Genomic DNA, 57,671 nt, shown 5'->3' on the forward strand with positions numbered 1-57,671 from the left:
GTTGCCAACAATAGCTAACCTCCATCCACCGGTCGACACGCCCGCTGGTCGTAGTTTAGCCGTTACGTTGTACTTTATTCATCAACATCATCTTTCAAGCAAACAAAAGTAATGAAAATAGACAAATCTAATATAGCACCTTATTTAGCTTCAAAAAGAGAAGAAGCATTGGTCAATTTCAAAAACCTAAAAGAAGTAGATCCTAAATTCAAGAATTTAGTAGATGAATTAGAAAGTTTTAATTTTGAAGAGTATAGTTTAGAATTAGAAGAAGAAATTCTTGCTAATGTTGAAGATTGGTGGACAAACCCCCAAAAAGGAATTAATCCAGAAGAAAAACTTCAAGCTATTCTTATTGAAATAGAAGATAATATCTATTATAATGAAGTGTCAGCATTAAGTTATGGAATAGTTGATTGGGAAGATTTTGAGGTGAGTACAGAAAGTATTTCAATGGGTTATAGCTATGATTTCGCCAAAGGTTTTTATGGAATGCCTGGTATAACATTAGAATATTGTAACCCTTTAGCCGAACTTGAATCAAATTATGCTGATCGTAGTCTTATAAAAATGAAAGGCTATAAAGAATTAAGGAAGGTTTTTACTTCTTATGGATTGGAATCTATTCATAAGGCTTTTACAAAACTAGAAGAAGAAGGAGAATTATTTCAATTAAATGGGATAAGTAACCTTATGATCTTAATTGGAGATCATGATAGTGGTGAGGCTTTTCCAATATTAGTTAGAGGTATTTAAACAAAGTACAACATCAGCTAATCTCCATCCATCGGGTGACGCACCCGCTGGTCGTAGTTTAGCCATTACGTTGTAATGGATTGATTAACTATCACATAAAATTAAGAAAGATAAAATATGAGATTATTCCTTTTCTGTTTATTTTTTATTGGTTTATACATTCAAGCTACAGCTCAAAAAGTAGACACTCAAACAGAGATCATTGAGTTAGCTACTATATTCCACAACAATCATGTAAAAGGCTCACCTGATGAATCTACACTTGAAAAACTCAAAAATATCAAGTCAAAAGAATTAGTTTTCTCTAAGAAGTTTATTTTAGAAATCATTACAGAACAAAATTCAATTATCTCAGAACCCTTTTTAACAAAACCAGACACTACAGATCTTAAAAATATTTACATTATTTCTCGACTGAATCATAAAATGTTCGGATCCGAAAATGTGTCTTTATTTGACGAATTAGCTATTCTAAGAGCCGAAAAAACACCTTATAATGAATTAGTCAATTTTTACTATGATTTGATTTTTAGTTTAGCTGAAAACAAGAATAAGGGATTGACTTTTGAAAAAATAAATTTTAATCTAGATGAATTCAACCTATCTAATGACGTTGAAAAAGGGATATTCTTTTTAAATTGTATGAATATATATTACTCTGGAATTAAATTTTTTATGGATTATAATAAACCTCCTAAGATGAAAGAGGCAAAAGAGTATATTAATAAGTATCCTAAATTTAATGGACAAGAATATTACAATTATAAATCTTTAGCTTTTCAGGACTTTGTGTTTAGACTTGACAAAAGAAAACCAAAAGAAAGCTTTAAACAGCATTATATTAATATATATCTGCAAGTCCTTTTTTATAACTATGTACTCCTAGTTGATGCCAATGATCATGAACAAACGGAGTTATATGAGCACTCCATTTTATCACAAAAGGAATATTGGAAGTTTTCCACTGAACCAGAGGTATTTGAAGAACTATATAAGATGACAAATTAAACACATTACAACATCGGCTATAAGTGCATTGTCCACACAGTGTTGCGGTCGACTCGACCTTAGCTGACACGCACGCACTATAACCTAGGCGTAATGCATATCGTAGCACAGTAAACTAATAAACTCAATTAAGGATGAAAAAATTAATCATTCTATTAATTATTATTTCAAGCTGTAGTTCTCATAGAGATTTATATAATCCTGAGGGTAAATGGATCTTAAATTATTGGTTACATCAAAATGTTGACTCTTCACTTTCTATGTATACAAACCCAATTTTATTTGAGTTTAAAAAAAATGGAGACTTAATTCATTCTCAGCTTGGTTATAAAGAAACTTCAAATAAATGGTCTATAAATAAAGATACTATATTATTTAATTCTTATAAGTCAGTAATTAGAAGGTTAGATAGTGATACTTTAATACTTCAAGATAATAATAATCAATTTGTTATTACTAGACCTAAAAAAGTGAAAATCAATAAGTCTAGCAATAAAATAAAAAACATCTTACAAAATAACATCTGGACTAATAAACAAGGAAAAGAATTAGAGTTTTTTAAAAATGAGACTATGATTGAATCTCAATTAATATATAATTATTTTGTTGGCGATACTACAAAATCAATTAATATAAATAATTGGGGGATAGCGGAATTTTATGAAGATTATTATCTCTATTATTATATTGACTTATTTAATAATACTGGATTTAAAAAAGGCATTTATCAACTAATCTCTATATCTGATAGTTCTTTCTCATTTTTTGATGAAAATGGAAAACTAATCTCTTATACTAATAAACCCCTTATATCTAATATTGACTCTACTTTATTACAAGGTAAATGGGTAAGTCATAACTCGAAAAATAAAAAATATAGACGAAATGCTTATGATATATATTCAGATGATGAAAAAATGATAATATTTGAAGGTGATCTAATAATGGAAATAGAACATGATGTTTTAACATTTCAGATAGATTCATTAAGAAAAATAAAATATAATTGGAGGCTGAATAAGTGTGGGGATGTATTATTTATAGATAAAATAGATACATTAGATAATGGAGAGAAAATCATTTATTATACGGATATCATTCACATCAACACAATTACAAAAAGTCTAATTAATTCTAGATTAGATAATTGGATTTTATATGATGAAATAAGTGATGAAAAGTCTTATTTATTAAATATATATCAAGATTTTGAGAAAATAGATTAAACAAACGCATTACAACAACAGCTATACAACAAGTCTCGGGCGACACGCCCTAGCTCGCAGTTTAGCAAATTCGTTAGAGCATATTACTCTCAATCATTATTCTACTAAAAAGTAAACTAAATTTTTATGAACAAAAAAATGAGAACAATTAAAACTTACTTTTTTATCATTTCTCTTCTATTCACTTGTAATATTCTTTATGGACAAGATGATCAAATATTTGAAGAAGTTGCAGTACCTGCGGAATATGAAGGAGGTATGGGAAAGTTTTATAAATGGGCAATTCAAGAATTAAAGTATCCGAAAGATGCACTGGAATCAAGAGTAGAAGGAAAGGTTTATGTGAAATTTATTATAGATGAAAAAGGTCAAGTTATTGATGATTCAATAGAAGTAGTTAGGGGCTTAAATGAATCATGTAATAATGAGGCTATTAGAATATTATCAGCATGTTCATCATGGACTCCTGCTAGAACACATAAAAATAAAAAGAAAGGATATAATGTTAAACAAAGAATGGTTTTACCGATACCATTTAAGCTTCCTAACAATTAAAACATGCTCTAACAATAGCTAATAAAAATGAGAAATTTACTTGTCCAATATATTTCAAAATTTATAGATCTAAGTCAAGATGAAATAGATGCTATGAACCAATACATCCCAATTAAAACATTTAAAAAAGGAACTGTAATCATTAGAGAAGGAGAAGTTTGTGACGTTTGTTATTTTAATTTAAAAGGTCTTGTAAGACAGTACAGGACAATAGAAGGTGAAGAAAAAACTACTTTTTTTTATACAGAGGAACAACCTCTGAATACCATAAAAAGCGTAATGGAAAAATCACCATCACTTTATTCCCTTTCCTGTTTAGAAGACACTACATTGGCAATCGGAACAACAGAAGTTGAACAAGACTTTTTTGAAAGATTCCCTCAATTTGAAACACTTGGAAGGTTGCTTACAGAGCAAAATAACGGTAAGCTTTTGGAGTCATTTGAGAATTTTAAACTACAAAGTCCAGAGGAACGATATTTCGATTTACTCCAAAAAAATCCATCGCTAATACAGCGGGTAGCACAATATCATCTAGCAAGTTATTTAGGGATGACGCCTGAGTCTTTGAGTAGAATTAGAAAAAGAACCGCTTCAAAGCCCTAATCGTTTTTAATTCCTTTTATCAACAACCATAAACAAAAGGAAAACTCTCCTATCATTGCAACCATCAACCCGGGATACGAAAGTGATTTATATTCCGGATTTATGAAATAGATCAAAAATTCAATTAGATGTCCAAAACAAGATAACATCAGCAGAATACCTATGATACTCGGGAATTTCCTAGATTTCCAAACCAAATACCCTAAAGGAAGAAGCCATAAACCAAAAAATATTTGAGCCGTAAGATACATATATAAATGTTTTGTCAGTGAAAACATCACATGTGTATGCAGGTCTAGTTGACTCCAAGCAAGAAATTCGTTCGTCAGTAATAGTATAGCAGAAAATTGGTAAAATGTACTCACACAAAGTAAAACTGAACTTGCTAGGGTAAACAGTAAAAACAATAATGACAATGTTCGATTATATTTTGTGAAAATGGAATGAAGTACTACAGCCAATAAGATGTAGCAAACAATCATAACAAAATCACTCAAGACGCCTAATCTGAATACAAGTTCTGAACTAAGGATGTTTGCAACCGTTTGACTTACGTTTCCTTCAACAATTACAATTGAACGGATGTATTCAGATGAACTACCAAATAGAATAACAAGTAGGTAAAAAATACCTGTAATTCGAGATCTCCTCTTTACGGAATTATTTTTTACTATTTCAATCATTTTTACTCAGTTGATTTATGCGTTTTAGTATATCTATAGGGCCTTTAGGAAAAAATGCTTTTAACATAAAGTTGGGGACATTCACAGTAGGTGAAATTTTTGCCGTTGTATTTATCTCGACTTTACCACTAATAAGCTTTTTAATTGTGAAAGTCATGCTATAATCAGTCAGACGATTTACCCCTAACGATCTGTAAGATGAAGGACTTGCTTCTATTTGGAATGTAGCTTTCTCATTTTCAGAATTTATACTAGAAATCATAAAGGCTACACAGTCCGAATTTTTAAATGGCCAAGTGGGCTCAAAAAAATAGTAGATCAGAGATTTATTTTCTGAAATAGAATCGAGTAATCTACTCTCTTTCTCATTGATTATTATTTTATGGTTTACTACGTTTTTTAGGATGTGTACACACCTTTCAAAATCAAGATCGAATTGAGTCGTCGCTTCGTACTCAAGAAATTTTTTCTTATCTGATTCACTTTTAACAGAATATACCTTACTCTTTACCAAAAAATTTCCATCTCTCGAAGTTTGAACTTTCCAATCAGTTTTAGTTTGAGAAAAAGCTGGTAGTGTAAGAATGGCTATAGTTATTAAAGTTAAAATTCTGCATTGATTCATATTTTTATTCTGCATTTTTTGTTTGACAAAGAAATACCCCTTTCAACAAACAAGTGATTGACTTAAGTTAAGAAAGTAAAAAAGCTATAACATACTGTATAAGTAATAGCTCCGTTCCGCTACCTAGAAAAGTCAGTGCATTTTAGTATTTTTCAACTAAATAGGTTCTATGGTTGGTTTTACACGCTACTACTCATACATGGGACGTAGGGCATTTGAGAAACCGCAAGAATCGGGTTTCATTACGTTTTGAGAATTGAGAATTTTGTCAAAACATTTAAAAGGAATTAATATGCAATTTGATTTTGACAATAAACAGAGAAAAGAAATACTCAAAACAGTTTCTGAAAAGTTGGAGAACTATTATAGCTCAACAAAAGATTTTAAAACCAATCCTGATTTGAACATAAAAGAAATCAGAGAATCTATACTTACTAAAGAATTAGCTAATGGCATTAGCCCTGATAAAGCAATCGAGCATGTAATAAAAGGACTTGAAACCTTTTCAGTTCATACACCACATCCTAAGTATTTTGGGTTGTTCAATCCACGTTCTAATTATGCAGGAATTATCGCTGACTTAATCACAGCTACTTATAACCCTCAATTAGCTGCTTGGAGCCATGCCCCTTTTGCCGTTGAAGTAGAGGAGTTAATAATTAGGGAATTTGCAAATAAATTTGGATACGATGGAAATGCAGATGGTGTTTTTACAACAGGAGGAGCTGAAGCCAATCTTACAGCTATGCTCTGTGCTTTGAACCATAAATACCCAAACTTTGCTAAAGATGGAACATTTGGTTTGGACAAAAAGCCTGTTGTATTTTGTTCAGTAGAGGCTCACCACTCTATTCAAAAAGCAGCAAAAGTTGTTGGAATTGGGTACAGTCTTGTAGAATCAATACCCGTTACAGATGAATTAAAGCTGGACACAGAGATTTTACAGCAAAAACTAAATGAACTTGACTCATCAGTTTATTCGCCATTAATGATTATTGGAACTGCTGGAACTACTGGCACAGGAACAATTGATGAACTGAATCAACTAAGTTTCATTTGCAAAAAGAATAACATTTGGTTTCATGTTGATGCAGCTTATGGTGGAGGAGCAATTTTAAGTCAGGATTTGAAACACCAGTTAACAGGCATTGAAAAGTCTGATTCTATTACTTTTGATGCTCATAAATGGATGTCAGTTCCAATGGGAACAAGTATCTTTTTGACATCGAAAAATGACATTCTTGGTAAAACATTCAGAATTACAACAGAATATATGCCTAAAGAGGCAGATAAACTTACGATTACCGAACCCTTTACACATTCTATACAATGGTCGAGGCGATTCATTGGTTTAAAAATATATCTTTCACTACTATTTTATGGTTGGCAAGGATATGAACAAACCATCAATCATCAGGCAGAGATGGGGCAGTATTTGAGAAATAAGTTATTAAAAAGTGGTTGGCTTATAAAAAACTATACAGGCTTACCAGTGGTGTGTTTTACAAAAGCAGATTTTGAAACAGATTCAAATTTCACAAAAGAAATATTGGATAAGATTTTAGCAAAAGGTAAATCATGGTTATCTGTTTACCCTATAAAAGGAATACCTACTTTTAGGGCTTGTATTACAAACTATAATACTACTGAAAAGGAAATCGATGAATTGGTTGATGAACTAAATGATGAAGTTACAGGCTATGTTGGACAATAAAACACATCAATATAATAAAATTGCAGAGGCAATTGCATTTATAGATGATAACCATAAAGTACAGCCATCTTTAGACACAATAGCTGAACATGTAAACTTAAGCCCTTTTCATTTTCAGCGTCTATTCAAGGAATGGGTAGGAATTAGTCCGAAAAAATATTTGAAATTTATCAGTTCAAGTTATGCAAAGGGTTTACTCAGGAAAAAAGAAAGCAACCTATCTGATACAGCTTTCGAAATGGGCTTATCTGGAACAGGAAGGCTTCACGACATGTTTGTAACGATTGAGGGCATGACTCCTGGAGAATATAAAAATGGTGGTTCAAGCCTTATAATCAATTATAGTTTTGCTGAAACTCCTTTTGGCGAAATCATAGTAGCAGCTACCAATAAAGGAATCTGCCATATGGCATTTAGCGAGAATAATGTATTAGCATTCGAGGAGTTACAAGGCATTTTCCCGAATGCAACATTCAATCAAAAAGTAGATAAATTTCAACAAGACGCTTTGTTTATTTTCCGTAACGACTGGACTAATCTAAATGAAATAAAATTACATTTGAAAGGAACAAAATTTCAATTGAAAGTTTGGGAAGCATTGTTATCCATTCCTTATGGAAATCTCTCTACTTATGGAGAAATAGCAGAAGCGATTCAGCATCCAAAAGCTTCGAGAGCAGTGGGAACTGCAATAGGAAACAATCCGATAGCCTACCTGATTCCATGCCATAGAGTAATTCAAAAATCGGGAAATTTTGGTGGCTATCATTGGAATCCAACAAGAAAGAAAGCTATGATAGGTTGGGAAGCTTCAATATTGGAAAATGAATAAAAACGCCCTACAACATTTTGTATAAGTAATGCAGACAAAGTGCTAAATATCAAGGTTTGTAGCCCGCTCAAACATAGTAGTGGTTTGACAGAAAACTACCACGCAATCTGCCACTACTCATACAATTTACCGTAAACCATCATTTAATGTAAACACACATAATGAAGTTAAATCCTCTAATTATAGCATTTGTTCTGACTCTTGTTTCGATTCAATTGACAGCTCAAAATTTCAAAAAAATAACTACTTCTTGTGACCTCAATTATCATGAAGGAGACACCTTAACAATCAAAGGAAAATTTAGTAGTTGTATGGAATACTCTAGTTTTGAAACCATTAAAACTGACTCTTGTTCATCAAGTTTTCAAATGGAATTGAACTTTAACGAGATTTCTGAAAATCAAAAATTAACATCCAATTTTCATAAGTTAAGTGGAAGGTGTGGTGGATATTTCAACTTGACCCTAACAGGAATTCTAAAAAAAGAGAGCAAAAATGGTTATGGTCATCTAGGGACAAACAATACTGAATTTGTTGTAATTGCTGTAGAGAAAATAGGGAATCTAAAATTTTCTAAACTAGAATAAAACGGCTTAAAACAGCAAGTTTCAGGCGACACACCCTCGCTCGCAGTTTAGCATATACGTTTGTGCAACATATTCAACTAACTACAAAAGTTATGGATAAAATTATTACTCAAGTATTATGTGCTATGTTATTTATTTCATGTAATACTTCAAAGAATAATAAACATTACATTGAAGAGAAAACTAGCTTTGATATTCTCAAAGATCAAAATATTCTAACTCATAAGTGGCTTAGAGAAGAATCTAATCTTTTAATGATTCATGAAACATTAAAAGCTTTTGGTTACCAGAAATTAATTAAAACTTTAAAATTAAATTCCTCACCTATAATTTATAAAGATATCTATATAAATAAAGATCTAACTTCATTAGTTGATTCTTTAATTTTATCATATGACACAACTGATATAGGCAGTAAATACTATTATGAATTTTGGTATAGACGTAAAGTGGAAAATAATGAAGAAGTGGTTTTTAATATCCTTAATGAAATTAAAAAATCAATGGATTTAGAAAAAATGGAAAACTCAATTTCTACTGAATTAGTTAATGACACATTACTTTCATTATTATCAATAGAATATAATACCAAAACAATATCAGATTCAATAGCTTATATGAATTACAATAAACTAAAAAGTTATGGATTTCATCAATCAGCATATAATCTCTTATTTGAAAGATATGAATATTATGATATTGATTGGAATAAAGATAAATTACAAAGCGAATTAACAGAGAGTGAAATCGAAGAGGTTCCTTTCATTAAAGACAATACAAAATAATATACGTTGCCCAACACTAGCTAAATCTCCATGTATCGGGTAACACACCCTCGCTCGCAGTTTAGCATATATGTTGGGCACAATATAAATAAGATCAGTAACTCTTGATATAGAATCATATTTGGTTGAAAGTGAAAATGGACCTTTCAGAGCAGTTCCATTTTATGAGCTCTCAACTGATGAATGGGTAATTTATCAAAACAAACAACCACAGTATCTGATAGATTTCAATCTTCGAGAATCTTCAATTGTCAAACAGGTAAAAGAATCAATGGACAAGGGGTTCGGCCTTAAAGAAATAATCTTTAAGTATGGATGTTACCTAGGATTAGATTGGACAACTAAACACAATATTAAAAGTCAGAAAATTGAAAACTCACAACAGACTGAAAAGGTCAAATTGGAGGTTATTGAATCCTTTGGAGATGTTGCTAATGAATTTGTTGTAATTGCTGTAGAAAAGATAGGAAATATAAAGTATTCTAAACTAGAATAAAACGGCTTAAAACAGCAAGTCTCAGGTGACACACCCTTGCTTGCAGTTTAGCAAATTCGTTTGTGCAACATTAAACGAAAACAAAAAATGATAGAAAATTTACCAAACTGGATCGATCTAACTTTTATCGTTACTTGCATATCGACAATAATTCTATTTCATTTTTCAAATGGAAAACCAAAAAAGTTAACCCTTCTGATTATTGTTTGGTCAACTATGCAATCCATATTGGCATATATCGGATTTTACCAAATTACAGATTCGATTCCTCCAAGATTTGGATTAGTACTGATTCCAACAACATTTTTGATTATCTATGGATTATTATCTAAACAGCAAAAGTGGATTTTTGAAAAGAGAGAAACGAAAATCAGCACTTTCCTACATTCAATTAGATTGCCCGTTGAAATAGTTCTATTCGGACTATATACACATAAAATGATACCAGGATTAATGACTTTTGAAGGCAGAAATTATGATATCTTTATGGGAATTACTGCTCCGTTAATTGGACTTTTATTCATGAAAAAAATAATTAGTAAAAAGGCTTTAATAGCTTGGAACGTTATAGGATTAATACTTGTGCTCTTCATTCTTTTTAATGGAATATTATCAGCTGAACTACCATTTCAACAATTTGGATTTGAACAGCCCAATCGAGGAATAAATTATTTCCCATTTGTCCTCTTACCAGCTACAATAGTTCCAATTGTAATTTGGACACATATTTCGGATATAATTAAACTAAGAAAAGAGATAAAAACGACAACACAACAAGATGTATAGTGCATACCCACTATACACAGAACGTTTGTGCAACATTAAAGAAAAAACAATGAAGTATATTTACTGCCTTTTACTAAGTTTTATTTCAACTAGTCTTTTGGGACAAGTAATCACTGAAGAGTTAGAAAATGAAATTAAGAGACGAGTAGAACTTGAAATTAACCCGAGCATTTCCATTGGAGTTTTATTACCTAATGGAAATACCAAATTTTATGGTTTCGGCTACTTTGAAAACAATAAAAAGCAACCAGATAGCTTAACCCTATATGAAATTGGCTCCGTTACCAAGACCTTTACAGCAACTCTTACCGAAATTTACCTGAAAGATTCTTTAGACAGTCCATTATCTTCCTTTTATTCAGCAACCAAATATCCAAACTTGGATAGCATTACACCCTCTGAATTAAGAAACCATATTGCTGGAGTCCCTCGGCTATCCAATCAATTCTCCCCTAAAGATTGGTCAGACCCTTTCAATGGCTACTCAAACGATATTTTACAAGTTGAATTACAGAATTTAAACCCTGACACTTCCAATATTTGGAAATATTCTAATCTAGGCTATGGATTACTTGGTAGGACTATTGAAATAGTGACGGGTAAATCTTTTGAAAATTTAATGAGTGGTCTCTTAGATGATGTAGGGATGGATAATACATTTCTATCAGTTCCTACGGAAGAAAATCAGAATATTGCGAAGCCTACTAATATTGGCACTGCAAATAGTAATTGGAATTTTACAGGACCGAGCAGGTATGCAGGTGGTTTAGTTAGTAACACTAAAGACCTTTTAAGGTACTTACAATATCAAAAGCAAAACAATCCTTTATTTAGTTCTGATGACTTACAGAACCTTATTCAAACAGGAGTTCCCAACTTAGGAAAAGACAGACTGTTTTACAAAGACGGATGGTTTGTTTTAAAACCTGACAGCATAACCAGTGTTCTTTTGCATAATGGAGGGACTGGAGGATTTATTTCATTTGTAGGCTATAATAGAAATACAGGCACAGGAGTTGTAATCCTTTCCAATTCAGTGAATGTGGTTGATGATATTGGAATTAACATCCTTTATCCGACATTCAAAATAAATCATCCCGAACGCACAATAACTTACGAATTAGCAGAAGAAATAGACGCAGGAAATATTGGTAGTTTAGTTAGCAAATATCAAAAACTAAAAAGTGAGGAATATCCAAACAATGTCTTAGACACTTACTGGTTGGAGCGTTTCCATTTTGGGAAGGGTAATTATAATATTAGTACTCAGTTAAGTGACATTATGATACAAGAATTACCAGATGATTGGGAAGTACACGATATAAAAGGACAAAATCTAGAACAGTTGGGAGACTATAAGAATGCTATTATAGCCTACAAAAAAGCTTTAAAATTGAATCCAGAGATGGAAGTGCTAAACGAAAAAATAAAACGTTGCACAACACTATATAAGAGATAATAGCTTCTTGTATCAGCTACTATGCTTATACCGGTATGCATAGATTTAATAATTAAACTAAAATAACCCACCTACACATAGTCAAGCTCTTTTTATTTTTTTCATATCTCAAAAATAAAAAGAGCTTGAGCTTGCATTACCCATCGCACAACACACAAATTTCTCTTCATTGCTTCCATTTCGACCTCAAAGCCCAAAATTCGACTTCAAAAACAAATTTCTAAAAAGGAACAGATAGCTCTTCATTTTTGCAAAAGAGTTTAAAAGTATTTTGACTGAAAACAATATAAAAATTGGTTGAAATATCAAAAACAACATAATCCTAGTTCAACAACTTTTTAATAAAGAAAATATGAGAAATCTATTTAAATTATTTACAGTACTCCTCTTGTTTTCATGTAGCAAAAATGAAGAACCTCAAGAACAGATTAACCAAGATACTCTTCAAAAACAGGTGAACCAAGATGCTCTTGTCTCAGCTTTTTTTGGGCTTGATAATGCACTACCAAGTATTCTATGTAATCAACTAGGAAGCCAGTTAGATGGCATGCCTGTTAATTTTAAATTTCCAATAGACGCATCCAGTTTATCGGAAACGGATTTTGAAGTGGTAGATAGTCTTGGAAATATACATACCCCTATGTGTGTTTCTTTGGCTCCTGCTAATGAAAATGGAGAAAATCGAACTGTGCTTCTGTTTGGTGAATTTGGTACTGCTGTTACCAACCCACCTGTTGAAGTTAGAGTTGTAGGGGATTTATTTACAACTGACATATTATCTGGAGAATCCGCTTGTTCAGAAATCATAAACCTAAACGGAATCATTACCACGAATGTAATTCCGCTTTCTGATGGACCAAGTTTATTCTTTGCCCAAAGAATTGATGGTAATATCAATGAATGTAATTCAGGAACACAAACGATTCAAGTTGCTTGGAATGGTGGCGTTACACCGTATATAAGTGGTGATTCCGAATCTGACTTGTTTCAATACTATATTGGCTATTCTGACAGTTCTGGAGTTCTAATACCACATGTACCTATTTCAATAACAGATATAAATGACAATGACAACTTCCACCAACTTTGTTTTTCTACTAATGATGAAATTGTTAAAATTTCAATGATGGCTTACACAGTTGAAGACCCAAACCATGACCCCAATTTATATAGCGAAATTGATGTTAGTTCTTGCAATCCTTAGGCATGTGTTGAGGAGAAATTTTTGTTGAGCATCGTCTTGGCGACGAATACTACATCATTTATGACTTTTGAGGGCGAAATATTATTGAAGGAAAATGTTCAGGAACTAAAATATATTTTAAATTGTTGGTTGATAATTACTAAAATTTTAAATGTCAAAAAATAACAGAAATACTCTCATTAGAATTGTTTTGGTATCGTTTTTTTCTATCGCTGTAATGCGATTAGTTAGCATAGCCATGCCTGAAAAGACAGAATATCAATTGCAAATTCCAAAGGAATTATTTTTATTTTGTTACTTACTATTTTTGAATTTAATTATAGAAGGGAGCTTATTTTTTGATAGATATTTGAACAGAAAAAGACCTTGGTATTACAATCCACAAAAAAGGCTTTTCATTCAAATAGGAATTATCATTCTATGGACATTTATATGCATCGCGATACCATTTACGATCCAGTATTTTAACAACGGTCAGTCCTTGATTTATCCCAACGCACCAGTTATCATATTTATATGCTCTGTTATTTTTTCAATTGGTTTTATTAGTATTTCTATAGCTATAAACTTTTTTAAGCAATGGAAAGATTCTCTTCTAGATGCAGAACATTACAAACAAGAAAAACTCAAGGCAGATTATCGTGTTTTACAAAATCAGGTAAATCCACACTTCTTGTTTAATAGTTTAAATGTGCTGATTTCAGAAATAAAACATAACCCAACAAATGCAGAAAATTTTACACGAAAACTATCGAAAGTATATCGATATGTTTTGCAAAGTAAAAATCACGATTTAATTTCCTTGAACAAAGAACTTGAATTTATTGATTCTTTTATTTTTCTGCATAAGGTCAGAATAGGAAATGCTTTAGAATATGTAGTAAATATTTCTAATGAAATACAACCAATGCAAATCCCTCCTTTAACCTTACAAATTTTGATTGAAAACGCTCTCAAACACAACATAGCAAATGCAGAAAATGTTCTGAAAATTTCAATCGAAAGCGGTAGTGATAACACTTTAATCGTGAGTAATAACTTACAAATTATTGATACAGTCAATTCAACATACACTGGTTTAGCTAATTTAAGCAAGCGATTTGAACTCATTAAAAAAGATGGTTTTACTTATGGTAAACAAGAGGGGAAATTTGTGGTAACCATTCCTTTAATCGAAGAATAAAATGATAAAAGTAATAATAATAGAAGACGAATTACCAGCACAACGCTTACTAAAAGAAACATTGCAGGAAATCAATTTTGAAACAAATGTTATTGGGTGCTTAAATAGTATAAAATCTGCCGTGGAGTGGTTTCAAAACAATCCACATCCCCATATTGTTTTGTTGGATATTCAATTATCGGATGGCCTTAGCTTTGAAATTTTTAAGCAGGTAAAAGTTGAAAGTGCTATTATTTTTACAACTGCTTATGATGAATATGCCATCCAAGCCTTTAAAGTCAATAGCATTGACTACCTGTTAAAACCAGTAGAAAAAGATGAGTTAAGATCTGCCTTTGAAAAATATCATAACTACAATAAGAAATATATTCAGGAACAGAATTCCAATATTGATTTTTCCGAACTTGCTTCTTTAATTAAAGGTGAAAAGACTGAATACCGTAAACGCTTTCTGATACACTCCAATGAATCATTTTTTCATTTGCCTGTTGAAGACATTGCACTCTTTTACAGTATGCGAGGCGTCACTTTTGCTGTTACTTTCGAAAAGAGAGAATACCCAGTTAATTTTTCACTCGAAAATTTAAAAGATCATTTACAGCCTGATAATTTTTTCAAATTAAATCGTCAATTCATAGTGAATATTGATGCTATTAAAAGAGTCCATGCCTATTTTAACGGGAAATTGAAAATTGAAATGCAACCATCTCATTCAGAAGATATTATAATCGGAAAAGACAAAGCAGCATCTTTTAAACGTTGGTTAGATAGATGAACAAATAGCAGAGAAAAAGTAGCTAACATATAGCAAATAGAACGTTTACGGAAGTTCACTGCTATTTACGTACGCCGCCAAATCGTTATATTACCCGTAAGAAAATATTTAAAATATGGCTATTAATATGAATAAGATCAAAACAAATTTCAACGTTTTGGGGCAGTGCAAATTTGAAAGTTTATCGTTGTCTACTGCCCAATATGTTTACAACCATAAATATCATTTTTAATATCGAGGATGTTGAAAATGATATCAAAATTTTAAAATCGATAAACATTGATTTTCTTTGTAATACAAACTTTTAAAAAGGTTACTTACAAGTGACACTATGCCTATATCTTAGCCATAACATCTTCAGAATTTATTTATCAACGAAATCAAAAGCAGACTACCTTGAAATATTTCCTTAAACTCATATTCCTATTTTTAAACATATGGAATTGCTCGGCACAAACAAAAACGGTTAACAAAAACATCAAACTTATAAGTTTAACGTATATACATGCTGATACCACAAAAGCAGATAATGATCAAATCGTTACTTATGACTATGATGAAAAACAAAGAATCAAGAGCTACACAATTAAAAGTGAAGCATTTGAAAGTACTGAACACTTCTTTTATGAAGATGGAAAAATATCAAAAATCATTTGGGAAAATTCTAATGCAAAATGGAATTCGGAATCTATTTTAAAATATAATTCAGAAGGTCAACTCATCGAGTTAACGAAGTATAATACAGGTAAATCCTACTCAGGTGATACACAGAAAAATGTTTTTCAATTAAAAGGCTTCTGTATAACTTATCTCAAACATGAAAAAAATAAAATAACCTCAACTTTAGTAAGTAATTATGAAGTAGATAATAAGATCCCTGATCAAGTAAAAGTCATTCACCTTGATTCCAATAAAAACTGTACAGTTACTGAATATGTTAGTGGCTTTAATAATTATCAACCTCCTAAATGTACTTATGATAATCATTATAACCCTTCTAATCTGATTTATCCAAAGTACTTACTTGGATATATAGAGTTTAGGCAAGGCAATAAACTAACCGAGGGGGACAACATATCGTACGAGTATAAATATAATCATTTAGGTTATCCTACAGAGGTAAAAAAATTTGTTTCCGGCAAACTCAAAACCACGTCTTTTTATACATACAGTAAATAAAAGAATAGCGAACACCAACCACCGTTGACACAACCACTCACAAGTTTAGTCATCACATTATATACAACAGCATAAATAGTCTTTTCAATAATGCTATCTATGGAGTATAACATACTCTCCCCCCTATTCAGAAGATTCTTGTCAAAGATGTTAACACAATACATAATCAGACAATTACACTTTTTATATCATCATTTCATACCCCTCTCATACCTTTTTCCTACCCTTATACTATCCATTTTTTTGAGTGTACAAATTAGATTTACCCTTAAATAAATTTTAAACATTAAATTTACTGGTATGGAAAAAAGTATCTTTTTATTCTTCATTTTACTTTTGACTAACACTTTTGTGTTTTGTCAAGAGGATAAAGATTCCTTGGCAGACAACTATATCTATCCTCCTAATTCTTACAATAATTTTGATGGACTTACACCTAAAGAAAGTTGGGATATTCATAAAGCAGCTTACATCAAACAGTTAAAAGCAAAAGGTGTTACAGGTAAGGAATACAAAAAAAGTCTGAATGAGTATGAAAAACAAAAGGCAGATTTTTTAACCAGAGTAGAAGAACAAAATAGAATTGCCGAAGTTCAGAGAAAGAAGAATGAAGAACAAAGGGCTAAAAACAAGATCCAGAGAGAAAAGAACGAAAAGCAAAGGACAAAGAATGAGATTCAGAGAGAGAAAAATGAAGAGATAAGAAAGAAATACCAAAAGTGGATAGATAACACTGAAGAAATTCTAAGTAAAAATATCATAATCTCTAGTCAAATAGATAATAGTAAACCAATATCATTTACAGTTACATCTAATAAAACACTGTATTTAGGTATCAGAGCACACGTAAAATCTGGTACTACTTTAATTGAAATCTTCAACCCAAAGGGAAATAAAGAAGGTGAACTGTCTTTAAAATCACAATTGGGTTCAAATAATAGAGAATCAGAATATACTTCCGGAGCCTTTGATAAAACGATCTCAACTACAGAAGTTGGTGAATGGCAAATAAAAATCTCATCCCAAAAATCGAATGGTAATGTTGCCATGTCAGTTCGTCAATCTATTAAATCTGTGATGAATGAATAAAGTAATAAAAAATATAATTGCTATTCTCATTATCATCTTGTCTTTTAAAAGCAATGGATTTTCAAATACTATTGGTCATATTTCTGGCAAATTGATATTAGATGACACTTGGGATAGAAAAGTATATGTGTCATATCTCAAAACATTTGAAAAAGAAAATGCTGTTTCGAATGATATAATAATTACAAGTGCTACAATTGATAGTCTCGGTAATTTTAAGATTGATTTAGATAAGATACCAACTCAATGGTCCTTTTTTCGATTGCATATCGTTAAAAAAGGAGTTTCTCCCAACTCGCTTGTTATTGGTAGTATGGACGAAAACTTTTTACTCTTAATCGCTAAACGTGATTCTGAAATAAAAGTGTTCAATAAAGGAGGCAGACCAATATTCGGAGAGATAAGCATTGAAGGAGCTGATTACATGAAGACTTTTGACTACATTAAGAAACTATCTAATTACCCCAATTCAATTGACTATGACCAATCAATAATTGAAAAGGAATTTATTAAAGAGGTAGTCTCGGAAAAGCTAAAAGTAATTGCGGATAGTTGCAAGCATCCATTGGTTTCTCTTTATGCCATCTATCAAACTGATTTTCAAAAAGACTATTTCGTTAATCCTATATTCTACGAGGACTATTTGTCAAAATGGGAAAATGAGAACAGTTCATATTTTAATTCTTTTCGACAAAAATTTCCTAATAATGAGTATGGTTATACTACTATAGGTAGTAAAAAACACCTTATCTTTTTAGTCAGTGCTGTTTGTTTTCTGTTGGTAGGCGGGTTAATATATTCTAAATGTAAAAATCATAATATTAAACAGCTAAGTATTCAAGAACGTAAAATATTTGACTTATTAAGAAATGGACTGAGCAATAAAGAAATATCAGCTGAATGTAATATTGAATTAACTACCGTAAAGTCACACATAAGCAGTATTTACTCCAAACTAAAAATAAAATCTCGAAAAGAAGCGATGGATTTTAAAGTGTAAATCGATAAACAACAAAGATATGATTAACCTTACAAAAAAATAAATCAGAACGTAAAGGAAACTCTAGTGAAATAAAAGAGATCAATACGATTTAATTTGGATAGAAAGCCAATTGATCCTAACTAATAACTTTATTTCATAAGGTCTATTACTCTACAACTCGAATTATTAAGCCGATAGGCATCACTACGAACTGAAACCTCATATTTGATTTTTGTTACATATCGACACCTTTCTCAAAATGAAATATGGTCACTTGATCGTAATACCAGTAGCTTGGTCAGATGGCATTTGAGAAAAAGTAGTACTCCGACATGATCTGATTTTGAACCGAATTGACCTTCTAATAAACGATTCCAGTTATTCTATAACCCATATTTGAGGAGAAATGAAATCTTAGATCTCATACCCAATGAGATGAATTATTAATGAAATTCTATGGATACTACTATTACAACTTTTCGTACTCTTCAACATACGATCTTCACTCTTTTACTATTTATGGCCTCAGTTGGAACAGAAGCAGCATTATTGGCTACAGCAATAGATATCACTGCCAACGAGCCTAATGTAGACTATTATCTCTTCGGTAGAGATCAAAATGGCGATACTCTAGACGACTCAGACTTCATTAGTGAAGGTACTCATACTGATCGATTTGCTGGAAAGTTTTCCAATACCGACGCCTCAGATTGGATTACACTTCAAAACAACTCAGGTACTTTCTTATTCAATGGCAGTAATGGTGTAAATAAACAATCTTGGATGGGTGCTACCTTAAATTTTGATATACTATTGGATCAGAGTTACAATAACACCTATGTACCCAAAATCATCATCATCTGTATGAATAACGGTGTTGAGAAAAAATATATCATCGATATTAGTGATCAGGTGGATTTGAATCTGAATACCTGGCAAAATATAGCAATCAGTTTTACTCAGGAAAAAGAAACCTCTCCTACTACCAATAGTGAAGGCGTGATTACAGGAGGAGAATACCAAAATACATTTGCAAACAACATAGCACAGAATGCCCAGCGCTTTAAAGCGATTAGATTTACCACTTATTATGCAGGTTCTGTTACTCAGGCAAAATTTAAGCTTAGGGACATGCATGTAAAGGGTACTTTTGAGTGGGAAACGCAAAACACTTCTTTTGTGCATAAAAATGAGAACAACAAGAATGCTACGATGATTTATCGTTACTCTAAAAAAGCAAGATGGTCTGACACCGATAAAATTCCCGCATTTATATTTCTACATGGTAATGGTGGAGGAGACAATGCGTTAGGAAGTGATGCACAATGGTCTTTGTACGAGCGTCCTATTGCGGCAACTAAGCATTCGTCATATATATTTGAGCCTAAAAGTGGTAATAGTGGAGGTAGTTTATCAGATCATCAGATCAATGAATTTTTAGATCATATTATTTCCAATTACAATGTAGATCCTGATCGAATTTATTTAGGAGGTTTCAGTGCCGGTGGAATAGTAACTTCTCGTTTCTTAACCACTGATGGAGCAAATCGATTAGCTGCAGCCTATTTTATCAACGGGGCCATGTTGCAATCATTGAAGAACTACCAAAAAATGGATTGGAGTCGAGTGACTAATTTATCCACTTGGATTATTAATAACTTAGATGACCCAACAGTACCACATAATAAGACTAGCAATAGAGAAGGTTCTACATCTCGTCTTAACAATGTACTAGTAGCTAATGGTGCTAATAATGTACTTAGACTTCATGAATCGGGTGCACATTCTATTAAAATTCCAAGAAACTTCTCACCTAGCTTTTTGGAGTTTATTTATTCAGCTAGAAGAGGTGGTACTCCAATCAACACTGCCCCATCAATATCCGATGCTACATTTAACATTAATGAGAATTCGGCAGTTTCTTCAGTTGTTGGGACAGTTTCAGCTTCAGATCCCGAAAGTGATGTTCTTACCTTTTCAATAGTTTCAGGCAATAGTCTAGGTGCATTCCAAATCAATGCAACTTCAGGTAAAATAACGGTAGCTGATAACACACCTCTAGATTTTGAAACCAATCCTTCATTCAAACTTACCATTCAAGTAAGTGATGGGGAGTTTACTGATGAGGCTTCTATTATTATCAATTTAAATGATATTGATGAGAACACTGCCCCATCAATATCCGATACTACATTTAGCATTAATGAGAATTCGGCAGTTTCTTCAGTTGTTGGGACAGTTTCAGCTTCAGATCCCGAAGAAGATGATCTTACCTTTTCAATAGTATCAGGCAATGGGCTAGGTGCATTCCAAATCAATTCAAACACTGGTGAAATTTCTGTAAATGATAACTTTATTCTTGATTTTGAAACTAATCCATCTTTCCAACTTACCGTTCAAGTAAGTGATGGTAAGCTTTCAAATGAGGCTTCTATTACTATCAATTTGAATGATATTGATGAGAACACTTCTCCATCAATATCCGACGCTACATTTATTATTGATGAAAATTCAGATGTCTCGACAGTTGTTTGTACTGTTTCCACTTTTGACAATGAAGGTGATGACCTTACCTTTTCTATTGTTTCAGGAAATGACCTAGGAGCTTTCAAAATTGATTCAAACACTGGTGAAATTTCTGTAAATGATAACTCCATTCTTGATTTTGAAACCAATCCATCTTTCCAACTTACCATTCAAGTTAATGATGGGGAGTTTTCTGATAAAGCTACTATAACTATCCACTTGAATGATGTGGACGACACTAATATCGTATTAGGACTATATGATGATATCGGTAACGTTATATCAGTATATCCGAACCCCACTTATGACTTTGTTAATGTAGATTGGAGTGATTTCGAATATGCAGTAGTTTATAACCTTCAAGGCAAGGAAATTATTACGTCTCAACTAAGAACACTTGATTTACGAAGTTTGAATCCAGATGTCTATTTAGTCAATGTATTTGGAAAAAATAGTAAGCGTATTAGCCTTAGAGTTCTTAAAAAATAATTACTATCTAGTTAGATTTCAAACTTAACAACAAATACCCCACTGTTCGTAGTATTAAGCAGAAAAGCGATACTACGAACAGTGTTGGTTACTAAGTCATCCACTTAAACATTCTGAAATGTTTTGAGAAACATATTAGTCTTAATAATAGTTGAACACCAATTTAAAATGAAAGTGCAAATTACCTAATCATTTCATTTACTGTACTAACTACCATCTTGTTTTGTAATACAATAACCTATATCTTTAAATCATCTTTCAACAATCTAAATAACAGCAAACTAAAAACAATAAAGCAAGCTCATCTGTATAAATAGAAAAGTTGAAAGGAGTAATCAATAAATACAATAATGTTACAACTTTCCCTTATGTTGATTAACAGAATTGTGTGTACATAATATTTAACCTCATCACCAAAAAAATGAAAACTTTCCATCTAATCTTATTACTAATCATTCCTTTTTACTGTTTCTCCCAAAATCAAGTAACAGATCTTACTTTCGGTAAGAAAATAGTGATGAAATCTGAACTTCTATCAGATTCGGTAGAATGTTGGGTTCGTATACCAGAACGATTAAATCAAGCAAAAAAAGATTCTGTCTCCTTACTAGTGTTGCTAGACGGAGATGAATATTTTAAAATAGCATCTGACGTTGCAGAACTTTATGAATGGTCAGATAAAATGCCTTTAACTGTGATAGTTGGATTACCAAGTACAGTAAAAAGCCGATATAAATATTATACACCTACAAACATAAAGAACTTGAGCAGTGAGGAGGATAGTATTTTATACTCATCAACAGGTAACTTTGGTCTTTTTGAGGCCTCATTATCCAAAGAAATAATCCCTCAATTGGAAAATTATCTTCAAGTTAAGTTTACCGAAAAAACATTATTTGGTCATTCTAATGGAGGATTGGGAGCGATGTCATTCTATATTTCAGAAAATCAAATTTTTGATAAATATATAGTAGCAAGCCCAGCAATTCTTTGGGATAATTATTTCATCCAAAAAAACATCTCGTCTAAACTGAGAAATGAAGCTCTCTATTTAACGCTAAGTAATAATGGATGGGACTACTCATTAGAATCATACGACACCCTAATTGGAATTTTAGAGAAGACAAATAAACACTTTAAGTTTAAATTGAATGAAGAAGAAAGTCATTCGACTAACGGCTTACGTACTTTGTTGGATGGTTTAATTTATGTCAATAATAAAAACAAAAAAATACAGTAACTTAACAGCAGCTATTACTCACAATAAGCATTATGCAATAGGTAATAGTCAAGATCTTTTGGTCTCCAAAAAATTTGGTGGAACAATGAGATCATTAAGAGGCTTCAAGGAGATACCTTGAGGCCTTTTTTACGGTTAGACTATCCAACGGTAGATGATCAGGTCGTTTTTATCACAAAAATTAATATTGTGTTATCCAAAATACTGTTTTGTGCTCTTCTCTATCGCTTATCTCTTTTAAATTGAAACGTATTTCTTCACTATTTTAAGTAGTATACCGGTAGGCTTTACTCTTGGTCTAAGTTGAAGACTCAAACAATCTAATAATTCTCAGTGAGACTATACTCAATGAACATTGTCTAGCTATTATTCTCCACTAATTATAAAATTGATCTTATGAAAACAAAGTTTTTAAAAATAGATACACCCTGCAAAGAAAATTGGGACAATATGAGTCTGAATGAAAAGGGACGCTTTTGTGAAATCTGTTCAAAAACACTAATTGACTTCACACAAAAAAATGGCTCACAAATCATTAAAGAAATCAATAATAATGAGAATTTATGTGTTAGATTAACAAGTGAGCAAGAGAGGATACCGTTTGTAGAAATTAAAAAAAATAATGAAAATAAATTACCCTATTCGAATGTAGCAGTAGGATTAATGATCGTCACATCATTATCCTTCAATCAAACTTCAGAGGCCACAAACGTACCATTACAAGCTGATCTTGAACAAACTTCTAACAATGATCTATGTACTGATAAAAGTATCAATACTTCTACACTTAAAAGGTCTACTTTATTTAGTGGTCAAATTACTTCAGAAAATGGAGAAGTGGTAGAAAATGCAAAGATCACATTTATCACAATCAATCAGATATTTTCAACTTACACTCTAAAGGATGGTACTTTTTCAATTAAAATTCCAAAGGAGTTAATCGATGACGAAAATGTTGTGAGAGTTTCTTATGATCAAATAATAAATCATAAGACAGATAATAAAAAATTTGTTGGTTATGAGACCACTGATTACGTATTAACAAAACATGAAATATCTTCTGAATACGACATTAAAGCGACGCGCATTAGACATATAATCGGCAAAGTTCGTGTAATGAAAGATGATGAAACTCCTGTAGTATTAAGCGATGGTAAGGAAATGAACTACAATGAATTTATGGATGCTAAATTTGCAAGGAATAACACTACTATAAATTTAGAAAACAAGGTGATTTACTTCTTTAAATCTGAATCTGCCGTTGCTTTATATGGAGAAAAGGCAAAATATGGATTATATATTTTAATGAATAAAGAATAGAAAGGAGATCACTTTTCTATTAGAAAACATCTGAGTATTAATTCTTAAACTAACTTGACATAATTTCTTTATTAACAGAATCGATTATAGGATAATTATTTTGGAGGATACTTTTTTTATGCCCTATTTTGGAATTATTCATCTGAAATAGGTTAAAATTTATTTCAGATGAAATCATTGCTCTTGAAGTGATAAACCATGTGATGACTATCCAAATATCTAACTATACACAATAGTTCTCTTAAGCGGTATGTAACAGTAGAATATAATCAACAGAAAGAGCTCCGTATATTATATTTAAAACACTCCTAAAATTTATAGTCGATTTTAAACTAATGAAACATTGTATCTTCTTATTCATTCTTCTTCCAATATGTAGTTTTGGACAAATACTAGATGGAGAATATTTATCAACATTAATAGTCGAGTCAGAAAAAAAACCAAGTGGTACTTTAAATTCAATGAGACATCAATTAATATCACTTAAGTTTAATAAAGACGAAAAAAGTGTGGTCTTTAAGAATCTGAAATACGACAAAAGTACTCCTTCAAATTATACTCAAACTGGTAATCGAATTACATTTATAGACCACCATAAAGGGAGTTATATAGTTGAAAAATCAGATGGATTGATAATTTTAACTCATAACATTAATGATAGCACATCTACTTCGATGTACTTAATTGAGCTCCCTCCAAAAAGATCAAATTTAAATAATAGAAATTCTTTACATACAGGGACATTAAAAATTAATCACGAAAAAACGCAAATCAAGACCACTGGCTTAGGCTTAGTATTCACCTCTAATATTCTTGGTAATCGGGAATATAAAACTAATAAAGTGAATTGTAGTGGTTATGCAATATTCTACTTAAAAAATTCAATCAGGAACCCTATGCCTGTCTTTATTGTAAAAAATGGTACTGATTCTAAAATGAGTGGAACTTTGTTAGTTTATGATTTTTATAATGAATCAGATGTAATATTACAGAAGTATAAATTTCAAATAAAAAAATGACTATAATTGAGGATAAGTTAATGGGATAACATCTCATATTACAACAAACTCAATTGAAACTAACACAGAAGAAAAGTGCTTCAATTTGAATATTTCATACTAATTGTCACCTATACTGCATTAACAATTTCTTTGTTTCTGCAAATATTGTGTTACAATAAAAAAATGGAAAATAGAGAGACAGTTGGGTTTACACTCTCGCTACTCCTACTATTAATTTCCATTAGTGTTTCTCCATTATTTCCAGAAGAGAAAACCACTACACTTTCTACTTTACTGTGTATGATTTTGGTTGCCTGTGCGACTTTTCTGGATACTTTGGGTCTCCAAAAACATTCTATCCCAGACAAATTCAAAAAGATACATATTGGGATATCAATCGGATTGGCTGTAGTTGTGATCGTATCGAAACTATTGGGTAATATGCTTTATACACAATGGGCTGTAATTGTCTTTTTAATTATAACGATAGTGGTATCAATGCTTATCACAAGGCAGACCAAACCAATCCAACAATTTCAGCATTTGGAGAAATCAAACCGGGTTTTTGCACTCACTTTTCTAATACTAACTCCTATTTATCTGATTTTCCATTATGCCTTCGAAAACGAGTATCAGCATTTTCAGATAGGGTTTCTATTGTACATTGCATTTACAGCTTTAGCAATTCGAAAGATTTATGATGATATGCAAAGGTTGTCTCTTATCAATAACGATATCGCACCCAACAAACAGCAGTTCAAGAACTATGCACTTACGAAGCGGGAACAAGAAATCGCCTCTTTACTTCAAAAAGGGGTGACTTATCAGAAGATCGCTGATCAACTTTTCATTTCATTACCCACAGTAAAAACCCATGCGAGTAACATCTACAAAAAGTGTGGTGTGAAAACTCGAAATGAATTATCCAATTTACTTATTAGGTAATGAACTTTTTTAAAGTAGTAGTAAAGTATACTTTCACTCATCATAAACCCAGCACTTAAGTCTTGGGTTTATGATAAAACGACAACAAATCAATAACTCACTGATTATCAACTCTCATACTTTTGTATGATATCCCTTTTTTTAGTCGAAATCATACATTTACCCGATTGTGGCTCCCTTATATCTCCTATAGTTTTGCTTCAAAAATTTAGATTATGAAGTACAAATTATTACTCCTCACATTTATTGGATTTTATTCCATTCTTTCAAATGCTCAAGATTTAGCATCTTCAACTGAAGTATCTAGAAACACAAACTTTTATTCTTCGAAGAAAAACAGTTCTCGTAAAGATTCGATTCAAAGTAAAACCAATAAGTTCTTTATCGCTTATGATCTTGGAGAAGCAATCTTTAATCAATTCAAATCTCTAGGAGGTGAAGTAGGTGTAAGGTTTAAGAATGACCATCTATTTAGAGTGTCTTTCACACATCTGTTTTTAACTGAAGAACATCTGTCATCTGATTTTGTAAAAGCTGTAGATGGTGAAAATGTTGAAGGCAAGCAATTCGGTTTCGAATTGTTCTACGACATTCCGGTCTTTTTCAAAGGCCTTTATATTGCCCCTTCTGTTGGGTATTATGATCATGAATACAGGCATACTATCTCAAATGAAAAGGTGCAACAATCTTCTTTCACCGTTGGAGGTGCAATCAGCTTTGTAGAAACCGATATTTTAAAGGTCAAAGGTCTTTATTACAGAGTTTCGCTTCCTCTTAGGTATACACTTGATCCTATTGAAGAAACGCAATTAGGGGATGCCACCATCAAGAGTAATCAGTTTGATAACAATATTTGGTTTTTTGTTGGGTTTCAATTCTAATCAAATGAATAAGAAGATTATCACAATCCTAATCAGCTACTTATTCGTTGTCAATATTTATGCTCAAGAAGCTATAAATCAAAAGAGAAGATTGGATTTTGCACAAATGTATCTTGAAACAGGAGGGAATTTTTTCCCTCCATTTACAGGAAAAGAATTGATAAACGGTGAAGTGACACCGGTGGATTATTCCGCTACTTTAAACCCCTACATCACATGGGGTGGATTTCATTTTTGGGGGCATGCAGAATTTTATGTTTCATTTCCTTTAGGACAAATAAATTTAAATGGAAATGAGGCCCAACATCAATTACTACATGCTGTGGCAACAGGTACAAGAGTATATCCTTGGGCTATGAAAAAAGGCAAAATACGTCCTTATTTTGGGGTTAACTGGGGATCCTTGACGTTTACACAAATCCCACAGTCAGGTGAAAAGTATACTACGATTGCCAAAGACTTTATGTTGAATTTTGATGCAGGGTTGATGTACAATTACAAAAAACTTGGTGTTAGATTGGCTGTCAATTATTTCTCCAATAATAAATGGCAATATCCACTCAGTAAAACTGAAATGACAGAAATTGTTACGCCCTCCTATTCCCTCCAATTTGGTCTTCTTTATTCCTTTGATGCTACAAAAAATAATACGCAGAAAAATATAGACCAATGGAATAGCTATCCTAATATATCCAAGCTTTCTTATGATGCAGTGGCATTTGGTGACTTCTTTATTGGCGTAGGACCTTCTCAATCGTTTTCACTCTCTAATTCAGAATACAACACACAGGAATTTCCTTATTTACAACAAAAATTGGCTTCTTCTGCCTATTTCGATTTTGCATTGGGGTATCACTTTAACAGACTTAACTTTTTTACCGCCATATCTTTTAGGAATCCCACTTATACTACCAAAGGGTTTGGTACCAAGCAAACTATAAAAAAGCAGTCAGTAGCCATAGAATTGAATAAATTTCTCATCGACTTTTCTGGATTCGCTCCATATATTGGCCTTAATATCGCTCATGACAAAATTGAATACATAGAAGATGTAGATGGGTTAAAACGTAAACTTCGTTTTACAGCTTTCGAACCGGGTATCACTTTTGGATGGGATATTGTCCCCGGAAAAACAAATGAAGCTTTTATTCTCAGAACAAATTTAAGATGGTTCCCCTACTCCAATTTTAAATTGGATGGAAAAGCCTTTGACTTTAGTCAGTTAGAATACAATTTGATTCAGGCAGTATTTTATCCTCAAAGATTGAAAAGAAGAAGTTAAAAGTAAGGCATTCCACCTCTATAGGTTTTTTCTATATCAGCATAAAAACATTTGATTTTACAAGAGACGATACTCTCCGTATGTTTGTAATGTAATCAATCGGAAAGCGGTTGATGATACAGAAAATGACTTCGTTGGATTTATCAAATCCATAAAAATATAGTATTTACACACAACTTTAAACACTGATGTTGAACATCATCTCAGTGTCGTCGGATTTAGAATAATTAGTTTGCTTAAAATTAACTCATCATCATCAAAACAAAATCCCACTTATTGAAAGTGGGATTTTTTGTTTATTGATTACTCTATTTCATGAATACTAAGTAGACATCTCTTATTATTATCCATTTTATGCAGAAGAAAATATAATTAACACATCATCAACATGTTAAATTGGAATAAATACTCCAATTTTATATATTTATACAGTGAGTAAAAAAGAAAACATATTATCATCTGCCCTTGAACTTCTCACCGAAAATGGAATTCATAATACTCCTATGTCTGAAATTGCAAGAGTAGCCGGTACTGGAATGGGAACTATTTATAACTATTTTCCTACCAAAGAAATTCTAATCAATGAGGTATATATTAGTATAAAAGCCCAAGAAATATCAATCTTCACCGATTTTGATAAACAGCAACCGATTCGAACTCAATTTGAAATGTATTTTAGGTCTGCTATTTCTTTTTTTATCAACAACCCCATGTATTTCAAGTTTATAGAACAATTACAGGCATCACCTGTTATAACAGATGAAAGTAGAAAGTTTGGTAGAAAATCTATTGCTCCTGTCGTTGAACTTATACATAATGGCCAAAAACAAAGAATTATAAAAGACATTCCTATTGATGAGATCTTGACATTTATAGCTGGTGCAATATTATCTTATCTGAGATGGTATTTCAATCAAACAGAAAAGAAAGATTCTTTACTAAAAAATCAAATGAATCTCCTATGGGATGCGATTAAAGAATAAAAAATTTTAAACCCAAATTGGAATGAACATTCACTCTAAATTCTAACTATCATGAAAAAAAACGTACTCATCACAGGTACATCAACAGGAGTAGGCTTTGATAGTGCTATTTTATTTGCACAAAATGGCTACAAAGTGTACGCTTCTATGCGTAACCTCAAAAAAGCAGATGCTTTAAAAGAAAAGGCAGAAAGTGATCACCTCGACATTCACATTATCCAGTTGGATGTAACAGATGCACAATCTATAAGCACAGCGGTACAAACAATCATCGACGAAGATGGAAAAATTGATGTATTAGTTAACAATGCTGGGGCAGGATTTGCCAAAACAACCGAAGATGCAACGGAACAAGAAATAAAGTGGGTCACAGATGTAAATTACCATGGTGTAGTTTTTTGTACACAGGCTGTTTTACCTTATATGCGAAAACAAAAATCAGGACAGATTATAAGTATTACTTCTGTTGGAGGCTTAGTTGGGCAACCCTTTAACGAATTATATTGCGGAGCCAAGTTCGCTGTAGAAGGGTATATGGAAGGTTTAGCCACTTATGTTTCGGATGCATTTAATATTAAAATCACTTGTGTGGAACCCGGTGGTATAAAAACTGAATTTATGAACTCAGCTGTAAGTAAAACTGCAGTCGATGGAGCCTTAGCGTCAGGAGAATATTTACCTATTTTTCAGGCCTATATGGCGGGAATACAAAAAAGAGCAAAGGAAGGGGAAGCACAAACTTACCAAACAGGAACTGAAGTCGCAGAAGTACTACTTGATATTTCGAAAAACGAGAACCCACCATTAAGGATCAGAACCTCAGAATGGGCAGAGGCGTTTTGTCGATTAAAGACACAAGCAGATCCTGATGGAACAAAATTAGTGCAACAAATAAGAAGTAGTTTTCTGTAGTACAATTCAAAAAGAGACATATGAAACGTTTTGCAACGATCACTTTTGGTGTTCACTCATTGTTTGAAATTTTGTTCGGAATGAACAATTATATCAAAGGAGCATCTGCCTCTCAAACTGCAGAACAAATCGCCAATCAGACCGTCGCCTTGGCAATAACATTTCGGTTTATGGGAGCTGCATTATTTGCTTTAGGTATCTTAGGATTATTAATTCTATTTAAAGCTGGTGTACTCTCTAAAACTGCCAAAATTGTTGCCACTGGATTTACAGTATTTCATACACTTGGTTCTTTAGGAAGTATATATTCTGCTTCACCTAATTTTGAAATTTACAGTGAACCCATGGCATTAGGAGCTATCATTTTACATGGTACATTAGCGGTCTGTTTCGCCTTTATTGCTTTGAAAGTAGATAGCAATCATTGAGGTAAGTCTATATACTAAATTGTATATCATCAAAAGCGGTTGGGGGTAAAAACTCGAATCGCTTTTGTATTTATTTGAGTATATTGTCACCTATAAATGGAGAAAAAAGAGTCCAAATAAAAGAAGCTGAATTGCTGTTAAACAATATTGGACTTTAATAAATTGTAAAATAGATGATTCCAACAATATCAGACATACAAGACTTGTACAACACAACAGAGTTTGACCGTCATCCCATTTCTGTTGATTTCGATATTGTTACTCATCAAGAAACCTATCCAAGTACAAAGAAAATGGTTCCTGCTCATCGAAGAGATTTCTTTTCGGTGATCTTTCTTGAAAATCAAGAGGAAGGAGAAATGTTAATCAATCAAGACAAACATGCCCATTTAAACGATATACTTTTCTTTCAAAGCCCCCAACATGTTTTTAGCTTCGTTCGAGGTGATTCAATGAAAGGTTTTTTGCTTTTCTTTAAAGCCGAGTTCCTATTACCTTTTATCAATGAGGTAATCTCTGAATACTCTTTCTTCCGAAATAATGAAAACAATTTATTTCACCTCAATGAAAATGAAAAAAGGGAATTTATAAATTTGTTTAGAGCCATTCAGACGGACAAACAGAACCCCAATGTGGCGAAAGCATTAGTAGTAGCTCTACTTGAAAAAGTAAAGGTAATTCAACAAAAACACCAAACTAAAGAGAAAACCATTTCATCAGAAACTCGATTAGTGAACCAATTCAAAAGACTGGTAAATAACAGTTTTATCGAAGAAAAATCTGTTGAATTTTATGCCCAACAATTAAACCTAACGGCCAATTATCTCAATAACAGAATTAAAGCCCATACAGGTAAAACAGCAAAAGAACATATTGCTGAGAGAATCCTATTAGAAGCAAAAAACATGTTAATGTATACTGACCTAGATGTGGCAGAAATAAGCTTTCAATTAAACTTCTCTGAAAATTCCTATTTTGGTAAATTCTTTAAAAAACATACAGGATTAACACCAAAGGCATTTCGTCAAAATCACTAATTTTTACCATTTCTTCCGCTGTTAGTATTATCAATTGGCTTTCAATAGCATCTACATTTGTACCATAACCTTTAATTAAAAATTATGAAAGCAATTCAAATCACAAAAAACGGGGGAGCTGAAGTATTAGAGTATAAAGAAGTACAGTTACCGATACCTCAAAAGGGACAAGTTTTAATAAAAGTACATGCAGCACCTGTTAATTTTATTGATACAGTTTTACGCGAGGGAAATATGCCTCCTGGTATGATGCCAGAGCTACCCTTTATCCCCGGTGTTGAAGGCACTGGTATTGTTGAAGACCCCAACGGCACTCATTTAAATAAAGGTGATAAGGTAGCATTTCTTGGCGTAATTGGATCTTCAGTTTATGCTGAATATGCGCTGGTAGATGCTCATAAACTAGTAGTGTTAGACAAGGAAGCAAATTTACAAGAAGCGGCAGTTTTACCTGTCAATTATTTTACAGCTTACCATATGCTTAAAAATGTAGCTAAAGTAGAAGAAGGTAAAACGGCACTCATTTATGCTGCATCGGGAGGTGTTGGAACAGCTTTAATTCAAATAGCCAAAATATTCAATATCAAGGTTGTAGCATTAGAACGTAGAGATGAAAAAGTAGAAAATGCATTAAACCTAGGAGCTGATTATGCTTTTAATACTTCTTATGAAAATTGGATGACACAAGTGAAAGAAGCTGTTGGAGAAAATAGTATAAACTATGTCTTTAATCCAGTTGCTGGTGATAGCATCAAAAATGATTTAGAACTTTTAGCACCACTTGGACATATCGTAATATTTGGATTTTTAGCAGGTTTAGGAAAGTTCAATTTAATGGAAGAAGCCGTTAAGAATTTCAGCAAGGCTCCTACTATTTCATTCTCAGAAATTTATGCCACTTATTACAATAATTACCCTTTAGTTGAAAGTGCTATGAAAGAATTGTATCAATGGCTGAACGAAGGAAAGATCAAACCGATTTATGAAACTATGCCATTGACAGAAGCCAAAGCTGCTCATAAAAGATTAGAAAAAGGGTTAGTTCGAGGTAAGCTACTATTAATCAACGAATAACTTAAACATTATACAACAGAATTCGAGAATCAAAAATACAGCTATTGAAATGTATTTTTGATTCTCTCTTATTTTATACCCATTGAAAGTTAATCAGATGATGTATGGCTTGCCCAAGACAGATAACTAACCGTTCCATTTATCTAATACTATAAAAGCTAACTTGTACTGTAATACATTAATTAATATCTTTAATAGGACTTTAAACACACTAATAAACAGTAAACTAATTTATTATTATTGTAGTTGACTGTTTAATTTTTGTAGATAAATAACATTGTGTTTTCATGATGTTGTACCACATTCAAAATGAGAAAAGTATTATTCATATTAACAGTTCAACTAATATCAACCCTAGTTTTTGGGCAGGATAAAGACTCAATATATTCAACTCCTCTGCTAGACAATTATGTCAACCGTTGTTTTAAAAGTCTAAAACCAATAGAATATCTGGAAATTACTAACTACTCAAAAGGATTAGACTTTTGTAATTTGGCATCTTGTTTAACATTTTTAGAATCATATGACCAAGACTCTCTACTCAATCAAGCTATTTATGAACGATTAAGGCAAATAGCTCAAGAGTTTTATGATGAAGGTACTCCTATTTTGATATTGGGATACTCAATGAATAGTGTTGAATTAAGTGAGAGTTTAAATAAGAAAGAAGATTACTATGGGATAACATATGTTAGCTTAGGTAATTCTTGTATCTCTTTTGGTTCATTTGATAAAGGCGTCGAAGAATTTAATAAAGAGACAATACTTTTAGTAAACTATCAAGTCTCTAACTATGAAAATCTAGAGAAAAAGAAAAAATAAAAACCATTGAAAACGTGTTGTTTAAACGTTGGCATCAATTAGAAAAGTATATAAGATTCATAATTAAGTATAAATAAGAAAGACTATGGAAACGAATAGAATTTTTGTTACAATGAACGCTACCTTTAAAAATGAGGAGAAGTGTAGGGTCGCAATGGACACAATAGTTAACGATGCACACGCTGCAGAGGGTGTGAATTCTCATTTTTGGTTCAGGAGTGAAGATGGTAAATCATTATTTGTCCTTGAACAATATGATAACAAAAAAGCGCTTGTTGAAGCGATCAAGAGATTCACATCAGCGAGAATATCTTTCTTTAAATCTATAAAAGTGACTGATGTTACTGTTTATGGAAATGTATCCACAGGCATAAAATTGATGTTTGCACCTCTTAGCCCAAAATATATGGAATACTATGGAGGGTATTCTAAAATTGCAGCTAAAGATCAAGAACCTGGAATTAAAGATTTTGAAAGAAAGAGAATTATAGTTGCTACAAGTGCGAGCTTTAAAGATGAAGTGAAGAGTAAAGTTGCTATAGAAAAATTAGCTAAGGATACATACAATGAATCTGGTACTAATTCACATTTTTGGTCTATCAGTAAAGATGGTAAGTCTTTGTATCTACTTGAATTATATGCAGATGAGAATGCATTAACAGAGCATGTTATGGCGAATAAAAGTTCGAGGGAAGCCTTTTTTGAATCAATGGTAGTAAGTAATGTCACAGTGTATGCAACTGTATCAGATAACATCAAACAGATGCTTGCTCCTATTCATCCAAAGTACATGAATTACTATGGAGGTTATTCTAAGTAGAATATTTTGACTTGCAATTGATTGACTTAATTATCAATTCAATCTAACGATATTTCATTGACCTTATCTATATAATTTGAGACTATGACAAGGAAACTTCTATCGATACTATTAATAATTACTCTTAGCTCTTTTCAGACTGATTCATTTAAAAATAGTCAGCTTAAGTATTCGAGAGTTCGACAAGCATATAAGGATAAAGAAAATAGCATGCTTACACTGCTTCAAGATAAGCAGATTGATATAGATAAGTTGAAAATTTATCTTCGTGCCTTTAAAAATGAAGAGCAGATGGAGTTGTGGGGTAAAAATGATTCTGATACAGAATACTCCTTGATTAAAACATATGAAGTATGTAACACCTCTGGGAATTTAGGACCTAAACGTCAACAAGGTGATTTACAAATTCCAGAAGGGTTCTACCATATAGACAGATTCAATCCATACAGCAGCTATTACTTATCACTGGGAATTAATTACCCCAATAAATCTGACAGAATATTAGGTGTAAAGGGCCAACTTGGTGGAGACATATTTATTCATGGAGCATGTGTAACAATAGGATGCTTACCAATTACTGATGACCAAATAAAAGAATTATATATATTCTGCACTGAGGCTAGAAATAACGGACAAACTAAAATACCAATCACAATTTTTCCTTCAAAATTATCTGAGGACGAATTCAAACGCCTATCTGAAACATATAAGACAGATACTGATAAAATTGCATTATGGACTGATCTTAAAAGAGGTTACGAAATATTTAATCAGAAAAAGGAACCTCCATCAATTGGTTTTTTAGCATCAGGAAGGCATCGAGTAAATTAATGACCAGAATTATATGCCTGCTCCAACACTGTTCGTAATATTAGGCCGATAAGCACTACTACGAACTCTACTATTGTTTAAGTTTGATACTTATAACTAATACAAACTCAGCACTCCCTTATTGGCCTGGTAAGTTTCTTTCGTTATCGTTTCTACTATCATTTGATAAACATCTTCTCGAATAATATCCACTTTTGTATTGAAGGCAACTTGCCAAGTTATAAGATTACACCAACTGATCGTAATGTTAAGCACTCACGTCATTTCAAACTATAAAATGGATGAAATACGAATTTCTTAATTAAATATGCATGTTATTTGTGTGTTGTTATAAGTCAAAGACTTATACATTAGTTAATTCTTAATGACGATTTTCGTCTTAACACTAAGAACAGACTATGATGTTCAGCTTTTGATCCAGAAAGTGGAGGAAGAGTACTTAATTTTGGATTCACTATTGGTGAAGATATAAAAGGAAAAGGTACAAAGGGTTCCGTTGATGTAGGTAATACAACAGTTATTTCTGATGAATAAATAAAATTGAATTTATGAAGCAAATACATCCTACAATTAAGAATTTAATTTTTCTAGTATTATTTATGGTTATTGTCCCGGTTCTAATTTCAAGTTTACTTAGAAGTTTTAAGCAGTTAAGACTTAATACTGATTATGATATATATATTGATCAATTTCTATTTAGGGATAGGTCATGGGTTTGTTTTTATGGAAATAACGATTTTTATCTAGTCAATTTAGGTTATGATAACAGCTATGATAAAGTTGCTAGTGGAGATTCAATTATTCATTTCGCAGGCTCAGATAGTCTTTATCATAAAACTAAAGGAGGTGAAGTTATACCAAATGAAATTATTTATTATGATCCAACTTCATGGTTACATGAATTATTAGGAGATACTTTAGATATCGAGGGTAGATATGGTAAAAAGCCATGGAAGCAATAATAATCTCTCCACTGTTCGTAATGTTAAGTGCTAGCGTCATTTCGAACTATCCAATTGTATAAGTTTTCAGTGACTTTTACTGGTTTAACACAAAGAACCGAGAAAGTATCTCCCAAAGAAATAAAGTTAGGATTGTATTCCTCTCATTGATTCATTTTAGTATCTTTCAACTAGATAAATTTCATGTTGGATATTACAAACTAGTACACCAAACATGGAACGATAGAGTAAATAATAAACCACTAATAATTAGAACTCGTTGACAATAATAACAACTAAATCTAAAACATAACCTTAACCAATATAACCGTTCCTATACTTTGTTACAGAGACATTGACAACCATCAAAAAAGAAATGAAACACATTGAAATACTATCCAATTCAGAAAAAATATCTGCAACACTTTATGAAGCCAATAAGAATGACACTCTTCTCATTATCGCCTCAGCGACGGGAATAAAACAAGAGTATTATCAAAAATTTTCTTCGTTTCTGTCCGAAAAAGGAGTTTCAGTGATCACTTTTGATTACAATGGAATTGGTCGCTCTCTGACTAAACCCATCAAAGAATTAAATAATAATGCTGCTGATTGGGGGCAATATGACTTAGAGAGCGTTTTGCAATATGCTATAAAAAACTACCCCGACGCTAAAAAAGTAATTCTTGGGCATAGCATTGGAGGGCAAATGATCGGCTTGGCTAAATCATCCTCTAAATTTGATAAAATTATACTTATTGCTTCACAATCCGGTTACTGGAAATTTTGGCAAGGAATTGATAAAATAAAAATGTGGTTCAATTGGTATATTCTAATTCCAACCCTTTTACATCTATATGGATATCTCAACTCAAAAAAGCTGAGCGGAATGGAGAACCTACCAAAAAATGTAGCCGCTCAGTGGCGAAATTGGTGCAAAAATCCAGATTATATACATAGTGATAAATCAATAGCTATAAAATATTATGATAAAATTGAAGTAGACATTAGTGTATTTAGTATTGAAGATGATTATTTTGCTCCTCAAAAAGCAGTAGAATGGATGGGCAATCAATATCTAAACTCAAAGATTAAATCAACTCATTTAGTACCAGATGATTTCGGAGTGAAGAAAATTGGACATTTTGGTGTATTTAAAGACAAGTTCAAAAATACAATTTGGGAACTATTGCTAAATGAGATAAGATAACTCTTAATGTAAAATTGAAGAATACTATAAAAACATTTAAAGAAATTAATGAGTTTTTTGAAACGACAGGGTTTGAAAAACGAACAGATATTCCTGACTTTTTCATCTTTAAGTTTGATGAACTCCCAAGAGACAAGTCACTCAAAATGTCTCCTTATCAAAAAGATTTCTATCAGATTTCTTTGATACTAGATGCTAAAGATACTAGTGTAAATATCAATGAACAAACTAATGAAACTTTAGAAAACACCCTTTATTTTCTATCTCCTAGCCATATTTTCTCTTGGCAAAGAAGCATAAAAACTACTGGGTTTAATGTTTATTTTAAAGCAGAATTCCTCAATTTTTACAGTGGTGATTTTAAAACAGAATTTTCTCTTTTTGATTTGGCTCAGAAGAATTTCCTAAAGCTGAGTAATAATGAAACAAAGGAACTTATCTATGATTTTGAAAAACTCTACAATGAGTTCTACACACCAAATTCCTACAGAATTCAAATTATTCAATCGTTTTTATTATCCATTTTATTTAAATGTAAAAGCATTGAAGAAGCCAACAATAACACCTCTAAAAAGCTTTCCAAGAAAGAAGAACTTGTCTTCAAATTTCAAAATTTAGTAGGTAACAGTTATATCAAACATAAAAAAGTAGCTGATTATGCAGATGCATTAAACGTATCTGCAAATAGTTTAAATCAGACTGTTAAATCAATAACAGGGAAAACCGCAAAGGAGATTATTTCTGTCAAAATCATTCAAGAAGCTAAACGGCAGCTGAAATATACTACTGACGATATAGCTGAAATTGCCTATTCTATGGGTTTTGATGAACCCACACATTTCGTCCGGTTCTTTAAAAAATCAACTGGTACAACACCTAACGAATACAGAAAAGCTTAAATGTAATTTTGGTCATTTTCAAATTGTTTTTGGTTACCGCTAAGATCCATCGTTGATAGATATTTGTACTATCAAATCGAAAAAATTAAAGACAATGGAAAAAATAATCGTATTAGGAGCTACTGGAAATATTGGAACCGCTGTTCTAAAGAATTTACAAAACAAAAACGTGGAAGTCTTTGGCGGTGTACGTTCAGAAAGAGATTTCAAGAAAGTACAACAATTTAATGCTAAACCTGTTTTGGTCAACTTTACTGATCAAGACAGTTTAAACCAAGCATTAAAAGGTAAACAGCGAATATTTTTGGTAACACCTTTAATGCAAAACCCAGAATTTATTACACAATTGGTAATCAATAGTGCCATAGAGAATAATGTAAAGCATTTTGTAAGAAGCACAGCATTAGGAGCAGATGTAGATGGACAAATTCAAATGGCTCGTTGGGCAGGAAAAAGTGAAGAATTAATTAAGGCATCTGGTATAAATTACACCTTTGTTCGCCCCAATAATTTCTTACAAAACTTCATCAACTTTCACAGTCAAACTATAAAAGAACATAGTGGTTTTTACTTACCTAATGGTGCTGCAAAATTAGGTATGGTTGATATAAACGATATTGCTGAAGTAATAAGCATAGCGTTAACTTCAGAAAGCCATTATAACCAAGCTTACAACTTAAGCGGATTAGCACTTACTAATAACGAATATGCTAACATCATTAGTGAAGTTACAAATAAGAAAGTAAGTTATATCGATGTACCTGAAGATAAAGCAAGGGAAAGTATGTTAAGCAACGGAATGCCTGTATGGATGGTGAATGCAATGATGGAATTAAACTATATCATGAAACAAGGATGGACAGCCGAGTATTCAGAAGACTTCAAAAAAGTAACAGGAAGGGAATATACTTCTGCCAAAACATTTTTTGAGAGTAACAAGAATTACTTTATCTAAGAAATACATAATTTATTACTTGATATAAACAATAGCGGTTTGGGTGTAAACTCGAACCGTTTTTGTTTATATATATTTGAGTATATTAGAATCAGAAAATAAAGTAAAAGAGACCAAGTTTAAAAGGAATAATTCCTATTAAAAACGAGATCATTTCAGATTTTTCATTCTTCCGAAAGAACAAAAGCAACCTATTTCATCTAAACCACAAAAAAGTAGATACAAATTTCTTATTAGCAACAATAAAAATCGATAACATGACAAAAGAATTGATTAGCATTATTATCGTTATCCTAATATCTGTTGGATGCTACGGGCAAAACAAAATACATTTTACACCAACTTTTACAGAAACAAATGAGACTACTCATAAAATACCGAAAGGACAAGAATATACTTTTGGTTATTTGGAAGTGCTTGAAAACAGAGATAAACCAGATGGTAATAAGATAAAACTACCAATATACATTTTTAAAAGTCGTTCTAAGAACCCAAAACCCGACCCAATTTTATATACTGTTGGAGGTCCAGGTTACACTTCTATGCGCGCCTCAAAGTATATGAAATACTACAAATATCTTGACGATAGAGATCTTATTTTATTCGAACAAAGAGGAACTCAATATTCGAAACCGAGTTTAGACTGCCCTGAATGGGCAAAGGTGGTATATGAATCTAATCTTCCAAATTTTGATCCTTCCAAAACTGATAGTCTTTTTCAAAAAGCAGCCTACCAGTGTAATAAAAGATTGCGAAATAGTGGGGTCGATCTAAATTATTATACTACAAATCAAATTGCTGCTGATATAAACGACTTAATAAGTGTATTGGGAATTAAAAAATATAACTTACTGACGATGTCTTACAGTACTAAAATTGGACAGGTTTTAATACGAGATTATCCCGATAAAATTAGAAGCGTAGTAATGGACTCTCCACTTCCATTAGAAGTAAATTATGACGAAGAAAGCGTAAAAAACCTTTTAGAATGCTTAGATAAATTACTATGCGATTGTGAAATAAATCCTGACTGTAACAATGCCTTTCCAAATATTAAAAGTCGCTTTCTCAAATACTTGGAAGAGAAAACAAACAATCCACTTGAAGTAAAAATAAAGAATCCAAATAATGGTCAACTAGAAACTTTTTACCTAAAAGGGAAAGACTTGATACATGTATTCACTTCCGCTTCTACTAGTAGTGTACCTGATATTCCCCTTGAAATAAATAAAATACTTAATAACGATTTATCTTCCATAAAAAAACAACTACAACATCTATTTCAAGAACCAGGAAATGGGGTTGGAAAAGGAATGCGTCTATCGGTATGGTGTGCAGAAGAAAACCCATTTAATTCTCAAGAAAAAATTACTATTGAAACAAATAAATATCCAGAGGTTAAAGGATTATCACCAACGGTTTTTGATAATGATATTTGTGAAATTTGGAGTGTAAAAAAAGTAGATGATATTGAAAATATAGCAGTAAGTAGCGATATACCTGTTCTTTTAATAAGTGGAGAATATGATGAGTTGACACCTGTAAAATGGGCCAAATCAATGACTAATAATCTAAAAAATTCTTATCACCTTATTTTTATAGGTTGGAAACATGGACCAACTACCAATTGGAGTAATCCGTGTGCGATGGAAGCTGCAAATGATTTTTTTAACAACCCGACCATGAAGCCAAATCCTATATGTTTTAGTGAAATAAAGAGTCCAGTATTTAATACAGTTGAAAAATAATCACATTCAAAGATATTTATATTGAAAAGTTTATTTGGGGTATTAAAGCATCAAATACCCTACATTACACAACAAAAATTCACCTACTTCATGCAAACTTTACAAACTCACCTCAGTTTCATCTTTATTCTTTTTTTATTTATAAATTCAAATAATAGCTTTTCAAAAAATTCAAAAGAACCAATATCCTCTAAGATTTATGTTAGTGATATACAAAACTTCTACAATGCTTTAGATTTAGCATTGAATGATACATTAAATGCAACTTCTATTTTTAAAGAAAATTATTTTGATAAAGGGTCAAAAGGTCTAAAAGACTTCTATAAAAGTAAAATTTATAGTGCTGATAAATTTTCTAGGTTTGTCCTACAACATAAGGAGTTTTATTTATCGATAAGAAAAGATATCACTGATGTAGATGACCTTAAGGAAAAGATTCAAACTTACTTCCAAGAGTTTAAAACTATATATCCTGATGCGACATTTCCAGATATTTATTTTGTCGTTGGTAGATTTAGTTCTAACGGAACGATTTCAAAAAATGGAATAATAATAGGAACTGAAATCCTCTGTCGAACACCTACATCAAATACTGAAAATTGGAATAAAGATATACTAAGAATAAGTATGTTAAGAGAGCATATTCCAGTAACTGTTTGTCATGAATTGATTCATTTTAACCAAAAGAAAATGAAAAAGGAGAATACAATTCTTGCCAGTAGTTTAAGAGAGGGTTCAGCAGAATTTATCGCAGAACTTATTTGTGGAAATACAGATGGCGACTATACTTCTTTTGCTGGTAAGGAAGAGTACATTTGGAGTGAATTTGATAACTGTAAAGACAATAAAAGTACTTGGAACTCTTGGAGGGCATGGGTGAAGCAAAGTGAAACAAGACCAAGAAATTCAGGTTATTGGACTGGCTATATACTTTGTAAGTCATATTATGAACAGAAAAACTTCGATAAGAAAAAAGTAGTGTATGACATTTTAAATATCAGAAGTTATAATGATTTCTATATCGATTGTAAAATAGACCAATACATTAAAAATAATTACTCAAAATAAATTAACTTTCACTACTGAACTAAGCTTTGACACTCTAGTTCACTCACCTATTTTGTAATTAATTATTATTCTACCTTCTCCTAAAATGGACATACAAATTCAACAAGCTAAAATAAATTCAATTCATAAGATCAATGAAATGATTGACATCTCTGTCAATGTATTACAAAAAAAATACTACAAAGAGTCTACAATAATTGTGGGTAAAGAATTGATCCAAGGTATAGAAGATTTAATACTAAATCACTCGTTTTATATCGCCACTTTAGATCACAAAATTATAGGTTGTGGTGGATTTAAAATAGATACAATTCAATCAGATATCACTGAATTTAAAAGCTTTTTTGTTCATCCTGATTATGCAAAACAAGGCATCGGATCATTATTATTAGAATATTGTATATCATTATGCAAAAAGCTTTCATTAAAGAAAATAGTATTGACCTCAACCCTCTCAGGTGTTCCATTGTATCACAAGTTTGGATTTGAAAAGATAAAGTCTAATCAAATACTATTGTCGAATAATGATTATTTTGAAGTGATAGAAATGCAACGCTCTCTATAAAAAAGTGAAGAATAAGCCATTAGCTTTAGGGCTATAAGGTCATTACAAGCTCAACTTTCATCACTACAACTCATTACTTCCACTTCTTCTTTTTTCATTTGTTCCATCCCCCAATTTCCTAAATATTCAATAAATGGGATAAGTTCTTTTCCTTTATTACTTAAAGTATATTCCACTTTGGGAGGCACTTCCTGATATACTTTTCTAAAGATCAAATCATCATATTCTAATTCACGCAGCGTTTGGGTTAACATTTTAGGAGAGATATCAGGTAAAGCCCGACGAAGTTCACCGTAGCGTAAAACCTCCCCGCTGTGTAATGCCCATAGTATCCTTCCTTTATATTTTCCACCGATGCGTTTAAATCCATAATCTATCCCACAGACTGCTTTTTTATTATTTTTATCCATTTTTTACCTACTGATTTTCAACATTAATACCCTTTTGGTACCTAGGTTACTAAAAAGTGCATACTTGACCAATATATACTAATATGAACAACTTTGCCTAACAAATCAACAAACAGGATATGAATAATTTAGAAGGAAAAGTTGCAGTAATCACAGGTGCATCGAAAGGTATTGGAAAAGGAATCGCTAAAGCTTTGGCAAGCCAAGGAGTTTGTGTTGCTATCAATTACAATAGTGATAAAACAGCAGCTGATCAACTTGTGGAAGAACTGAAATCGAAAGATTACCAAGCCATGGCTTTTCAGGCAGATGTTTCCAACAAAACAGATGTTACAAACATGTTCAATCAGATAAAGTCAGCAATTGGAAATATCGATATTTTGGTAAACAATGCTGGAGTTTATCATTTTGAACCTATAGAAACTGTTACGGTGGATGAATTTCAACGTCAGATGAATACCAATGTTCTTGGAAGTATGCTGTGTTCACAGGAAGCTTTGTCGCATTTTGGTGACAAAGGAGGAAGTATCATAAATATTAGTTCTGTAGCTACCACTCGACCTACAGCCTATACATCACTTTATACAGCGACAAAATCTGCAATTGATGGGTTTACGCAAAGTTTAGCGAAAGAACTCGGACCTCGAAATATTCGAGTAAATGCGATATTACCAGGTCTAGTAGAAACCGAAGGAACTCACACGATTGGTACTATCGGAAGTGAAAGTGAAGCCAATTTTGTTACAATGACTCCTATGGGAAGAGTGGGTCAACCCAACGACATTGCACAAGTGGTCTCTTTCCTAGCTACAAGTAATGCTCAATGGATTACAGGGCAAAAAATAGAAGTGACTGGAGGCTTCTAGCCAAATGTTACAGAAAAAAAACACAATAAATTACCACCTCAAAAATTAACTTTAGCATGCGAAAATCAACTGTGAAAGAAATACAAATACGTTTTGACAATGATGTAGAGCGATTTTCAAATCTTGACACAGGTCAGGTAACTACTATAGACGCTACAATCTCTTTAGAAGTATTGACCGAAGCAGCAAAACGTATTGTTCCCAATCCACAACGATTGTTAGATATCGGGTGCGGAGCAGGAAACTATACCATAAAAATGCTTTCAAAAACTCCAAACCTTCACTGTACCTTAGTCGATTTAAGTCAACCCATGTTAGATAAAGCATTTGAACGTGTTTCACTATCTACGACTAAAAAAGTAGAAACAATACAAGGAGATATTAGAGAAGTTGATCTAGAAGAGGAAAGTTATGATATAATTTTGGCCGGAGCTGTTTTACATCACCTTAGGGATGATAAAGATTGGGAAACCACGTTCGAAAAATTATTCAACTTACTTAAACCCGGTGGGTGTTTAATGATATCCGATCTTATAACACAAGAAACTGCACCTCTAATAGAATATACATGGGATAGATATGGAGAATATCTAGAGGGTATTAATGGAGAAAAATACAGAAAACAAGTGATGGATTATATTCAACTAGAAGACTCTCCTAGATCTATGACTTATCAATTAGATTTAATGAAAAAAGTAGGCTTTAGGGGTACCGAAATACTACACAAAAACATGTGTTTTGGAGCTTTTGGAGGGATAAAATAATTTCCCCTGTTAAATATTTGACACCTAAATTTATCCATCAAAAAATCGCGAGTATGTTTCTGCATCATTGTAAAAATTTATGTAGAAATTGCTCGCGACTCTCCTTTCTTAGACCTCAAATATTATCTTTACCTCAAAGCAACTCGAATATATAGACTTTGCGAACTATTGAAATTTGATGACTCTTCAAATGATACCCTTTCTACAGTTTAAATACTAAATAATTAGAAAGGATAAAGTTGAATTGAATCACTACCTAAACTCCCTTGGAAACTCTAATTTCCAATAAATGATCAAAGCCTACCTAAAAGAGTTTAAAGTGCTTTATATAAAATAGATCGTGAATCTATTTATAGACAATTACAATTAAGAAAACTATATGAAATTTTACTTAGTAGACATAAATTCTAAATTAACTGAAGCATGGAGTAAAGTATTTGAAGGGGTTGATAATGTGGAAGTAAAAAATGAATCTATCTTTGACCTATCTTGTGATGTTATAATCAGTCCTGCGAATAGTTTTGGCTATATGAACGGAGGAATTGATTTTGCCATCTCAAAACATCTCGGATGGCACATTGAAAAGACACTTCAAAAAAAATTGAGAGAGGAATATTTTGGTGAATTACTTGTTGGACAAGCTACTATTGTTGAAACTAATAATGATCAATTCCCATATTTAATTTCAGCTCCAACGATGAGAACACCAATGACAATCTTACGTTCTCCAAATGTATATTTGGCCACCAAAGCGATATTAACTTTACTACTTTATGGAAAGTTGGAAGATGGCACACCGATAAAAGAAAAAATTAAAACGATAGCTATTCCAGGCTTAGGTACTGGTGTTGGCCAAGTTCCTCCGATTTTATGTGCCAGACAAATGAGAATAGCTTGGGAAGATGTGTTCAATCAAAAGTATAAGACTGAAGAAGGTTGGGAAGAATTAAGATCAAACTATGCTTATTTCTTTACACATGATGAAAATGATTTGAAATATGACATTCCTTAAAATAATGATGTCTACTTTCATTACTTAAAAATTTTGCAATACTAATTAAACTAACGGAAATGTTTACAGATATATTAATTGAAACTGTATTTATACCTATTGCAGTTCAACTGATCATTTCAATATTCTATTACTTTATAGTCATAAGAAAGGACAGAAATGTATATCAAAAAACATACTCCCTTACTTTAGCTCAAAAAGAAGAAAAAGAACAGAAAGTTAGAAGGTGGATGATTTTTTATTTTTTGAGTTTTGCAATAGGAATTGGTGTATTTATCTGTTCAGCATCACTATTAAGAAGCTTATATTATCAAACTCAAAATGAATTATTTCAAGTGATTTTAGTCCCAAATATTACAAGTTACTCTATAATATTTGGGTTCATGATAGCAGTTCCAATTTCGATATTTATAAATAATTTTCGCAAAAGATGGATAGGTGATTATTATAAAAAACCGTCCTTCTCAATAAGTAAAATATTTGCTTATTTATTCTTGGTACTATCAATAAGTTTTACATTTCAGATAATTCGGAAAGGAGTCTATTTTGAGAAGGATTATGTCATAGTAAAAGATTTATTTAGTGACGACATATCAATCCCATTAAACCAAGTAAGTTCTATCAGTCAGGAAAATTCCATTGTCACTTTGTTACTAAAAAATGGTTTAGACATCTCAATCGATGATATTGAGCTCGATTATAAGAAGCTTTTGAAGTCAGAAGAGATGATAAGTTTGAATAATAAATAGATATTGGATTATAACTACCACTTATATTTTATTACTAGAAGTCGAACCATTAAATTAGTTTTGAAATTATATATGTGTGATTAACCTAAAATACCATTATCGTAAATCTTATTATGGAAAGTAAAAAAGAGATTTCAGCTGAGTTTCCATTTGAATCAAAATATATAGAAGTCAATGGAAGTAAAATGCACTACATTGATGAGGGAAAAGGTGACCCTATCTTATTTCTTCATGGAAACCCTACATCTTCTTACTTATGGAGAAACATTATTCCTTACCTAGAACCATTAGGGAGGTGTATTGCTCCTGATTTAATTGGAATGGGAAAATCTGATAAACCAAAAATTGAATACTCATACAAGAATCATAGTGACTATTTAGATAAGTTTATTGAAAAACTTAATTTAAAAAATATCACCCTTGTTCTACATGACTGGGGATCAGGTTTAGGTTTTCATTATGCCAATACACACCGTAATAATATCAAAGCTATTTCATTTATGGAAGCTATGGTAAAACCAATTGAACCTTCTCCAGAAATGCAAACGGCTTTTAAAATGATGCGGACCAAAGGTATTGGTTGGTTAATGATTAGTGTCGGAAATATGTTTATCAACAAAATGTTACCCAGCATGATCAATCGAAAATTGACGGAAGAAGAATTCAATTATTATAAAGCACCATATCCAACAATTGGAAGTAGAAAAGCATTAAGAGAATTCCCGAAAAATGTTCCCATTGGAGAAGAACCTAAATATTCGTATGATAGAATTAAAGCATATGGAGATTGGTTGACAGAAACAGATCTTCCTAAATTGTTATTATATGTATCACCCGGTGCGTTGATAAGGGATGTCGACGTAAGTTATATCAAAGAGAATTTCTCTAATCTCAAAACCGTTGATGTTGGAAAAGGGTTACACTTTATCCAAGAAGATCATCCACATCGGATTGGAGAAGAGATCGCAGAATGGTATAAAGAATTATAGCTTAATACCATTAAAAATAGCAAATGATACAGAGCACATCATTTGCTATTTTTAAATAAGACTAACAGGAATTAGATAGATAATTGATTTTAAATTATTATCTACTTTTATTCGAATCATTACTAATCACCTAATTAGTTTTTAATTAATAAATCATTTGTGACCAAAATTAAATTATCACTTTTTAAGTATAAGACTATTTAATACATCCCTTTTACTAAAATGATTTTACGACTAAAAAAGCTTTTCCTATTAGTAACACTATCTACATTAACTTTTTCTTGTGGAAAAAAAGTAGAACAGGCCTTCTCTTTTGTACAGTTATGTGATCCACAATTAGGAATGGGAGGCTATGAACATGATAAAGAAACTTTTGCACAGGCAGTAGAACAAATTAATGAACTGAATCCCGACTTTGTCGTTATTTGTGGTGACTTAGTACATAGTCCCAATGATAGTTCTTATAAAGATTTTCAAGAAATTATGAGTGGTTTTACAGTTCCTTGTCACCTTGCACCGGGAAACCATGATATTAGAAAAGTACCTACAGCACAAACTATTGCATATTACCGAAATAAAATTGGTAAAGATTACTACCATTTTAAAAATAAGGATCACTTATTTATAATAACGAATACTCAGTATTGGAAGTGTGATGTAGAAAATGAGTCTAAACTACATAATGAATGGTTTGAAAAGACTATCAAAAGAAAGAAAAGTAAACGACACTCTACTTTTGTAATAGGACATTATCCATTGTATACAGAATCTCCCGATGAAAAAGAGCATAACTTTAATTTACCAGAACCTCATAGAAAACAAATCTTACAGTTATTGAAAGACAATAATGCAGCTGCATACCTATCTGGGCATACGCATAAATTAACTATCAATAACTATGAGGATATTGAGTTAGTCAGTGGAGAGACAACAAGTAAAAACTTTGATAAAAGACCTTTCGGTTATCGCGTTTGGACGGTTGATCAAAATGCTGTGGAGCATCATTTCGTTCCTTTAAAAGAAATAAGAAAGATTCAATAAATTGGAAGTGTACTGAGTTGAAGAATGTTTATTTATAACCTTACTATCTACAAAATGAGATTAATAGTTTTCATCTGATACTATTCATGCTCAATTAAAAAAACACTTTATTTTCTAGATAAGTAAAGGAACTGTTATTATTTTATAGACACGGTGTTAATAACATTTCAACAAAGTGAAATTAAAATATTATGTGTCAGATTTCACGCATAAGAATAAGTCTGAAGTTCTAATGTTTAGTAATAAAATTAATTATGAGTAAGGTCGACGACATACTAAAATTAAAAGGTGTGAAACCAACATCAGTACGAATAATAGTCTTAGATTATCTTTTAGATCAAGGGAAAGCACAATCCCTTAAAGATATTGAATCAGGTCTTGTTAGAACAGAGAGAAGTTCAATATTCAGAACATTAAAATTATTCGAACAACATAAGTTAATCCATAGTATAGATGATGGCTCTGGAATGACTAAGTATGCTGTATGTGCTGATGGTTGTAATTGCGAACTTAAGGATTTACATTTTCATTTTTTCTGTATTTCTTGTCAAAAAACATATTGTCTTACCGATTATCCTATACCTCAAATTAACCTACCAAAAAACTTTAAAATGCTTCAAGCTAATATGGTTATTAAAGGACTTTGCGAAACATGTAATAGCTAAACTTTGCAATCGAGTTGCAGATATAGAACCTTACCTTTGATAATAATCTTAATAAGTAATACAAACTCCATATTATTTAATTCTGTTTTCAATTTGGTTTTCATGTGAAAACATAAAAAGATTAACCTTATGTTATTTATTTAAATAGTGATACATAGATATCATTTATAATAAAGTTCTTTCTGCATAGAATTAGTAATTACCTACTTTCACTTTTTTAAAGTAGAAGTAAATATTTTATTCAGATAAACCAAAGGTAAATAAAATGGTATTGTACAATAATGTTCTCCTTGCTATAGGCAATACATGATTGCTTTTACATGGAGTATTCAAAGAAATTTTAGAAATAAAAATGTATAAAACATTATTTAAAATCTCAAAAATGGATTGTCCATCAGAAGAAAATCTAATTAGAATGAAATTAGATGAATTTTCTAGTATTGTAAATTTACAATTTGATATACCAAATAGAAAATTGACAATATTCCACGGTGATCAGTTAGATTTAATAGAAAAATCACTAAAAGAATTAAACCTAGGAGTAAAAAAGTTATTGACTGAACAAACAGATCAAATAGACTTTCGTGACAATTTTAATCAAAGAAAACTTCTTTGGTCAGTATTAATAATAAACTTTGTGTGTTTTTTACTCGAAATAACAACAGGGGTAATCTCAAAATCAATGGGGTTGGTTGCCGATAGTTTGGATATGCTTGCCGACAGTTTTGTCTACGGAATAAGCTTATTTGCTGTAGGTGGTACTTTAACTAGAAAAAAAAGAGTTGCAAAAATTTCTGGGTATTTTCAAATAACTTTAGCAGTTATTGGGTTTGTAGAAGTATTGAGAAGATTTTTCATAATAGAAAAAATTCCCAATTTTTCTGTCATGATCATAATATCAGTTTTTGCTCTTATTGCAAATGGGTTATGCCTGTATTTGCTTCAAAAAGCCAAAAATAAAGAAGAAGTTCATATGAAAGCAAGTATGATTTTTACTTCGAATGACATAATAATAAACCTTGGTGTGATAATAGCTGGAGTTTTAGTGAAATTTCTAAACTCAAATTCACCTGATTTGATAATCGGGACAATAGTTTTTGGATTGGTGATACAAGGAGCATTAAGAATTTTGAAAGTTGCAAATTAGACTCTAGAAAGTATAACTAAATTTCTAAAGAAGGTCTTAAAAAATATGCCGACGTTATGGTATCATGGGCAGAATGTGATCAAAAAACGCGAACAGAAACAAGCCTAGATGGGAATTTTGCTTTAAAATTTGAGTTTGAAGGATGCCCACCTTTTGGATAAAAAGGGATTACCTACTTTACTGCTATCAACAATGTAATTTTCACTTTTACAATTGATTACAATGAGTACAAAGAGGATATTAATAGTTTTATTTCATCTATAGCATTTGATCAATTACAAGATTCTCAAAACACAAAATAAATACGTTTATTTCTCTCTTAATTACTCCCAATAATTTATTATTTTAGAAGAATAGAGAACGCTATTACCTCTAATACAACTTAAAAACAATATCTCTCAGAACTATCATTGAAACCAATAAATGAAGAGTTACTTATACCTAATACTTCTTATTTTGTGCTTATCTCAGGTCAATGCTCAAGATTGGGAGAAGCGACACTCTTTTGCAAAAACTTATTTTGGTATTGATAATTATATTGCTACAAATTTAGCCAATGGATCTTTTCTGAATGCCAACAATGAAGTGGAGTCATTTCAGAAGCATGGTTTTATTACCCCTTCCATAAATATAGGAGCCACTCATTTTTGGGGACATGCCGACTTCTTTATTTCCATTAGTACAATCGATATAAAATTTGGTGAAGATAAAATCGAAAATAGCTATCGTTTAGGAACATTTACGGGATTAAGAGTTTACCCCATAGCCTCAAAAGAGCAATCAATAAGACCGTATATCGGTTATAAGTTTTCACCATTTAGATACACTCAAAAAGATTTAAAAAACGATCAATTTAAGTTTACACAAGTAAAGTCGGTCGTTGATATTGGACTGGGTATACAGCTGAGTAAATTCTATTTCACTCTAGAATATAGTAGAGTTATCAATCCAGATTTTGATATCTATCTATCCAGAGAAGTGGTCAGTCAAGATCAATTCCCAGAACATTTATTTCAGATTGGTGTCAACTATATGATGGAAACTACCAAAGGGGCCAATAACCAACTGAGTAAACAAGCCAATGATCAATTTTCAGCTTCCAATAAATGGGGCTTATTCTTTGGTATCGGGCCATCAGCTTCTTTTCCGATAAAATCATCAAACTATGTCACAGATAAATACCCTTTCTTGGATGACAAAACCTTCCCTGTTATATATCCAGATATTGCCCTAGGATACCATTTTACAAAATTAGACATCATTAGTGCATTATCTTTTAGACCTATTTCTCAAACAAGAAGTGCTTATGGGATAGAACAAAAAATTCAGCGACATAGTATCAATATGGAGGCTTATAAATATATTGCTGATTATCATGGATTTGTACCTTATATAGGTTTGGGATTGAGCTATGAAAAGCTACATTTTTCTGAAAAAGATAACGGCCATGAAACCTCTTCATTTAACACCAATGAATTTTCTCCAAACCTTGTCTTTGGTTGGGATATTAGGCCAAGTGTAAAGGGTGATGGTTGGGTATTAAGAACTAACTTAAGATATTACCCCTTTTTAGAACTGGAACACCAAGGTAAAAAGTTAAGCTTACAGCACCTTGAGTTTAATTTTATTCAGTTTGTGATATATCCTCAGAGATTAAAACAAATAAAGAAAATAGCATCGACATACTGATAATCAACCTACTATATTTCTATTTAAATTTATTGATTGAAAAACCACATCATTCATTTGTATGTACAACTAATATTAATACCTTTGGTGTATCAAAATTTAAAAATATGAGCAATTCAGGAAAGTCATATCAGGAATGTTGTTTATACTTTACAGCTAATTCCTTATCGAGATTTATTAATTCGATGGCAGAAGATGCATTCCGCATTACAGGGTTATCGCCTTCTCATGCCTATCTTATGCTTATATTATTTGAAGAACCCGGCCTTAGTCAAGGAGAATTAAGTGATAAAATCAACGTAAAAGCTTCTACCATGACTCGATTTATTGATAAATTAATTACTAATAAATATGTTGAGCGTATTCAAGAAGGTAGAGTGACTTATATTCACCCGACTGAAGAGGGTAGAAAATTACAGCCAATGATCAATGAGGCTTTAAACAATCTCTATCAAAAATATTGTGAGGTTTTAGGGGAAGAGTTTGCTGTAAAATTGACTGCAGATATCCACAAAGCCAATGAAATTATAAAAAAGAAAGATTAGAATACCCCCTATCTAGGTATTCTTTTTTTTGAAATCTAATACTTGTATGTACAACTAATTATATAATTATGAAAACATTAATGATTTTAGCACACCCTCGTCTTGAAAAATCTGTCGCCAATAAGCGAATTGCAGATGAAATAAAGAATAAAATAGATGATGTGGAAGTGAGAGATATTTTTTCGCTATACCCAGATTATAAAATCGATGTGGAGGCAGAACAACAAGCATTAATAAATGCAGATACTATCATTTTCCAATATCCTTTCTGGTGGTATAATATGCCTGCCATTCTAAAAGCCTGGTTTGATGAAGTCTTTGATTTCAATTTTGCCTATGGCCCAGAAGGGAATAAACTAAAAGGAAAAAACTTCCAATTAAGTTTTACAGTGGGTGGACCTGCAGAGGCTTATACTCCAACTGGCTATAACCATTTTAGGATTGAGGAATTAACTAAACCAATGGAACAAACAGCCTATATGGCTCAGATGAACTTTTTAAAACCTATCTATGAACATGGTATGGTATACGTTCCTAATGTTTATAATACACAAGAAGCTGTAGAAGCTAGAGCTGATCAACAATTAGAGCGTATTATTTCAGTAATTGATGGATTTAAAAATGAAACACCAGAGGTACAAATAACCGCTTTTGTAAAAGATTGGTTTGCCCATTTTGATCAGTTAGCAGAAGATGGATATTTCACTCATTCATTGGACAAAGATGCTCAATTAGTTTTCCCAGAAGGAGAATTTATTGGTCATCAAGGGTTTTCGGAATGGTATTCTGCCATCAAAAAAGAAATCAAACCAGACAATCAACATATTATTGAATCCATCAGTATTACTCCTAATAATGAGTATTTTAATGTAGATTTAGCCGTAAAACTTAAAGCTGAAAAATATTCAGGAGAAGCATTACAATTAAATGTCAAAGAAAAATGGAAAGTGGAAATCACAAAAGAGGGGAATGTAAAAATTCATACCTATAAAGTGAAAGCAGTCTAGTTCCTAATTTATCTATTAAATAATCGATACATGATATTTCAAATCCCAATTAAAGTTTCGGATTGTCTTAATATCATTTCATTCATCCATTACTCTCAATTATTAAAAGTTTAAATATGAAAAGTCAACAGATTATCAACTTACTTATTCTACTAGGTTTTATAGTATCCATAAATAATACTTCTGCACAAAATAGACAAGATGAACACCTCACTCCTCTTATGAAAGCGGCAGGAGAAGGAAATGTAGAATTGGTGGAAGAACTCATTAATAATGGGGAAAATATCTTTGTCATTGATCCAATAACAGGTACTAATGTTGTTCATTTTGCTGCTCAAGGTGGTCATGTTGAAGTCATGAAAATTTTAGTGGAACATGGCGCTGAGGCCATTATTAATCTTCAAGCAGCTAGTAATACTTTTACACCCCTAATGGTTGCTACTTGGTATCAAAATCCAAAAATGATTCAATATCTATTATCACTAGATCATATTAATGCGAACTTAAAAGATCAATATGGTAGAACGGCTGCACAATTCCCTGTTCCTGATAAAGGTTCAAAAGAACTACATCCAATAGATCAAGAAATTTCAGAAATCTTTGCTAAGTATTATAAAAAATATGATCGATATATGGAGCAACATTTTGAAGATAAAGTAACTCCTAAAAATTTACCAAAAGACGTTAACCTAGTCATTCCAAATAATGAAATGGGCAATGGATATCATACCGCAGCATTGGTGGCTTCGAGAAATAATAATATTGAATTATTTAGGAAGATGATTGAAAATGGTGCCGATTTAACGCTTGAAGGAGAATATATGAAAGCTGTTGTTACACATAAGGCTGCCTATATGGGAAATTCAAAGATCATGCATATGATTGTAAAACATAAGGATTTTGATAAAATTAAAAATGCTCAAGGCCCTACTAACGGATATACTCCATTACATGATGCGATATGGCATGGAAATACTGCCACAGCAAAAATTTTATTAGATGCAGGTGTGGACACATCTATAGTAGCTTGGGATGGACTTACTCCTCTGGATTTAGCTAAGAAAAAAGGCTATCAAGATATAGTGGATTTGTTCCAATAGGCAATCACAAAAGAGTAGGGTAATTTGAATTAAATATCCTGCTCTTTTTATATTGTTTCAGTCCTCTTATAACGAAAGATTCAACTACATTCAAAGGTCCTCTTTAACATCAAGTCTTCTCCTATTTGAATTACTTATAGATACATGGAATGAAATGCTACCCATCAAAAATAAGCATGTGCTTTGTTATTGAGATTTCTATGAGAAAAGTTATTACTTTTGCCGCAAACAGCTAATTATATCAATTCACTAATCGAAATAAATAAACTTCATCAACGAAATATGAAATTAAAAACGGGAGTCATTTCAAAGACATTCGACAATAAACTGACTAGACCATTCTATTTGCTATTCGCTCTTATTGTATTGAGTAGCCATGATTTGTATATCAAAATGGAGACCTACTTCTTGAAACCCAATCAGGAAGCATCTTTTAGTTTATACAATGGTACTTTTGAAAGTAGTGAAAATACAATTTCAAGAGATCGACTTTTAGATGCTTCAATCGTAGCTCATGGAAAAAGAGTAGCTATTTCAGCCAGACAGTGGGTAGATCAGGACAGTACGGTAACAAAAGCTATTTTTAAACCTACAGAAGAAGGTACCTATGTCGCTGGTGTTTCTACAAAAGAAAGAGTCTTTCAACAGACAGCTGAAGAATTCAATAGCTATTTAAAACATGATGGTGTTTTAGATATGTTGAATGAGAGAAAATATAGTAACACATTAGATGAGGATGTGGCAGAAAGCTACCAAAAGCATGTAAAAGCCATCTACCAAGTTGGTGATCAAAAATCTGAGGACTGGAAGACCATCTTAGGATACCCTATTGAGTTTGTACCAATGGATAACCCTTATGCTAAACATAGTGGAGAATCTCTTGATGTACAATTACTACTAGACGGCCAACCTCTTGCCAACCAAATAGTGTATGCAGATCATGTTTCAGGGCATCATTCCCATGACGGTCACACTCACAGCCATGATCATGGTTCGGATCATGAACACACACACACTAACGGTAAACAACTACGAACTAATGACCAAGGGATCATTACAGTGGGCTTACCCGAAGATGGTATTTATTTTCTTCGAACTATCCATATGAAAAAGGTAGAAGGCAATAAAGATTATACACATCAATCTAAATGGAGTACACTAACTTTTGAAGTGACGCATGAACATGGCGAACATACACATACTCATGATCACGACCACGATCATGACCATGAAGAAGGGATTCCAACTTCACTGTTTGTGATCGTCAGCTTATTTATCATCGCTACATTATTTATGTATTTTAGAAAAAACAACTAAGATGAAATTGAACTTTAAAAAGGTTTTCTTCCTGTTTCTATTATTTCTTCCATTTATTGGATTTGCACATGATGTTACTAGTGCCGATCAGGAAACATTACGTAACGGTGGTTTATGGGCATATATTCAAGTAGGTGCAACTCACATGCTGACAGGGTATGATCACCTACTTTTTCTAGCAGGAGTGGTATTCTACTTAAATGGCTTAAAAGATATTTTAAAGTTTATCACCGCTTTTACTGTGGGGCATTGTATCACATTAATTGGTGCTACGTATTTAGGAATCACTGCTGATGAACATTTAGTTGATGCAATCATTGCTTTGAGTATACTTTATAAAGGTTTTGAAAACCTTGGTGGCTTCGAAAAATTCAATGTCAAGTCTCCGAACTTATTACTTATGGTTGTTATTTTCGGACTGATACATGGCTTTGGATTATCGACCAAATTGCAATCTTTTGATATGGGACAGGGTGAGTTCCTACCTAAGATTTTATGTTTTAATCTGGGTGTAGAATTAGGACAAGTGTTAGCTTTAATTCCTATTGTAATCATCATTACCTTATCTAGAAAAAACAAAGATTTTCTTGCTTTCTACAAGGCGGTCAATTGGTATTTAATTATTGCAGGTTTTTGCCTGTTTTTATATCAAATGTCAAGGTTTTACTCGGGTCATTAATTGATCCAAAAATCTATAAAAAACAAAAAGTAGAATATCGATGATATATAAATTATATTGGTATTCTACTTTTTTATTTAGCTAAAAAAATATGAGCCCAGAAGTTCCTATCATCATTATTGCTATCGCTATCCCTTTATTTTTTGTTTGTCTTAGATTTTTCAAAAAAAGAAATATTGGCTCCCAAAAAAACAGGTTTTGGATCGCGCTAGGTTTTACCTCTTTTGTTAGTCCTGTGATTTATATCCTTGTTATTCTGTCTTGGCTATGGTCTAATTCCTATTACAGTAAAGAAGAGTTTAATGCAAAAGTTTGGGAAAGTACCGAATTGGAACGCTACAGAATGTCTGAAGATATTATCGAAAGTAAGATGCTTTTGGGTAAATCCGATCAGGAAGTAATTTCATTATTAGGTACCGATTATATCTTCTATAATGAAACTAGGATTACATATATGTTAGGTTTCGTCCCTGGGTTATTTAATATTGATCCCGATTATCTTGAAATCACCTTAGAAAATGGTATTGTAGTAAGTGTTACCCAATATGAAGGTTAAACAATTCATGACTATTCAAGTTTAACTTTCAGAAATTATCCGTTCCCAAGACTAAAAAGTATAACTCTTCTACAAAAATGTTTAAGTTCTAAAGCCCTTTCTGTCTTTACCTTTGTCAAAGATCATTTTTAAAGAAGAACTTAAAATAATTACAAGATAAAAATATAATAGTTTGGATATCATGTTCTACTAGAATTAATGTAAGTCATATAAATCTATAATTAGTTGATATAAAGTTCTATACTTAACATAATCCATAAATAAATTCAATTGTAATTACATTTCATTGAAACATATAAATCAAAATAAATGAAACGTATCATTAAATGGTTATTTATCACTGTAGGTATTTTGATATTATCTGTGGTAATTATTGGAACTGCTTTTATTAATATTAGTCCGCAATTTGGAGGATCTGCCAATAAGGATCAACAGTTAAGTTATGCAGAAACCGGTCATTATCAAGATGGGATATTCATCAATGATGAAGAGATTATTATGGAGTACAACTGCCATAGTATCACAGCGATGCTAAAAGAAACGATGAACCCAGATCCTAATGTAGCTCCACATCAAAATATTGATGTGCTTAAAATGGATCCTCAATCGATAGGTACTTTACCGGACT

The 57,671-nt window shown here is 31.9% G+C and carries 59 protein-coding genes (1 of these 59 running past the window's edge); 56 read left to right on the forward strand and 3 right to left on the reverse strand.

Features of this window, described 5'->3' with window-relative positions:
* Positions 1-111 precede the first annotated feature (111 nt).
* The 5 genes from HGP29_RS09195 to HGP29_RS09215 all read left to right on the forward strand — a co-directional run bounded on the left by HGP29_RS09195 (position 112) and on the right by HGP29_RS09215 (position 4,151).
* Complete coding sequence (locus tag HGP29_RS09195) at positions 112-756, forward strand: hypothetical protein (RefSeq protein WP_168882104.1); 645 nt, start codon at positions 112-114, stop codon at positions 754-756.
* A gap of 117 nt (positions 757-873) precedes the next feature.
* Positions 874-1,764 (forward strand): hypothetical protein, encoded by an 891-nt coding sequence (locus HGP29_RS09200; protein ID WP_168882105.1) that lies wholly within the window; start codon positions 874-876, stop codon positions 1,762-1,764.
* A 134-nt stretch (positions 1,765-1,898) separates the two neighbouring features.
* A complete protein-coding gene (locus HGP29_RS09205; protein ID WP_168882106.1) occupies positions 1,899-2,990 on the forward strand; it encodes a hypothetical protein in 1,092 nt (363 codons plus the stop codon).
* Between the two features lie 138 nt (positions 2,991-3,128).
* Entirely contained in the window at positions 3,129-3,545 is a 417-nt protein-coding gene (locus HGP29_RS09210) for an energy transducer TonB (RefSeq protein ID WP_168882107.1), read from the forward strand.
* A gap of 27 nt (positions 3,546-3,572) precedes the next feature.
* The gene (locus HGP29_RS09215) at positions 3,573-4,151 is read left to right on the forward strand and encodes a Crp/Fnr family transcriptional regulator (protein WP_168882108.1); all 579 of its coding nucleotides are present in this window, start codon (positions 3,573-3,575) and stop codon (positions 4,149-4,151) included.
* Here HGP29_RS09215 and HGP29_RS09220 read toward each other — a convergent pair.
* A complete protein-coding gene (locus HGP29_RS09220; RefSeq protein ID WP_168882109.1) occupies positions 4,148-4,834 on the reverse strand; it encodes a DUF4386 domain-containing protein in 687 nt (228 codons plus the stop codon). The two genes, HGP29_RS09215 and HGP29_RS09220, sit on opposite strands and share 4 nt — an antisense overlap.
* Positions 4,827-5,474: an SRPBCC family protein gene (locus HGP29_RS09225; protein WP_168882110.1), complete on the reverse strand. Its 648-nt coding sequence runs from the start codon at positions 5,472-5,474 to the stop codon at positions 4,827-4,829. The genes HGP29_RS09220 and HGP29_RS09225 overlap by 8 nt, the downstream gene beginning before the upstream one ends.
* A gap of 277 nt (positions 5,475-5,751) precedes the next feature.
* On the opposite strand from HGP29_RS09225, the gene HGP29_RS09230 reads away from it, so the two are divergent.
* The 35 genes from HGP29_RS09230 to HGP29_RS09400 all read left to right on the forward strand — a co-directional run bounded on the left by HGP29_RS09230 (position 5,752) and on the right by HGP29_RS09400 (position 42,507).
* Entirely contained in the window at positions 5,752-7,173 is a 1,422-nt protein-coding gene (locus HGP29_RS09230; protein WP_168882111.1) for a pyridoxal phosphate-dependent decarboxylase family protein, read from the forward strand.
* On the forward strand, positions 7,142-8,005 hold the full coding sequence (locus tag HGP29_RS09235; RefSeq protein ID WP_235958288.1) for a bifunctional helix-turn-helix domain-containing protein/methylated-DNA--[protein]-cysteine S-methyltransferase: 864 nt from the start codon (positions 7,142-7,144) through the stop codon (positions 8,003-8,005). Before HGP29_RS09230 ends, HGP29_RS09235 begins: the two co-directional genes overlap by 32 nt.
* A 161-nt stretch (positions 8,006-8,166) precedes the next feature.
* Complete coding sequence (locus HGP29_RS09240) at positions 8,167-8,592, forward strand: hypothetical protein (protein WP_168882112.1); 426 nt, start codon at positions 8,167-8,169, stop codon at positions 8,590-8,592.
* Positions 8,593-8,684: 92 nt separating this feature from the next.
* Positions 8,685-9,377, forward strand: a complete 693-nt coding sequence (locus tag HGP29_RS09245; RefSeq protein WP_168882113.1) for a hypothetical protein — start codon at positions 8,685-8,687, stop codon at positions 9,375-9,377.
* Between the two features lie 121 nt (positions 9,378-9,498).
* The gene (locus HGP29_RS09250; RefSeq protein WP_168882114.1) at positions 9,499-9,873 is read left to right on the forward strand and encodes a hypothetical protein; all 375 of its coding nucleotides are present in this window, start codon (positions 9,499-9,501) and stop codon (positions 9,871-9,873) included.
* 87 nt (positions 9,874-9,960) lie between these two features.
* Complete coding sequence (locus HGP29_RS09255) at positions 9,961-10,659, forward strand: hypothetical protein (protein ID WP_168882115.1); 699 nt, start codon at positions 9,961-9,963, stop codon at positions 10,657-10,659.
* A gap of 49 nt (positions 10,660-10,708) precedes the next feature.
* Positions 10,709-12,118, forward strand: coding sequence for a serine hydrolase (locus tag HGP29_RS09260; protein ID WP_168882116.1), 1,410 nt, complete (start codon positions 10,709-10,711; stop codon positions 12,116-12,118).
* Positions 12,119-12,470: 352 nt separating this feature from the next.
* Entirely contained in the window at positions 12,471-13,322 is an 852-nt protein-coding gene (locus tag HGP29_RS09265) for a hypothetical protein (RefSeq protein ID WP_168882117.1), read from the forward strand.
* A 151-nt stretch (positions 13,323-13,473) separates the two neighbouring features.
* The gene (locus tag HGP29_RS09270; RefSeq protein WP_168882118.1) at positions 13,474-14,505 is read left to right on the forward strand and encodes a sensor histidine kinase; all 1,032 of its coding nucleotides are present in this window, start codon (positions 13,474-13,476) and stop codon (positions 14,503-14,505) included.
* Between the two features lies 1 nt (position 14,506).
* Complete coding sequence (locus HGP29_RS09275) at positions 14,507-15,280, forward strand: LytR/AlgR family response regulator transcription factor (protein WP_168882119.1); 774 nt, start codon at positions 14,507-14,509, stop codon at positions 15,278-15,280.
* A gap of 396 nt (positions 15,281-15,676) precedes the next feature.
* On the forward strand, positions 15,677-16,459 hold the full coding sequence (locus HGP29_RS09280) for a hypothetical protein (RefSeq protein WP_168882120.1): 783 nt from the start codon (positions 15,677-15,679) through the stop codon (positions 16,457-16,459).
* 300 nt (positions 16,460-16,759) lie between these two features.
* Positions 16,760-17,548: a hypothetical protein gene (locus tag HGP29_RS09285; RefSeq protein WP_168882121.1), complete on the forward strand. Its 789-nt coding sequence runs from the start codon at positions 16,760-16,762 to the stop codon at positions 17,546-17,548.
* Entirely contained in the window at positions 17,541-18,548 is a 1,008-nt protein-coding gene (locus HGP29_RS09290) for a response regulator transcription factor (RefSeq protein WP_168882122.1), read from the forward strand. Before HGP29_RS09285 ends, HGP29_RS09290 begins: the two co-directional genes overlap by 8 nt.
* A 438-nt stretch (positions 18,549-18,986) precedes the next feature.
* On the forward strand, positions 18,987-21,545 hold the full coding sequence (locus HGP29_RS09295; RefSeq protein ID WP_168882123.1) for a cadherin domain-containing protein: 2,559 nt from the start codon (positions 18,987-18,989) through the stop codon (positions 21,543-21,545).
* Positions 21,546-21,966: 421 nt separating this feature from the next.
* Positions 21,967-22,785: an alpha/beta hydrolase gene (locus tag HGP29_RS09300; RefSeq protein WP_168882124.1), complete on the forward strand. Its 819-nt coding sequence runs from the start codon at positions 21,967-21,969 to the stop codon at positions 22,783-22,785.
* A 396-nt stretch (positions 22,786-23,181) separates the two neighbouring features.
* The gene (locus tag HGP29_RS09305) at positions 23,182-24,105 is read left to right on the forward strand and encodes a carboxypeptidase-like regulatory domain-containing protein (protein ID WP_168882125.1); all 924 of its coding nucleotides are present in this window, start codon (positions 23,182-23,184) and stop codon (positions 24,103-24,105) included.
* 335 nt (positions 24,106-24,440) lie between these two features.
* Complete coding sequence (locus HGP29_RS09310; protein WP_168882126.1) at positions 24,441-25,124, forward strand: hypothetical protein; 684 nt, start codon at positions 24,441-24,443, stop codon at positions 25,122-25,124.
* 165 nt (positions 25,125-25,289) lie between these two features.
* Positions 25,290-26,051, forward strand: a complete 762-nt coding sequence (locus HGP29_RS28880; protein ID WP_235958289.1) for a helix-turn-helix domain-containing protein — start codon at positions 25,290-25,292, stop codon at positions 26,049-26,051.
* Between the two features lie 215 nt (positions 26,052-26,266).
* A complete protein-coding gene (locus tag HGP29_RS09320; protein WP_168882127.1) occupies positions 26,267-26,932 on the forward strand; it encodes a hypothetical protein in 666 nt (221 codons plus the stop codon).
* 4 nt (positions 26,933-26,936) lie between these two features.
* Positions 26,937-28,214 (forward strand): hypothetical protein, encoded by a 1,278-nt coding sequence (locus HGP29_RS09325; protein WP_168882128.1) that lies wholly within the window; start codon positions 26,937-26,939, stop codon positions 28,212-28,214.
* Between the two features lie 431 nt (positions 28,215-28,645).
* Positions 28,646-29,197 carry a TetR/AcrR family transcriptional regulator gene (locus tag HGP29_RS09330; protein ID WP_168882129.1) on the forward strand — a complete coding sequence of 184 codons (552 nt, stop codon included), beginning with the start codon at positions 28,646-28,648 and terminating at the stop codon, positions 29,195-29,197.
* A gap of 51 nt (positions 29,198-29,248) precedes the next feature.
* Entirely contained in the window at positions 29,249-30,109 is an 861-nt protein-coding gene (locus HGP29_RS09335; RefSeq protein ID WP_168882130.1) for an SDR family oxidoreductase, read from the forward strand.
* Positions 30,110-30,129: 20 nt separating this feature from the next.
* The gene (locus tag HGP29_RS09340) at positions 30,130-30,537 is read left to right on the forward strand and encodes a hypothetical protein (protein ID WP_168882131.1); all 408 of its coding nucleotides are present in this window, start codon (positions 30,130-30,132) and stop codon (positions 30,535-30,537) included.
* A 173-nt stretch (positions 30,538-30,710) separates the two neighbouring features.
* Positions 30,711-31,574 (forward strand): helix-turn-helix domain-containing protein, encoded by an 864-nt coding sequence (locus tag HGP29_RS09345; protein ID WP_168882132.1) that lies wholly within the window; start codon positions 30,711-30,713, stop codon positions 31,572-31,574.
* An 84-nt stretch (positions 31,575-31,658) separates the two neighbouring features.
* Positions 31,659-32,648, forward strand: coding sequence for a quinone oxidoreductase family protein (locus HGP29_RS09350; protein WP_168882133.1), 990 nt, complete (start codon positions 31,659-31,661; stop codon positions 32,646-32,648).
* A 309-nt stretch (positions 32,649-32,957) separates the two neighbouring features.
* Positions 32,958-33,470, forward strand: a complete 513-nt coding sequence (locus HGP29_RS09355; protein WP_168882134.1) for a hypothetical protein — start codon at positions 32,958-32,960, stop codon at positions 33,468-33,470.
* Positions 33,471-33,555: 85 nt separating this feature from the next.
* Complete coding sequence (locus HGP29_RS09360; protein ID WP_168882135.1) at positions 33,556-34,290, forward strand: hypothetical protein; 735 nt, start codon at positions 33,556-33,558, stop codon at positions 34,288-34,290.
* Positions 34,291-34,374: 84 nt separating this feature from the next.
* Positions 34,375-35,121 (forward strand): L,D-transpeptidase family protein, encoded by a 747-nt coding sequence (locus tag HGP29_RS09365; protein ID WP_168882136.1) that lies wholly within the window; start codon positions 34,375-34,377, stop codon positions 35,119-35,121.
* Positions 35,122-35,669: 548 nt separating this feature from the next.
* Complete coding sequence (locus tag HGP29_RS09370) at positions 35,670-36,083, forward strand: hypothetical protein (protein WP_168882137.1); 414 nt, start codon at positions 35,670-35,672, stop codon at positions 36,081-36,083.
* A 355-nt stretch (positions 36,084-36,438) separates the two neighbouring features.
* Positions 36,439-37,272: an alpha/beta hydrolase family protein gene (locus tag HGP29_RS09375; RefSeq protein WP_168882138.1), complete on the forward strand. Its 834-nt coding sequence runs from the start codon at positions 36,439-36,441 to the stop codon at positions 37,270-37,272.
* Between the two features lie 14 nt (positions 37,273-37,286).
* Positions 37,287-38,171: a helix-turn-helix domain-containing protein gene (locus HGP29_RS09380; protein ID WP_168882139.1), complete on the forward strand. Its 885-nt coding sequence runs from the start codon at positions 37,287-37,289 to the stop codon at positions 38,169-38,171.
* Between the two features lie 94 nt (positions 38,172-38,265).
* Entirely contained in the window at positions 38,266-39,126 is an 861-nt protein-coding gene (locus HGP29_RS09385; protein WP_168882140.1) for an SDR family oxidoreductase, read from the forward strand.
* A gap of 257 nt (positions 39,127-39,383) precedes the next feature.
* The gene (locus tag HGP29_RS09390; protein WP_168882141.1) at positions 39,384-40,874 is read left to right on the forward strand and encodes an alpha/beta hydrolase; all 1,491 of its coding nucleotides are present in this window, start codon (positions 39,384-39,386) and stop codon (positions 40,872-40,874) included.
* 90 nt (positions 40,875-40,964) lie between these two features.
* Complete coding sequence (locus tag HGP29_RS09395; RefSeq protein WP_168882142.1) at positions 40,965-41,942, forward strand: gliding motility protein GldB-related protein; 978 nt, start codon at positions 40,965-40,967, stop codon at positions 41,940-41,942.
* 85 nt (positions 41,943-42,027) lie between these two features.
* Positions 42,028-42,507, forward strand: coding sequence for a GNAT family N-acetyltransferase (locus HGP29_RS09400; protein ID WP_168882143.1), 480 nt, complete (start codon positions 42,028-42,030; stop codon positions 42,505-42,507).
* 50 nt (positions 42,508-42,557) lie between these two features.
* Here HGP29_RS09400 and HGP29_RS09405 read toward each other — a convergent pair whose 3' ends face one another.
* Positions 42,558-42,917, reverse strand: coding sequence for a winged helix-turn-helix transcriptional regulator (locus HGP29_RS09405; RefSeq protein WP_168882144.1), 360 nt, complete (start codon positions 42,915-42,917; stop codon positions 42,558-42,560).
* Between the two features lie 119 nt (positions 42,918-43,036).
* Here HGP29_RS09405 and HGP29_RS09410 point away from each other — a divergent pair, with 119 nt between their 5' ends.
* The 16 genes from HGP29_RS09410 to HGP29_RS09485 form a co-directional block, all read left to right on the forward strand.
* Positions 43,037-43,783, forward strand: coding sequence for an SDR family NAD(P)-dependent oxidoreductase (locus HGP29_RS09410; RefSeq protein WP_168882145.1), 747 nt, complete (start codon positions 43,037-43,039; stop codon positions 43,781-43,783).
* Between the two features lie 56 nt (positions 43,784-43,839).
* Complete coding sequence (locus HGP29_RS09415) at positions 43,840-44,547, forward strand: class I SAM-dependent methyltransferase (protein WP_168882146.1); 708 nt, start codon at positions 43,840-43,842, stop codon at positions 44,545-44,547.
* 379 nt (positions 44,548-44,926) lie between these two features.
* Complete coding sequence (locus HGP29_RS09420) at positions 44,927-45,559, forward strand: macro domain-containing protein (RefSeq protein ID WP_168882147.1); 633 nt, start codon at positions 44,927-44,929, stop codon at positions 45,557-45,559.
* A 59-nt stretch (positions 45,560-45,618) separates the two neighbouring features.
* The gene (locus tag HGP29_RS09425; protein ID WP_168882148.1) at positions 45,619-46,308 is read left to right on the forward strand and encodes a hypothetical protein; all 690 of its coding nucleotides are present in this window, start codon (positions 45,619-45,621) and stop codon (positions 46,306-46,308) included.
* 113 nt (positions 46,309-46,421) lie between these two features.
* Positions 46,422-47,297, forward strand: a complete 876-nt coding sequence (locus HGP29_RS09430; RefSeq protein WP_168882149.1) for a haloalkane dehalogenase — start codon at positions 46,422-46,424, stop codon at positions 47,295-47,297.
* Between the two features lie 222 nt (positions 47,298-47,519).
* Positions 47,520-48,338 carry a metallophosphoesterase gene (locus HGP29_RS09435; protein WP_168882150.1) on the forward strand — a complete coding sequence of 273 codons (819 nt, stop codon included), beginning with the start codon at positions 47,520-47,522 and terminating at the stop codon, positions 48,336-48,338.
* A 254-nt stretch (positions 48,339-48,592) separates the two neighbouring features.
* Positions 48,593-49,003 carry a Fur family transcriptional regulator gene (locus tag HGP29_RS09440; RefSeq protein ID WP_168882151.1) on the forward strand — a complete coding sequence of 137 codons (411 nt, stop codon included), beginning with the start codon at positions 48,593-48,595 and terminating at the stop codon, positions 49,001-49,003.
* 352 nt (positions 49,004-49,355) lie between these two features.
* Complete coding sequence (locus HGP29_RS09445) at positions 49,356-50,150, forward strand: cation transporter (RefSeq protein ID WP_168882152.1); 795 nt, start codon at positions 49,356-49,358, stop codon at positions 50,148-50,150.
* Positions 50,151-50,573: 423 nt separating this feature from the next.
* Positions 50,574-51,839 (forward strand): hypothetical protein, encoded by a 1,266-nt coding sequence (locus tag HGP29_RS09450; RefSeq protein WP_168882153.1) that lies wholly within the window; start codon positions 50,574-50,576, stop codon positions 51,837-51,839.
* A gap of 107 nt (positions 51,840-51,946) precedes the next feature.
* Positions 51,947-52,384 carry a MarR family winged helix-turn-helix transcriptional regulator gene (locus HGP29_RS09455; RefSeq protein WP_168882154.1) on the forward strand — a complete coding sequence of 146 codons (438 nt, stop codon included), beginning with the start codon at positions 51,947-51,949 and terminating at the stop codon, positions 52,382-52,384.
* Between the two features lie 68 nt (positions 52,385-52,452).
* Positions 52,453-53,391: an NAD(P)H-dependent oxidoreductase gene (locus HGP29_RS09460; RefSeq protein ID WP_211093249.1), complete on the forward strand. Its 939-nt coding sequence runs from the start codon at positions 52,453-52,455 to the stop codon at positions 53,389-53,391.
* Between the two features lie 116 nt (positions 53,392-53,507).
* Positions 53,508-54,491, forward strand: coding sequence for an ankyrin repeat domain-containing protein (locus HGP29_RS09465; protein WP_168882155.1), 984 nt, complete (start codon positions 53,508-53,510; stop codon positions 54,489-54,491).
* Positions 54,492-54,773: 282 nt separating this feature from the next.
* Entirely contained in the window at positions 54,774-55,808 is a 1,035-nt protein-coding gene (locus tag HGP29_RS09470; RefSeq protein WP_168882156.1) for a DUF4198 domain-containing protein, read from the forward strand.
* Position 55,809: 1 nt separating this feature from the next.
* Positions 55,810-56,487, forward strand: a complete 678-nt coding sequence (locus tag HGP29_RS09475) for a HupE/UreJ family protein (RefSeq protein WP_168882157.1) — start codon at positions 55,810-55,812, stop codon at positions 56,485-56,487.
* Positions 56,488-56,578: 91 nt separating this feature from the next.
* Positions 56,579-57,043 (forward strand): hypothetical protein, encoded by a 465-nt coding sequence (locus HGP29_RS09480; RefSeq protein ID WP_168882158.1) that lies wholly within the window; start codon positions 56,579-56,581, stop codon positions 57,041-57,043.
* Positions 57,044-57,352: 309 nt separating this feature from the next.
* A protein-coding gene (locus HGP29_RS09485) for an MBL fold metallo-hydrolase (RefSeq protein ID WP_168882159.1) crosses the window boundary here: on the forward strand, positions 57,353-57,671 show its beginning. It continues 833 nt past the right edge of the window; 319 of the gene's 1,152 nt are visible here — the first part of the coding sequence; its start codon is at positions 57,353-57,355; its stop codon lies off the right edge, out of view.

Source organism: Flammeovirga agarivorans, from assembly GCF_012641475.1.
GTDB lineage: Bacteria > Bacteroidota > Bacteroidia > Cytophagales > Flammeovirgaceae > Flammeovirga > Flammeovirga agarivorans.

What these genes read in the sequence shown, in the direction of transcription:
- HGP29_RS09235 (WP_235958288.1), top strand. Translation starts at nt 7,142, where the DNA reads ATGATGAAGTTACAGGCTATGTTGGACAATAAAACACATCAATATAAT.
- HGP29_RS09320 (WP_168882127.1), top strand. Translation starts at nt 26,267, where the DNA reads ATGAAGTACAAATTATTACTCCTCACATTTATTGGATTTTATTCCATT.
- HGP29_RS09440 (WP_168882151.1), top strand. Translation starts at nt 48,593, where the DNA reads ATGAGTAAGGTCGACGACATACTAAAATTAAAAGGTGTGAAACCAACA.
- HGP29_RS09410 (WP_168882145.1), top strand. Translation starts at nt 43,037, where the DNA reads ATGAATAATTTAGAAGGAAAAGTTGCAGTAATCACAGGTGCATCGAAA.
- HGP29_RS09310 (WP_168882126.1), top strand. Translation starts at nt 24,441, where the DNA reads ATGAAACATTGTATCTTCTTATTCATTCTTCTTCCAATATGTAGTTTT.
- HGP29_RS09345 (WP_168882132.1), top strand. Translation starts at nt 30,711, where the DNA reads ATGATTCCAACAATATCAGACATACAAGACTTGTACAACACAACAGAG.
- HGP29_RS09325 (WP_168882128.1), top strand. Translation starts at nt 26,937, where the DNA reads ATGAATAAGAAGATTATCACAATCCTAATCAGCTACTTATTCGTTGTC.
- HGP29_RS09445 (WP_168882152.1), top strand. Translation starts at nt 49,356, where the DNA reads ATGTATAAAACATTATTTAAAATCTCAAAAATGGATTGTCCATCAGAA.
- HGP29_RS28880 (WP_235958289.1), top strand. Translation starts at nt 25,290, where the DNA reads ATGGAAAATAGAGAGACAGTTGGGTTTACACTCTCGCTACTCCTACTA.
- HGP29_RS09270 (WP_168882118.1), top strand. Translation starts at nt 13,474, where the DNA reads ATGTCAAAAAATAACAGAAATACTCTCATTAGAATTGTTTTGGTATCG.
- HGP29_RS09195 (WP_168882104.1), top strand. Translation starts at nt 112, where the DNA reads ATGAAAATAGACAAATCTAATATAGCACCTTATTTAGCTTCAAAAAGA.
- HGP29_RS09260 (WP_168882116.1), top strand. Translation starts at nt 10,709, where the DNA reads ATGAAGTATATTTACTGCCTTTTACTAAGTTTTATTTCAACTAGTCTT.
- HGP29_RS09435 (WP_168882150.1), top strand. Translation starts at nt 47,520, where the DNA reads ATGATTTTACGACTAAAAAAGCTTTTCCTATTAGTAACACTATCTACA.
- HGP29_RS09425 (WP_168882148.1), top strand. Translation starts at nt 45,619, where the DNA reads ATGTTTACAGATATATTAATTGAAACTGTATTTATACCTATTGCAGTT.
- HGP29_RS09395 (WP_168882142.1), top strand. Translation starts at nt 40,965, where the DNA reads ATGCAAACTTTACAAACTCACCTCAGTTTCATCTTTATTCTTTTTTTA.
- HGP29_RS09300 (WP_168882124.1), top strand. Translation starts at nt 21,967, where the DNA reads ATGAAAACTTTCCATCTAATCTTATTACTAATCATTCCTTTTTACTGT.
- HGP29_RS09265 (WP_168882117.1), top strand. Translation starts at nt 12,471, where the DNA reads ATGAGAAATCTATTTAAATTATTTACAGTACTCCTCTTGTTTTCATGT.
- HGP29_RS09215 (WP_168882108.1), top strand. Translation starts at nt 3,573, where the DNA reads ATGAGAAATTTACTTGTCCAATATATTTCAAAATTTATAGATCTAAGT.
- HGP29_RS09225 (WP_168882110.1), bottom strand. Translation starts at nt 5,474, where the DNA reads ATGCAGAATAAAAATATGAATCAATGCAGAATTTTAACTTTAATAACT.
- HGP29_RS09385 (WP_168882140.1), top strand. Translation starts at nt 38,266, where the DNA reads ATGGAAAAAATAATCGTATTAGGAGCTACTGGAAATATTGGAACCGCT.
- HGP29_RS09365 (WP_168882136.1), top strand. Translation starts at nt 34,375, where the DNA reads ATGACAAGGAAACTTCTATCGATACTATTAATAATTACTCTTAGCTCT.
- HGP29_RS09360 (WP_168882135.1), top strand. Translation starts at nt 33,556, where the DNA reads ATGGAAACGAATAGAATTTTTGTTACAATGAACGCTACCTTTAAAAAT.
- HGP29_RS09455 (WP_168882154.1), top strand. Translation starts at nt 51,947, where the DNA reads ATGAGCAATTCAGGAAAGTCATATCAGGAATGTTGTTTATACTTTACA.
- HGP29_RS09405 (WP_168882144.1), bottom strand. Translation starts at nt 42,917, where the DNA reads ATGGATAAAAATAATAAAAAAGCAGTCTGTGGGATAGATTATGGATTT.
- HGP29_RS09205 (WP_168882106.1), top strand. Translation starts at nt 1,899, where the DNA reads ATGAAAAAATTAATCATTCTATTAATTATTATTTCAAGCTGTAGTTCT.
- HGP29_RS09430 (WP_168882149.1), top strand. Translation starts at nt 46,422, where the DNA reads ATGGAAAGTAAAAAAGAGATTTCAGCTGAGTTTCCATTTGAATCAAAA.
- HGP29_RS09470 (WP_168882156.1), top strand. Translation starts at nt 54,774, where the DNA reads ATGAAATTAAAAACGGGAGTCATTTCAAAGACATTCGACAATAAACTG.
- HGP29_RS09450 (WP_168882153.1), top strand. Translation starts at nt 50,574, where the DNA reads ATGAAGAGTTACTTATACCTAATACTTCTTATTTTGTGCTTATCTCAG.
- HGP29_RS09245 (WP_168882113.1), top strand. Translation starts at nt 8,685, where the DNA reads ATGGATAAAATTATTACTCAAGTATTATGTGCTATGTTATTTATTTCA.
- HGP29_RS09480 (WP_168882158.1), top strand. Translation starts at nt 56,579, where the DNA reads ATGAGCCCAGAAGTTCCTATCATCATTATTGCTATCGCTATCCCTTTA.
- HGP29_RS09200 (WP_168882105.1), top strand. Translation starts at nt 874, where the DNA reads ATGAGATTATTCCTTTTCTGTTTATTTTTTATTGGTTTATACATTCAA.
- HGP29_RS09375 (WP_168882138.1), top strand. Translation starts at nt 36,439, where the DNA reads ATGAAACACATTGAAATACTATCCAATTCAGAAAAAATATCTGCAACA.
- HGP29_RS09465 (WP_168882155.1), top strand. Translation starts at nt 53,508, where the DNA reads ATGAAAAGTCAACAGATTATCAACTTACTTATTCTACTAGGTTTTATA.
- HGP29_RS09305 (WP_168882125.1), top strand. Translation starts at nt 23,182, where the DNA reads ATGAAAACAAAGTTTTTAAAAATAGATACACCCTGCAAAGAAAATTGG.
- HGP29_RS09340 (WP_168882131.1), top strand. Translation starts at nt 30,130, where the DNA reads ATGAAACGTTTTGCAACGATCACTTTTGGTGTTCACTCATTGTTTGAA.
- HGP29_RS09255 (WP_168882115.1), top strand. Translation starts at nt 9,961, where the DNA reads ATGATAGAAAATTTACCAAACTGGATCGATCTAACTTTTATCGTTACT.
- HGP29_RS09350 (WP_168882133.1), top strand. Translation starts at nt 31,659, where the DNA reads ATGAAAGCAATTCAAATCACAAAAAACGGGGGAGCTGAAGTATTAGAG.
- HGP29_RS09420 (WP_168882147.1), top strand. Translation starts at nt 44,927, where the DNA reads ATGAAATTTTACTTAGTAGACATAAATTCTAAATTAACTGAAGCATGG.
- HGP29_RS09295 (WP_168882123.1), top strand. Translation starts at nt 18,987, where the DNA reads ATGGATACTACTATTACAACTTTTCGTACTCTTCAACATACGATCTTC.
- HGP29_RS09460 (WP_211093249.1), top strand. Translation starts at nt 52,453, where the DNA reads ATGAAAACATTAATGATTTTAGCACACCCTCGTCTTGAAAAATCTGTC.
- HGP29_RS09230 (WP_168882111.1), top strand. Translation starts at nt 5,752, where the DNA reads ATGCAATTTGATTTTGACAATAAACAGAGAAAAGAAATACTCAAAACA.
- HGP29_RS09240 (WP_168882112.1), top strand. Translation starts at nt 8,167, where the DNA reads ATGAAGTTAAATCCTCTAATTATAGCATTTGTTCTGACTCTTGTTTCG.
- HGP29_RS09335 (WP_168882130.1), top strand. Translation starts at nt 29,249, where the DNA reads ATGAAAAAAAACGTACTCATCACAGGTACATCAACAGGAGTAGGCTTT.
- HGP29_RS09390 (WP_168882141.1), top strand. Translation starts at nt 39,384, where the DNA reads ATGACAAAAGAATTGATTAGCATTATTATCGTTATCCTAATATCTGTT.
- HGP29_RS09355 (WP_168882134.1), top strand. Translation starts at nt 32,958, where the DNA reads ATGAGAAAAGTATTATTCATATTAACAGTTCAACTAATATCAACCCTA.
- HGP29_RS09400 (WP_168882143.1), top strand. Translation starts at nt 42,028, where the DNA reads ATGGACATACAAATTCAACAAGCTAAAATAAATTCAATTCATAAGATC.
- HGP29_RS09210 (WP_168882107.1), top strand. Translation starts at nt 3,129, where the DNA reads ATGAGAACAATTAAAACTTACTTTTTTATCATTTCTCTTCTATTCACT.
- HGP29_RS09290 (WP_168882122.1), top strand. Translation starts at nt 17,541, where the DNA reads ATGAATAAAGTAATAAAAAATATAATTGCTATTCTCATTATCATCTTG.
- HGP29_RS09275 (WP_168882119.1), top strand. Translation starts at nt 14,507, where the DNA reads ATGATAAAAGTAATAATAATAGAAGACGAATTACCAGCACAACGCTTA.
- HGP29_RS09370 (WP_168882137.1), top strand. Translation starts at nt 35,670, where the DNA reads ATGAAGCAAATACATCCTACAATTAAGAATTTAATTTTTCTAGTATTA.
- HGP29_RS09220 (WP_168882109.1), bottom strand. Translation starts at nt 4,834, where the DNA reads ATGATTGAAATAGTAAAAAATAATTCCGTAAAGAGGAGATCTCGAATT.
- HGP29_RS09415 (WP_168882146.1), top strand. Translation starts at nt 43,840, where the DNA reads ATGCGAAAATCAACTGTGAAAGAAATACAAATACGTTTTGACAATGAT.
- HGP29_RS09285 (WP_168882121.1), top strand. Translation starts at nt 16,760, where the DNA reads ATGGAAAAAAGTATCTTTTTATTCTTCATTTTACTTTTGACTAACACT.
- HGP29_RS09475 (WP_168882157.1), top strand. Translation starts at nt 55,810, where the DNA reads ATGAAATTGAACTTTAAAAAGGTTTTCTTCCTGTTTCTATTATTTCTT.